The organism is Lactobacillus sp. JM1, assembly GCF_009834385.1.
In the GTDB taxonomy this organism is placed as follows: domain Bacteria; phylum Bacillota; class Bacilli; order Lactobacillales; family Lactobacillaceae; genus Lactobacillus; species Lactobacillus paragasseri.
The window spans coordinates 1900489-1958159 of sequence record NZ_CP044412.1; the positions used below are offsets into that span (position 1 = coordinate 1900489).

A 57671-nucleotide genomic window follows, 5' to 3' on the forward strand; every position below is an offset into this window, starting at 1 on the left:
CAAGCAAATTATGATGCTGACTGGTGACCGTAGATCTGTAGCCGACAAAGTTGCTACAGAAGCCGGAATTAGAGAAAGCGAAGTTCACGCTGATTTGCTTCCTGCTCAAAAGATTCAGGCTATTAGAGATGTTAAACCTAATCTCAGACCAGTTGCCATGGTTGGAGATGGTGTTAATGACGCACCTAGTTTAATGGCTGCTGATGTTGGTATCGCTATGGGTGCTAAAGGTGCAACCGCTGCTAGCGAAAGTGCCGATGCAGTTATTATGGTTAATGATATTTCTAAAGTTAACGATGCTGTCGCAATTTCTAAACATACGATGAAAGTTGCCCACGTTGATATTATTACCGCAATTTGTATCGTTATCTTAATTGAATTGATTGCCTTTACCGGTATCATTCCAGCATTCTGGGGTGCAATTTTACAAGAAGTAGTCGACTTAGTTACTATCTTGCTTGCTCTTCTTGCTAAAACTAAGCCAACCAATCCTAAACAAACAGGATTAGAAAAATAAAAAAACTAGTTTGCAACCAAGAAAGTTTTTAGCTAAACTAAAATTTAGTTAAATATTTTTCATTAGTGGTTGGGTTTTATTTAAAACTTTCAAGATTTGCTTATTTGGGTCAATAAGCGCTTGAAAGTTTTTTATTTTGCCACAAAGTTATAGAAAGTTGAAAGAAATGCACTTTTTAGGAGAATTAATTTTAATTCTGCTGGCTACTACATTATTAGGACAACTTTTTTCTCGTCTTAATATGCCAGCAGTTATTGGTCAATTATTATCAGGAATCTTATTAGGACCAGCCATTTTAGGTCTAGTTAAGCCAAACGAAATCATTTCGCTCTTTTCAGAGTTTGGTGTAATTCTGTTGATGTTCTTAGCTGGGCTAGAAAGTAACTTAGAATTATTGAAGAAATATTTCAATCTAAGTTTCACTGTTGCTGGAATTGGCGTTATCCTACCAGTTTTCTTCATGGGAATTGCAAGCTACTTATTTGGAATGAACTTCCTTGAAGCCCTATTTATCGGAATTGTATTTGCGGCTACTAGTGTTTCAATTTCAGTTGTCGTGTTGCAAGAAGCTAATCAAATTCATACCCGAGCTGGTACAGCTATTCTAGGAGCAGCTGTGGTTGATGATATCTTAGCAGTAATTGTGCTTAGTTTATTTACTACCTTTAGTCATGAAGGCGGTAAAAGTGGTTTAACTAATAATTTCTTTCTTAATTTATTAATTGAAGTAATCTATTTTGTTGTAGTCTGGATTATCTTCAAATTCATCGCACCATATTTTATGAAATTAGCAGAAAAAATTGAAGTCGATTATGCTGTAGTTATTGGATCACTTGTACTTGCCTTATCAATGGCTTGGGCAGCTGACTTTGTAGGTTTAAGTGCGGTTGTAGGGGCCTTTTTTGGCGGTCTTGCAATCAGACAAACTCCGCAATATAAAGAAGTTCAATCTTCAGTTAGTGCAATTGGATATTCAATTTTTATTCCAGTATTTTTTGTAAATATTGGTCTTTCAATGACATTTGCTAGTTTTATTAAAGATATTTGGTTCATTATTGTAATGACAATTTTAGCTGTCGTATCTAAGTTCTGGGCTGGTAAATATTCAAGTGAATTATTTGGCTTTACCAAAAATGAGGGAAACATCGTTGGTGCTGGGATGGTATCACGTGGTGAAGTAGCCTTGATTGTTGCTCAAATCGGAATTACGCACCACCTCTTCCCAGAGGATATTTATTCAAGTTTAATCCTGGTAATTATTATCACCACTGTCCTCTCACCATTTATCTTGAACTACTACATTAAACGTAGCATAAAAAATCACTAAAATAAAAACGAATTAGCCGTTGATTTAATCAACAAATAGCTAATTCGTTTTTTTATATTCTAATTTACTGAAATACTACCCAAAGAAGTGTCTGCTTCTAAAACATTCCTAGAGTCACTATTCTTTTCAAAGGAATCACCATATTTTTTACCACTAATTGTAATTTTCCCAAGAGAAGTATCTAGATCATAACCAGTCGCATTACTTCTTTCAATTCTAATATTTCCTCTTGAAGTATCAAAACTAATTCCATCTTTAGTCTTCAAATCTTTAATATCGATATTGCCGTTTGATAAATCAATATCGCCTATTTTCACTGCTAAATAATCAGCACTAAAATTACCATTTGAATTATCAACATTTAAACTTTCTAATTGTTCTTTCGGCATTTCAATGACGATTTTAGAATTTAATTGCTTAAAGTTAAATAAACGAATGTGGGTAATTTGATTCTTAAAACTAATTTTTAATTTACTATCTTTAATCTCAACTTTAGGGACATTTTTTTCTAATCCAGAGTAACTAACATGATATTTATTTCCTGCTTTTAAAACTACATCTCCTGTTGGAATATCTATATCTACTTTAGTAAATTTAGAAAGTGAATAATCCTGATTAACAACTTTTTGATTAGCTACATTAAACATTGTCAATCCTCCAACTAATATAATTACAATAATGCCAATACTAAATAATGTTTTCTTCCAATTCATCTAAATATGTTCCTTCAAGTCAAGTATTTCGTCATATTGCTTCAATTCATCTTCCTCATAGTGGTGAATCACTTCAATAAAAGTTAACTTTGAAGCTAATAAATATTTATGAATTATATCAGAAGTTTTCTTATCAAGGGAAGCATTAATTTCATCAAGTAATAACACTGGGCGCTTCATTAAAATTGCTCTTGCTAACTCAATCCGTGCTAGTTGTCCACCTGATAATTTATCGGCTGCTTCTCCTAATTGATAGTCAAAGCCTTTTTCTTTAACTAATTCGCTCAAGTCCAAGTTATCGCAAACTTCCTCTACCTTTTCCCGGGAAATGTTTTTTCCTAAAGTCAAATTAAACAATAGACTATCCGCAAAAATAACCGGTGCTTGGCTTGCATATGAGAATAAGTCTGGAAATGTACCAGCTTTTACTCTTTTATCATTTAATCTAATCGCCTCTGCTTTTCCATATTTTCCATATAGTAAGAACTGCAATAAAGTCGATTTTCCTGCTCCAGATGGTCCAATGACAGCAATTTTCTTACCTAGGTTGACATTTAAGTCAATCCCAGTAGCTAATTGCTTACCATCTCTCTTTAAGATCAAATCTTCTACTTGTAAATCCTGTAAACTTACAACTTTTCTATTTTCTGCATCTTTTTCTTTATCTAAAAAGTCATTAACCTTCTCAACAATCTTCTTAGTAGTAGACAATTTACTTCTATCATCTAAGATAAATAAAATTGGATTTATAAATGAATTGGCTAATTGCACAATTGCAAATAAAGCTCCTAAACTTGTTTGTCCTTTTACAATTAAATAAATTCCAAATAGAAATGGCATCAAAAATGTAACAATATTCCCAACAAAATTAATCCATGAGTTCGTATCAAGGTTTAAGAGATTCATATTACTCAATGCCTGTTCTAGCTTAGAAATTGTTTGTTTATTTTTAGCAACCGCCTGATTTTGACCATCATATAAATGTAGCGTTTCAACACCTGCTAAGAAGTTTTTAGTCTGATTAACATACTTACTATTAGCACTAGTCCACTTTTCAGAAGATTCTTGAATAGGCTTTTGAAAAACATTAGAAACAACCATTGGAATAAAAGATCCAACTAGGAATAGTAATGTAAGTAGCCAATTAACTGCTAAAGCATAGCCTAGTGCTAATACTAACGAAAAAATCTGCATAATAATTTCAATTTGAGCATTAAAACGATTAGTTTCAAGTAGTTTAAAATCATTAGTTAAAAATCCTAAACTATCATTATTTTCGTCTTTTGACTCTTCTAGCATTCCACCCAAAATATGTGTTCTTAAATAAGTGTTAGTTTCCTTAATTGTATTAGTTTTCAATCTGTTAAATACTAGGCTTGCAATTAAGGTAACAACTAATGCTGCAATGATAATAATCAAAAATTGTGTAATTTTGCCCCAGTTCTTATTAGTAGCAATATTAGTTAGTGTTTGCACAACATTGGCCATAATAATATTTTGAAAACTAGCAATTAAACCAAAGATAATCATCAATATGAATCTAAATTTATTTGAATACTTAAACAGCATCTTCTTCATCCCCTCATCGATTTAAACTTGTTGATAAGAGTATATGATGAGATTATACTTAAAAATAAATCTCTTGCAGATCTGCAAGTTAGTTTTTGGAGAATGAAAAAATGTATGGTCATGAATTCAAAGAATTACGCTTAGAACAAGGTATTACGCAAAAAGAAGCTTGCAGCGGAATCTGTTCTGAATCAAAACTATCACGCTGGGAAAATGATCAAGTCGAGGTTGAATTTAGTACGGCAATGAAATTACTAAATAGAATTCACATTACTAGTCATGAATTTATGGGTTGGTCCAAATTTTCACCACGACCCGAAATAGATCCTGAGCTTTCTGAAGCTACTGAAAAAGAAAATATTCCGTTTCTCAAACGAGTTACACAAAAACAACTAACTAAGTATCATAAAAATCATAATAAGTTTGACTTATTTATGGCTGCTAATCTATGTAATCAACTTTTTATCATCGAACATAAAAATTACTTGCCTCCTATTGACCAAAAAAAGCTTTTTGCAATTTTTTCAAAAGTCAATTTATGGAGTCAATACTATATTTCAGCGTTTGGTGCATCAATTTTTCTATTCAATCCTAAGCAAATTTATGGTAGTTCAATGCAAATCATTCGTAATATTGACCGTCTTAAAGAAGCTGAAACTAGTTTTAACTTAGAAATCATTATGGGAAGTTTATCAGATGGCATTTTACGGCTGATTTCACTTAATGAATTGTCTTATGCTCAGAAATTAGTCAAAGAACTTAAAAAAATCGAATTACCACAATATTTAATGTTTTTTACTCTAACCTTGACTTATTTGCAAAAGGCAATTGATTACATGAAAAATGGTGATGACAAACCAATACTTACATTAATTTCAGAAGTTTTAGATTTAGGGTGCAGTGTGCAAGCCACCACCTACCTAGATATGTTTAAGTATTTAAAAGCTCAGCGAAAAAAATACAATTTTTAACACAGCGTCTACATTCATTTTTTAAATAATCCCAATATATAGTCACGATCACTTAACAGGCATAATAAAAAACGCAGTTTAAAACTGCGTTCTTTGTACGATCAAATCATAGCGGCAACAATCCAGACTATATTCGTAGCTCTTCCCCATACTCAGGCATACCTACAAGACAAAAACTTTTTATTATAGCATCGCAATATTGCAACGCAGACTTATCTTGATTCTTTTTATATTGAATGAAATAAGTAAAAAAGGTCATAGCACTTTTATAAAAGAAAAGATCAGGATTAGTTGGAACCTTATTAGCAAAATCAATATAAAAATCAATATTCTCAAATTTATTTTCTTCGATAGAAAGGACTAAAACATTAATAGCTAAAGAAAGTAGAGATTTTTTAACAAGCATAGATTCACGCACTTGATACTTTTCAATTATCTTTCTAACAATTGCTTCGTTATCAGCCAAACTATAGAAACGCATAGAATTGCAATACAGCATAAACTTAGTACTATTGAAATTTGGAATTTCAAAAATTTTCTTCTTAATTTCATCTCTAATTTTTTGATTAGGTTTATCCGGATTTAGTAATTCTAAAAGTCCATCAGCAATCAAATTTTGAATTTCTTTATCTTTTTCAGATAATTTACTTTCTGTAATCATTAATTTAACCTTTTTTAGTTTATCTTTATCTACTTGATAATATGCTTTTTCCATTATCTTTCTTTGAATTTGAATCTGACTTTGATAGTTTTCATAATTTGGGTCTAAAGTTTCAATAAATTCTATAGCATCAATTTGATTATATCTAAGCAGATTGATTAAGTTTTCCGCTGAAATTTGATGTATATTTCTTTCTACTTTTCCGTAGTAAGATCGATCAATTATATTACCCGCAAATTCTTGCAAAGTTTTATTTTGGTTAATACGGTATTGCCTAAGCAGATCTCCTATTGTCATTTTTACCTTCACCCCTAATCAAAAATTTTTATCACTATTTTAATGAGATGGACAGAACCAAACAAGTACAAAATTTTGGATTCCGATTAAAACGTATGTCGTTAATAACGTAGTCATCACTGATGCAGTACCATAAGGATCGTATTAATCAAGCCAATTCCTGAGGCTAAAATTTTCTGAGCAATTGCATTAACTAACCATTGCTGCATTTTAAGTGAAACAGTACTTACAACTGCAGCCAATAAAAAGTAAAACGATAAGATTATAAAAACAAAGAAAAAGGCCAAACACCTTACGTGCTTGACCTTACTTAAAAGAGGCTACATTAGCCTCTTTTTATGATCTTAATAAAAAGTAATGGTACAAATACCAAGTTTCAACTATAAACACAATTACTAGATAACCATACCAATCGAAATTCGCATCATGATTACCAAATTGAGTTAAACAAACAAAACTAGAAACAATAATTCCAATTAAGCAATAAGCAAATGGAAAACCATATTTAATAATGTGCTGCCTGACTAGTAAGCATAAAATGAATCCAATAATCGCTAAACTTAGAAACACCCAAAACATACAATAAATCACCTACGCTTTAGTGATTTGCGCCTTCAATTGCTTCAATATCGCCCTTACCATCACGTTCAACAATAGCGCTAAGAGCTGCAGTTAATCCTTTAACAATGTCATCAAGCGCCATAGATGGAGTATTAGGACGGTCTACAACTTGCTCAGGTAAGAATGGAATATGAATAAATCCTGCCTTAATGTTAGGAAATTCTTTATCTCTCATATATTGAACTTGATACATAATATGATTACATACATAAGTACCAGCAGTATTTGAAACGCTAGCTGGTAAGCCTGCATCCCTAATTGCCTTTGCCTCTGCCTTAATTGGCAATTGTGTAAAGTAGGCAGTTTCTCCATCTTTATGAATTGGTTCACCAAGTGGTTGGTAGCCTTCATTATCTGGAATTCGTCCATCATTGATATTAATTGCTACTCGCTCTGGAGTTAAGCCAAAACGATCACCAGCCTGACCAACATTTAAGACATAATCAGGATTTTCTTTTTCAATTGCTTCTTTGACAACTTCAGCTGACTTATTAAAGACAGTTGGAATTTCTAACTTAACAACTTCTGCACCTTTAATTTCATCAGGCAGTCTTTTAACTGCTTCAATTGCGGGATTAATTTTATCTCCGCCAAATGGATCAAATCCTGTTACTAAAATTTTCATAATATTATCCTTTCAAGATTAAAATGCTAAAAAGTACATTAAACCGATTTGAACAATCAACAAAATAACTGCAACTGGTGCCTGCTGCTTAATAACGCCCATCTGATCTTTCATTTCTAAAAGAGCTACTGGCAAGGTGTTAAAGTTAGCAGCCATTGGCGTTACTAACGTTCCGCAGTATCCTGATGTCATTCCAATTGCCGCAACAACTACTGGATTCGCGCCCTGAGCAATTACAAACGGAATCCCAATTGCCGCTGTAATTACAGCAAAGGCAGCAAAGGCATTACCCATGATATAAGTAAAGAGCGCCATCGCAATACAGTATAACGCCACTCCTAAGAAATGATTTCCAGCTGGAAAAACATGACTAATCATATTAGCAGTTAGCTTACCAACACCGCAAGTGGTAAAGACTACTCCAAGCATAGCTAATAGTTGCAGTAAAACGCCAGGTGCACCAACGCTTCGCACCATTCTTTGCGAATCTTTAAAGACCTGTTTAGCTGGAGCCTTAGTTAAGAAAATAGCCAAAATGAGTGAAACAACGGCACCGATACCAATTCCAACTTGCCCACCAAGTGGAGTGAACTGAGCAATTAAAATAGAAGTTAATGCTAAAACTATACTTGGTAAAAATACTTTAGCTCCTAAACGCTTCGCACCTTCTTGCGCGGTTTTAGGATCTAACTTAGGCAAGTTACCAACTTGAATTTGCTTAAACAAAGCTAAAATTCCAATTACTAAAACCATCGCACCCGATACAACAGCTGGAATCCAATCTCCAAAGGCAAAAATAATTGCCAAGAAGAACCAAAAAACGGCAGTTCCAATTCTCGCCTTATTTGCCTTATCTCTTAAAGTTTCAATTCCAGCAACCGCCATACATAAACCAATCAGGGCATAAAGGATGGCGAGTAAAAAGTTAATCGTATTTTGCATTTTATTGACCCTCCCATTTCTTCATCTGACGGTCAAAGTAAAGATTATAAGCAAAGACTAAAACAAAAGTAATAATCGCAATTGGAATCGTATTAAGCACAATCCCAACCGGATCAACCTTATAGCCAAGCGACTTCATTGTTGAAGAAATTAAAAGTACACCACCTGAAGCCACAAACAAGTTTTGAGCAAAAAAGTTACCAAAGTTATCAACTGCTGCACTACGACCCTTAATTAAGTCAATCTCTGACTCAGTTAATTTCTTCTTATCTTGGTCTTCAGCAGCAGCAATTACCATTGGCGCAATTAATGGACGAACGAATTGAACTTGTCCTTGAAGAGAAATTCCAAAGACACCAGCTAATTCACGAATTAAAAGATAGATATTTAAAATCTTTCCAGCAGTTAATTTCTTCAACTTTTTAATCGCATTAACTGCATAATCTCTTAACCCATGAGATTCAACTAGTCCAATCATTGGTAAAGTTAAGAAGAACAAACTTACCATTCGGTTGTCTACAAAACTCTTTCCAATTACTTCCAGCAACTTAACAAAATCCATTCCTGAGAATAGTCCCGTTACAATTGCTGCAATAACTACAACTGCAGTCGTATCCCACTTTAGGACAAAGCCGACCACAATTATTAATATTCCTAACAGCTTTAAATATTCCATACTACCCATTCCTTAAATAAAAAATAGAAAAATACTATAAAAGTATTATACAAAATATAATAAAAAAATACGAAGATTAACCTGCTCTTAGCATTAAGTAACTTGCTTGACCCCCCATCTGGATATACTTATGTTATTAGTTACAGGGGATGATCACCAGTGATGAATACTATTAATTTTTCTTTAATTCTTTTGGTACAACGATAGTTATACCAACAACAATTTTTATCATCGCTTTATTCGTAGGGTATGATCCTAAGAAAAGCTTGCTCTATGGTCTTTATGCAGGAATTGGTTTGACTGGTTTTTCATGGATTATCAATCAATTTACTCTAATAGTTATCAAAATTGTTTATAAAATGGTCAACAACACTGGAATTAAAAGCCCCATCGTTGACATAGGCTGGGAGGCTGGAGCAGTTGCCAGTTTTGGATCAGCTATTGGTTTAACATTTTTTATATTTGGACTATTGGTAGAAATAATCTTATTTGCTACAAGAATTACAAAAGTCTTCATGCCATCCAACTTATGGAATAACTTTGTTTTTATGCTCTGGGGAAGTCTGGCATTCTACGTTACTCATGATTGGTGGCTTTCCTTAGGGCTTTCATTCTTCATGCTTCTCTACACGCTACTTTTTGCCGAAATTCAAGCAGACCGTTGGTCAACTTACTATAAAAGCAAAAACATTACTGTTTGCTCCGCACAAAATATAGTTCAAACAATTCCCGCTATTTTACTTGATCCGCTTTGGAATCGACTAGGTTTTAATCGAACTACTCTCACACCAACCACCTTAAAGCATAAGCTAGGAATATTTGGTGAATCTCCAATTCTAGGAGCTGCTTTAGGACTATTTATCAGCCTAATTGCAAATATCAAAGAGCTCAACCAAGTCAGTGCTTGGGAGCAAATCTTTCAATTTACTATTCAATTATCAGCTGTAATTACCATTTTTCCTCTGATTGCAACAGTCTTTAATATGGCCTTTACTCCTTTGGCTGAACAAATAGATAAAAGTCGTAAGCAAAAGCAAAAATCCAATCTTGGCATTGAAATAAATCCAATTCATGATAAAAAAAGATGGTTTCTGGCAGTTGACGATAGCGTAGGATATGGTGAATCGGCTACTATAATTTCAGGAATAGTTTTAATTCCAATTATGCTTATCTTAGCTTTCCTTTTGCCTGGCAACAAAACTTTGCCAATCGTTGATTTGGTTTTTCTTCCGTTTATGGTGGAATCTATAGTAGCGATAACAAATGGTAATATTCTAAAAGTTATCGCAACTAGTATAGTCTGGTTTAGTTTAGGACTTTATACAGCTAGCTGGTTAGGGCCAATCTATACTTATGCTATTGCTCATTATGGCGTAACAATTCCCGCTGGCGTTATTCTAGTCACTAGCTTTAGTTTGATGGCTCAACCTTTTAATGCATTGATCTTTACTGCCTTTATTTCTCGCAATCCTTTTTGGATTAGCTTATGTATTATCATTTACTTAACTTCATTATTAATTCTTAGACGATACCGTCCACAAATTTGGACTTACTTAAACAAGATGGCTGCTAAAAATATCCAGATAAAGCATAAGTCATCTTTTCAAAAATAAAATAATTTAAACTTACTAGCACACTGATATACATAATTCTAATTATTAGCCTTCTTTTTTCTTCTTTTCTATACTAAGACTGGATGCTTGAGATGGAAAGAAAAGAGGCAAACTAATGCTAAACAATATTCATACTTTTTTTAATGCCTTCGGTGCCACAGTGATTGTTCCTGTTATGATCTTTATCATTGCCTTATTTTTAAAAGTAAAACCTAAAAAAGCAATGATGTGCGCACTCTATGCAGGAGTTGGCTTAACTGGATTTTCTTGGATCATTAATGAGTTTACTCCTGTAGTGACAAAAATTGTCCAGCAAATGGTTGATAATACTGGAATTAAATTACCTATTGTCGATATCGGCTGGCAGGCTGGTTCTCTTGCAAGTTTCGGATCTCCAGTTGGTTTAACTTTTTTTGTCTTTGGACTAATTGCAGAATTTATTTTGTTTGCTGTTGGCGTTACTAAAGTTTTTATGCCCTCAAATCTTTGGAACAATTTTGGTTTCATGATTTGGGGTACATTAGCTTTTTATGTAACTCATAATTGGTGGATCTCCCTTGGATTATCCTTTTTCATGCTGCTTTATACCTTATTGTTAGCTGAAATCCAAGCGGACCGTTGGTCAAGATACTACAAGATTGAAAATACAACTGTTTGTGCTGCCCAAAATATCGTCCAAACAGTTCCAGCTATTCTGCTTGATCCGCTTTGGAATATGCTTGGCTTCAATAAGGCAAATCTAACCCCAGCAGCCTTTAAAAACAAATTTGGCGTCTTCGGTGAGCCAACCACATTAGGAGCTATCCTAGGAATAGTAATTGGTATCTTAGGCAATCTTAAAGATTTAGCTACCATCAAAGCTTGGGGGCAAATTTTCCAATTTGCCATTCAATTATCAGCTGTGATGACCATCTTTCCTTTAGTTACTAATGTCTTCAGTAAAGCTTTTACTCCGCTGGCCAAGCAGATTGATCAAACAAGAAAGCAAAATGCTAATCAGCAGCCAGAAGTAGATCCAGTTCATGATAAAAAGCGCTGGTTCTTAGCAGTTGATGACGGTGTAGGATATGGTGAATCAGCTACGATTATTTCTGGCATAATCTTAATCCCAATCATGGTTGTTATTGCTTTTCTTTTACCTGGAAACAAAACGCTTCCTGTAGTTGATTTAATCTCACTACCGTTTATGGTTGAATCAATTGTTGCTATTACTGACGGCAATATCTTAAAAGTTATTGCAAACGGCGTTATCTGGTTTAGCTTAGGTTTATATGCTGCTAGTTGGCTTGGTTCAATTTATACGGGTGCTATTTCTCAGTATGGCGCTGCTATCCCAGCCGGAATTGTCTTAGTAACTAGTTTTAATTTGATGGCTCGGCCTCTTAACGCTTTAGTCTTTGCCGCCTTTATTTCACAAAATCCGCTCTGGATCAGTTTATGCATCATTGTTTATTTAGTCCTGTTATATATTTTAAGAAAATATCGTTCACAAATTTGGATCTACTTAAACAAGATGGCTGCTAAAAATGTTCATGCAAAGGAAGACCTTAAATCATCCCCTAAGGACTGAATTTGTTACAATAAGAACAAAGGACCTACAAAAGGACGTGAAGATAATGTCAAAATTTAGTTGGAAAAATGTATTAATTGCAGGTACTGCTGCTGGTGTTATTTCTGGATTAGTTAAGTTAGGCTGGGAAAATATTCTCCCTCCAAGAACACCAGAGAGAAATAAAACCAATCCACCACAAAAATTACTTGAACAAATGGGTGTACCCGCTAAATTAACTCACGCAACTTACACTTATTCTGGTGAAAAATTACCATGGGTAAGCTATCTAGTTCACTTTGGATTTTCTATTTCCTTTGCAACAGCCTATGCTGCCTTGCTAGAAAAGAAGGTTAAGTGGCTAACTGTTGATCAAGGAGTTCCATTTGGTTTAGCAGTTTGGATTGCTTTTCACTTAGTAATCATGCCATTAATGAAGACTGTTCCTTCTCCTAAAGACCAGCCACTAGAAGAACATGTCTCAGAAGCACTAGGCCATATTGCTTGGATGTGGACTAATAATGAAATTGCAGAAGTTGTCTTAGAACAATTAAGACATAATAAAAAGGAGCACTAGTGCTCCTTTTCTTTTACTATAAAATTGAGAGGATATTATTTAGCATATGCGTTAAGATCGAATATCTAATATCCTTTGTTTCCACATATGTCCATGCAAGGATCATTCCCATTACCCAGTAGAGATAAATAAATTTACTAAACATTGGATCATGACCATAAGCAAAAACAAAACCACTTGCTACAATGCCAACCCACTTATTAAGGTTGTTATCTGCTGGGAAGAAAGTATTAAAGAATAGCGCTCTAAAAATGAATTCTTCACAAATTGGAGCTACTACAACAAGCAAAATATTAAACATCGGCGATGCTACTTTCCTAACCTCGTCAAGTTCTGCTTGGTTCTGAGAAACAGTATTTCCGCCAATCAATCTAATATAAGCTACTTGAAAAATTACCAGAGCAAAAAAGGCAGCTACTGCGATAATAATTCTCTTCACATCCCAGTGCGGTTTAGCATTAAAGAACCAATCATTTTCCTGCTTAAGCTCTCTTTTATAAATCCAATACATCCAGTAAATCACCGCTACCGTTAAAACGGCTAGAATAATTGCAAATAATAAGTTCACCTTTTTTTGTGCGTATCCTAATTGCAAAACTGTATAAAACACAAAGGCAATAATAATTACTGCTAAATTACCTAAAAAGCGTAAAAAAGTCTTCATTCGAACACTTCCCCTAATTGAAATTACCTACTTTTTTTCTTTATAATTATTTATCAAAAAGACATAAGGACATTTAATCATGCAATCACAACTCATGCAATCTTTACATCAATTTCTTAATTTTACCATGCATCATAGAGTAACAATTACTACTTTATTGATGTTTATGTTTTTATTACTATTTTTATTTTCCTGGCTAATTGAGCCGCGTCGCTTAATTAATGGATTAATCTTTACAGCATTTGGGCTTACATTTTTGACTTGGGCAGCAATATTGATCTTTTCACAGCATAATGTTATCTTAACCTCTTCATTTTCATTTATAGCCTTGGCTTTCTTGTTTGGGATTTTTTTCCTAGTTACATTCTCATGGATTTTCTTTCTATGGAATGCTTATTTTGTCTGGAAATATGAAAGTCACTCGCTTCCAAACCTTTTAACTCTCATCATTGGATTGTTCTTAGTAGGATTATGGACGCTATATCGTTTAGGCGTCTTTCATAAGCTACCAGGCTGGCTTCACTCTTTAGTTGCCGGCGCAGCTTTAATTGCTTTTTATTTATTGTTTGTAATGTACAATTTCTTACTTAACCTAGTCTTATATCAGATTGTTCCGCGACGCTACAAACAAGACTACTTAATCGTTTTAGGCGCAGGTCTTATTGATGGTAAAAAAGTTTCACGACTTCTTGGCTCAAGAATTGACCGTGCAATTGCCTTTTCTAATAAACAATATGATAAAGGCCACAAGCGCCCTAAATTGATCATGTCTGGTGGACAAGGTAAAGACGAAGATTTGTCAGAAGCAGAAGCAATGAAAGATTATGCAGTTAAACGCGGTTATGACCCTGATTTAATCTTACTTGAAGACAAATCAACCAATACTTATCAAAATATGGTCTACTCTAAAGCTGTTGCTATCAAAGATTATGGCAATGAAAAGTTCAAGGTAAAATTTTTTACTAATAACTATCATCTTTTTAGAGCCGGATTGTATGCGAAAATGGCGCATTTAAAGGCTAACGGTATCGGCGCAACAACTAGATTTTATTTCTTGCCTAATGCTACTATCCGTGAATTCGCTGGTGTCTTTATCATGCATAAGAAGCGCCACTTTGTTATTATTGGGTTAATTGCAATTCTATTTATAATTCAAGCAATATTCGCTCTATTAGGTTGGAGCAAATACATAATTGCTTAGAGGGGAAGAAACATGCTACAGCTTTTACATTTAAAAAAGACATATCATGTCGGAGACACTGTTACACATGCTCTTAATGACGTTACAATCAACTTTCGTAACAGCGAATTTGTGGCCATTCTAGGTCCAAGTGGCTCTGGAAAAACAACACTTTTAAACGTAATCGGTGGCTTAGACCATTACGATTCTGGTGACATCATCATTAACGGTAAGTCTACCAAGAACTTTTCTCAAACTGACTGGGATGCGTATCGGAATAATTCTGTCGGCTTTATTTTTCAAAGTTATAACCTAATTTCCCACTTATCAATTATTGAAAACGTAGAATTAGGTATGACCCTTTCTGGCGTGAGCAGCAATGAACGCCATGAAAAAGCGGTTGCTGCTTTAAAGCGTGTTGGTCTTGGCAAGCATTTAAAGAAACGTCCTAACCAATTATCCGGTGGACAGATGCAACGTGTCGCTATTGCCCGGGCAATAGCTAATGATCCGGATATTCTTTTGTGTGACGAGCCAACCGGCGCTTTGGATACCAAGACTAGCGAAAGTATCATGCAGCTAATCAAAGAATTAAGTCATGATAAGCTAGTCATCATGGTAACTCACAACCCAGAATTAGCTGAAGAATATGCTAGTCGAATTGTTCATTTTCAAGATGGTAAAATTCTCAGCGATTCAAATCCTTTTGAACCAAAGAAAAAAGTAGCAGACACCTTTAAACTCAAAAAAACGAAGATGTCTTACTGGAATGCACTAAAGTTAAGTTTTACTAACATTATGACTAAAAAAGGCAGGACTTTTTTAACTGCCTTTGCTTCCAGTATCGGAATCATCGGAATTGCAATTGTCTTAGCCTTGTCTCATGGTTTTCAAAAGCAAATTAACGACACACAGAGCAAAACGTTAGCCAAGTTTCCGATTTCTATTTCACAAACAGCAACCGATATGAATGCTACTACAAGTCGAAACGAATCAGATAAAAACGTCAAAAATAAAGGCTATTTAGTTGCTTCTAAGCCAGACAATGAGAAGAATACGCACGAAAATAAAATTACCCAGTCTTACATTAACTATGTTAAAAAGATTAATCCTGATTATGCTAACAACATTTCCTTCATTCGTGGCACTCAACTTAATCTTTTAACCAATGATAATGGAAAAATTAAGCATGTAGAATTCTCTAACGTTAACAATTCCGGTTCAGCTATTGCTAGCGCGCAGCTTCAGGGAATGAATAGCGTTGGGATTAACACCAGCGTCTTTCCTAAGACACTTGATTCCAAGCAAGGAACATTTTTTAAAGATAATTACCAAATCCTTGCTGGATCATGGCCTAAGTCAAACAATGATGTAGTTCTCGTTTTAAATAATAAAAATCAAGCCAACATTAACGCACTTAAGAATTTAGGTATTTCAATTAAAGATGGTCAAAAGTTAGAACTTAATAAAATTGTTGGTCGAACTTTTAAAGTGATCAATAATAACGATTACTACCAAGAACTACCTACTGGCAACTTTGTTCCGCAAAAAGCTTCTAAGTCTATGTATGATTCAAGCAACTTAACTTTGAAGGTAACGGCAGTCATTCGTGGTAAAAATAATAGCCAAATGGCTCTCCTAGATAATGGAATTGCCTACAGCGATGGCTTGACTCAAGAAATCATCAAACAAAATGAAAATTCAAACATTGTTAAAGCCCAAAAGAATAGTTCAACTAACGTCATGACTAATCAGCCAATGAATAAAAATCAAAAAGAGCAATTCATTGCTTCTCTAGGTGGCTCTAGCATCCCTAGCGGCATTCTGATTTATCCAAATTCTTTTAAGTCAAAAGATAAAGTACTTGATTACTTAGACAAATACAATAAAGGAAAGGCGAAAAAGAACCAGATTATTTATACTGATATGTCAGGTACAGTAACTAAATTAACTGGTGGTTTGCTTGATGGTATCACCGATGTTTTAGTAGCTTTTGCTGGAATTTCATTAGTCACTTCTATGATTATGATCGGTATTTTGACTTATACTTCTGTCTTAGAACGTACTAAAGAAATTGGTGTGTTAAAAGCTCTTGGTGCTAGAAAACGCGACATCACACGTGTCTTTGATGCAGAAACATTTATTTTAGGACTCTTTTCTGGTATTTTAGGTATTTTCATTGCTTACCTATGTACCTTCCCAATTAATGCTGTTTTATACGCAATTACTAATATGAGCAACGTGGCTCAGCTTGATCCAACGCAAGCTTTAATCTTAGTAATTATCAGTACTATTTTAACTATGCTTGGTGGACACATTCCTGCTAGAATGGCAGCTAAGAAAGATGCCGCAATTGCATTAAGAAGTGAATAAAAAATACTTATTTAACAGGACTTCAACTTTGAAGCCCTGTTTTTTTATTCTATTTTTAAGCTAGCTAAAATTTATAAACTTATTCTTATATATTATTGAAAACGTCATCAAGAAAGTATATGCTTAAGGTAACAGATGTTATATATGTGGATATAGAAATAGGTGAATGAAAATGTTATCGGGTGTAACAATGTTAGATCTTGCCCGCTTCCAATTCGCAATGACTACAGTATTCCACTTCTTCTTTGTTCCCTTCTCTATCGGGATGGGATTCATTGTATCAATCATGGAAACACTCTATGTCGTTAAAAAGGACGAAGTATATAAAAAGATGGCTCAGTTCTGGGGAAAAATTTATCTCTTGAGCTTTGCTGTCGGGGTAGTTACAGGTATTATTCAGGAATTCCAGTTTGGAATGAACTGGTCTGACTACTCTCGTTTTATGGGAGATATTTTTGGTGCTCCATTAGCTATTGAAGCCTTACTTGCTTTCTTTATGGAATCTACTTTCATTGGCTTATGGATGTTTACTTGGGATAAGTTTAAACCAGGTCTGCACTGTGCTTTAGTTTGGATTTCCTTTATTGGTTCTATGTTAAGTGCAATCTGGATTTTAACGGCTAATGCCTTCATGCAACATCCTGTTGGCTATGTCATTAAAAACGGTAAAGCACAAATGGCTAGTTTCTGGGCTTTAATTGCAAATGAACAACTTTGGGCTAGTTTCCCACACGTTGTAATCGGTGCAGTTGTCACAGCTTCATTTGTAGTAATTGGTATGGCTGCCTTTGGTTTACTTAGAAAACGCGATGTCAACTTCCACAAGAAGTCAATGCGCGTTGCCTTGTGGATTGCTTTATTTGCCTCAATTGCTGAAATTGGTGCTGGTGACTACCAAACTCAAGTTGAAATTCATGAACAACCAATGAAGTTTGCTGCAACTGAAGGTGTTTACGAAACTACTGGTGATCATGCACCTTGGGATATCGTAGCTAACTTAAATACTAAAGAACATAAAAATGAAGGTGCAATTTCTATTCCTGATGTTTTAACTATTCTTACTTACCATAAGACTAGCGGTTCTATTAAAGGAATGAACCAAATTAATAAGGAATTACATGCTAAATATGACAAGAAATTTGGCAAGGACATGAGCTATTATGTTCCTGTTAAGACCTTGTTCTACAGCTTCAGAATTATGGCAGGCTTTGGTGCCTTATTCGCATTACTTTCAATCCTAGGTTTAATTTGGACTCGTCCAAAGAAGAACACAATTGAAAATAAGCGTTGGTTCTTATGGATTTTAGGTATTTCTACCTTCCTTCCATTTGTTGCGAATACTTGTGGTTGGTTCATTACAGAACTTGGTCGTTTCCCATGGACTGTTTATGGACTCTTCACAATTGCAGACTCAATTTCTGCAAGTACAACAACCGGCGAGCTTTGGTTCACGAATATTATGTACTTCCTAATCTTCTCAACTCTTGGCGGAGTAATGATCTATTACTGCAAACGTCAACTTGACATGGGTGTAGCTGGTGCACTTGAAAGGGGTGCATACTAATGATCGACGGAATTGATTTTTTACAGTTGCTTTGGTTCTTATTAATCGGCCTCTTATTCATGATCTTCTACTTCACTGAAGGTTTTGATTATGGTGTAGGAATGGCAACTAAGTTTTTAGCAAGAAATGATCAAGAAAAGCATTTCATGATGGAAACCATCGGACCTCACTGGGATGGAAATGAAGTATGGTTAATCACTGCTGGTGGTGCTATGTTTGCTTCATTTTCTGACTGGTACGCAAGTCTATTTAGTGGCTATTACATTTTGCTATTCTTTACTTTATTTGCTCTAATCATCAGAGGTGTGTCATTTGAATTCTCTGCTCATGCAGAAACTGAACATGGTTTTAGAATTTGGACTGGCGCTCTATTTTGGGGCAGCTTATTAGCACCATTTTTCTTAACAATGATGTTTGGTAGCTTGGTTCAAGGTGTGCCAATTGATGCTCAAGGAAATATGAGCTTAAGTTTCTGGAATATTGTTAACCCACTATCAATTGTTGCTGGTGTCGCTGGCGTACTTCTTTGCTTAATTCATGGAATTAACTTCTTAAGATTAAGAATTGATGATCCAGAATTGAGCGAGCGAGCTGCTAGTTTAAATGAAAAGCTTTACCTTATAGCCTATTTAGGTGAAGTTGTCTTTGCCCTGCTAGTCTTCTTCCAAACTGATTTCTTTAAGCTAAGACCAGTTTCTTCAACAATCATTACTTTAATTATTGTTGCCCTAACTGCTTGGTCAGATATTTCTTTGATTAAGAACAAACAGGTAGCAGCTTTTGTAACAAGTGGTTTAACTTTAGTGGCTGTTGTTGGACTCTTGTTCAATGGACTTTTCCCACGCGTTTTAATTGCAACTGATTCAGCACACTCACTCTTGATCAAGACTGCTGCTAACTCTAAATTGACACTTGAGGTAATGACAATTGTTGCTCTTATTCTCTTGCCAATTGCCTTGGTTTACATCATCTGGTCATATGTAGTCTTTAGACGGCGGATTAAGGTAAATCAAAACGCTTAATCTAGAACAGGAATAAAAATGATTGATAAACGACTTTTCAAATTACCAAAAGCCAAAATCATGCTCGCAATGCTTGCAGGACTAATGTTCTTGCAAGCATTTGCTATTTTAGGACAAGGTATTTTTCTTGCCCGAGCAATTGTTGGCTCTTGGAAACGGCAACCTTTTACTGAAATAGCACAAGATGTGTTACTTTTTTTGATCTTCTATTTATTACGGCAAGGTATCAACTGGTTTCAAAAATGGTACATGAACCGTTATGCAAATCAAACAACTACACTTTTGCGCCAGCAACTACTTAATAAAACCTATGATGGCGGAATTGCTCTAGTATCAAGAATTGGAACTGGTAACTTAGTTTCTACTTTACTAGATGGAATGGATGAGATTTCTAACTATCTATCTTTGATTTTTCCAAAATTAATTGCACTTGCAATTGTTCCTTGGGTTATTTTGATCTATATCTTTACCTTAAATGCCCTATCTGGCTGGATTTTATTGCTAGTCTTTCCTCTACTAATCTTATTTATGATTATTTTAGGGACAGCAGCACAAAGTAAAGCTAGTAAGCAATATGCAGGCTATGTTAAGTTGCAAAATCATTTTGTCGACGCCTTGCGTGGCTTAAGTACTTTAAAAGTTTTAGGACTTGCTAGAAGATATGGCAATATTGTTTACAAGAACAGCGAAAACTATCGTAAAAAAACAATGGGAGTTTTAAGAGTGGCTATCTTGTCTACTTTTACACTTGATTTTTTTACAACTTTGTCAATTGCGATGATTGCCATGTTTCTTGGAATTGGCTTAATCAACGGCAATTTGGTTCTCTATCCTTCGCTGGTTATTTTGATCTTATCACCCGAATATTTTTTACCTATTCGTGATTTTGGTAATGACTTTCATGCAACATTAAACGGTAAAAACGCGCTTGGACAAATTTTTGATATTTTAGCTTTTCCTACTACACCGCAAGAGGATCAGTTGTCCAGTTTCACGTGGAACAACGATAGCACTTTAGTAGCTAAGAATCTTTATTTTAACTACAGTCATGTTGATCAAAGTAAGTTCACTGTTAATAAAAATGCTAAAATGAGCGGCGTCGTAAAAAAGAAAACGATGCATAAAACAAGCCAACATACCGCTGATGAATTACGTAATATCAATTTGAACCTTACTGGTTTTCAAAAAGTCGGCATTATCGGGCCAACTGGAGCTGGCAAGACAACTTTAATGCGAATCTTAGCTGGTTTTCTTACTCCGCACCTTAAAGACGATAACTTCACTATCAATGGACAAACTCTTGCTCAACTTAATCAAAAGAATTGGCAAAATCAAATTACTTACATTCCCCAAGATCCTTACATGTTCGCTGCTAGTATCAAAGACAATCTAACTTTCTATAACCCAAATGCCAGCCAGGAAGAGATTGATGCAGCTTTAAAGGCAACTGACTTAGACAACTTCGTGGCCAGCTTAAAAGATGGTTTGAATACTAAAATTGGCGAAAATGGACGTGGCATTTCTGGTGGTCAAAAACAGCGAATTGCCTTGGCACGCGCATTTTTAGCAAAAGACCGCAAGATTTTATTCTTCGATGAACCAACTGCTCACCTTGATATTGAAACTGAATACGAATTAAAGCAACCAATGAAAAAACTAATGGAAAATCACCTAGTTTTCTTTACAACACACCGTTTGCATTGGTTAAATGACATGGATTGGTGCTTAGTTATTGAAAATGGAGAAATTGTCGAACAAGGTACTCCTGCAGATTTAGCAAAAAATGGAACTGCCTTTAAGAAACTCACTAAGCCACTGAAAGAAGACCTACTATGATGAATAAAAAATTTTCTTGGAAAAATGATCACTGGATTAAACCATACCTAGCCCAATATAAATGGAACTTTCTCTTAGCAATTTTTCTAGGCGTAATCATGTTCTTTTGCGGTGGTGCCCTTATGTTTTATGCTGGCTATACCATCGATAAAGCCGCTACACGTCCAGAAAACATTCTAATGATTTATGTACCAATAGTTTTAATGCGGGCTGTTGGTATTGGTCGTCCTTTATTTAGATATTTAGAACGCTTAGTATCCCACAACTGGATTTTACGTGTTACTAGTTCTTTAAGACGAAGACTGTTTTACATTGCCGAAAGAAATACTTCAGCTGTTGGTTCAAGCTTTCAAACAGGAAGTATTTTATCGCTTTTAACTGATGACATTGGTCACTTGCAAAATCTTTATCTAAGAACTATTTTCCCTGCAATCTTGAGTTACTTAGTTGGTTTCTTTGTAGTAATTTTGCTGGGGCTCTTCTCCTGGCCTTTAGCTGGAGCAATCGCAATTTTATTAGTTGCGGAATTAGTATTGGTTCCCTTCTTCTCCCTCTTAAAACAAGCTGCTGTTCGCACTAAAGAGAAAGAAGAAAAAGCACAACTTTACACTGAATTTACTGATCAAGTTTTAGGAGCTGGAGATTGGAAAATTTCTGGTAGACGGGATGCCTTTTTTAATCAAACTAAAGAGACTTTAAAATCTTTAGGCCAACATGAAAAGAAGTCTGGAAAGTTTGATTGGGCTAGAGACTTCGGTCTTGAGTTCATCTTTGGCTTGATGGCAGTTGCGCTTCTTTATTTCACGAACCAAACTCTTAACAATAATCAAGAAGCAGCAAACTATGTTGGAGCAGTTGTCTTAGCTCTCTTTCCTTTATCAGATGCCTTTATTCCAGTTGGTCAAGGAATTGAAGAATGGCATACATATAGCGATTCTGTAAAACACTTAAATGAATTAAAGGTACCAGAGAATCGTTTGCCTGCTCAGCAATATCTCGATCCTGCTTTTGCAGGTACTTTAAGAGTATCGGATATTTCATTCACTTATCCTAAAGAAGACTATCCAATTATTCAAAATTTCTCTCTTACTCTAAAAAGAGGACAAAAAGCTGCTTTAATCGGCCCATCAGGTGCTGGTAAAAGTACTATTTTGCAATTAATCTTAGGTGATTTAAAACCTAACCAAGGGACTGTGACACTCGATCATTTAAACGTTCTTAAACTTCAAAGGGAACGCTCAAAGTTATTCTCTGTTCTAAATCAAGAACCATTTTTGTTTAATACAACTATTTATGAAAATCTCAAAATGGCTAACCCAGATGCCACTACAGATCAAATGATGGAAATTTTAGAAAAAGTCCAGCTAGCTGATTTTGTTAATTCACTTCCTAAGAAGTTAGACACAGAAGTAGCTGAAGCTGGAGCACGTTTTTCAGGCGGTCAGAAAGAGCGTTTAGCACTAGCACGTGTACTTTTACAAGACACACCAATCGTCCTCTTAGACGAGCCCACTGTTGGTTTAGATCCTCTTACAGAACAAAAACTTTTAAATTTAGTGTTTGAAGTTTTAAAAAATAAGACAGTAGTTTGGGTAACGCACCATCTACAAGGTGTAAAATATATGAACGAAGTTCTCTTCTTTAAAGATGGCAAAGTCACAATGCAAGGAAATCCACATGATCTCTTTAAACATAATGAACATTTCCACCAACTTTATTTAATGGATCAAGGACTAATCTAAAAAATAGAAAGAAGTTTACTATGTCTGCTGAAGCTAAGCAAGGCTATTATGAATTAATTGAACCACGTACCCTATTTAATTCAATTATTCCCGTATTATTAGGGATGATGTATACAGAATATAATTTTCAGTTTTTCAGAATTTTTCCTACAATTGAAATGTGTATTGCCACGATTGTTCTACAAATTTTTATGAACGTGAATGATGGCTATTGGGATTATAAACGTGAAAAAGCTGCCAAAACTGGCGATCATAAGAAGAATCCCATTGGTAAGTATCACCTTAATCCTAAACACGTTTTAGCTTTTGTTTGGGTATTATTCATCATTTCAGCTGTTTGCGCTATTCTGATTGGACTTCAAACTAATATCTATATTTGGATTGTTGGAATTATTTGTTATGCTATTGCTATTTCTTATTCAACGGGTTCACACACAATTTCTGCTGGACCGTTTGGAGAGATTGCAGCTTGTTTTGCAATGGGCTTTGATATTTTCTTGGTAATGGTTTACATCAATGTTTGTTCTAAGGTCTCCTTTAATTGGAACTTTATTTATCCAATTATTCTGGCTGCTGGAATACCTGAAATTTGTAACTTTACTTTAATGCTAGGTAACAATTTATGTGATCATGACGCCGATATTGCAAATGGTCGCCACACACTAGTTTCATACATTGGAATCAAAGGCGGATTATATTTATTTGTATTCAATTATTTACTTGGTTTCTTTTTAACAGGTTGGGCAATTTGGATTGGTGTCCTTCCTTGGAGTGTAGCTTTAATTTTAATTTGCATTCCAACCATCTATAAGAACATGCGCTTTCTTTGGAAAATTCAGACGAAGCCAAGATCATTTCCTAAAGTTGTTCAAAATACGCAAGTATTGTTTATTACTGAAGCGGTTGGTTTCTTTATCGGTTTGATTTTAAATCTTAGAATTAGATAATTAAAAAAGGTCGAAACTTCATCTTAGTACGAAGTTTCGACCCTTTTTAGTTATATTTTAAGCTAAATTAGTCACTTTTCCTCTTAAGATTTATTTTTTTAGTAAACTATAAAAAAATATAAAGAAAAGGATATAAACAAACATGAAAGTATTAAACGAGTGTCAACTACAAACCGTCGTTGGTGGAAAAAATTGGTCAGTTGCAAAGTGCGGAGGAACAATTGGTACTAATATAGCTATTGGTGCATGGAGAGGTGCACGGGCTGGATCCTTTTTTGGTCAGCCAGTTTCTGTAGGAACAGGTGCACTAATCGGTGCAAGTGCTGGTGCAATTGGCGGATCAGTACAATGTGTGGGCTGGTTAGCTGGAGGTGGAAGATAATGATCGAAAAAGTTTCTAAAAATGAACTAAGCCGGATATATGGTGGAAACAACGTAAATTGGGGTAGTGTTGCAGGATCATGTGGTAAAGGTGCAGTAATGGAAATATATTTCGGGAATCCCATATTAGGGTGCGCTAACGGAGCTGCAACATCATTGGTTCTACAAACTGCTAGTGGAATATATAAAAATTATCAAAAAAAGAGATAGTATATGACGGGAATATGGATAGTAATTATTAGTATTATTGTGCTTTCAATAATTATCACCAATATAGTAGCTCTAATACAGACACTATTACATAAGAAAAATGAAAAATATTATTTTGATAAATCTTTTGGAGCCTATGGCGATAAAAATAATCCAAAATATCTGTTTAATAATGTTGAACATCATGATTTTTTCCATGTATTTTATCAGTATTTTATTTGCTCATATATTCCATTTATAGATGTCATTTTTTGGTTCTTAGGTTCAATTTGGTAATAATCAAAAAAGGTCGAAACTTCATCTTAGTACGAAGTTTCGACCTTTTTTTATTTCAAATTATTTTTATTGCTTCCACGCTGCATCAAATTTTGCTTTACCTGCTTTAATTTGATTATCAACATTTTGACCATTCTTAGCTGCATACAAAATCTTAGCCATAATTGGATCTAATTGACTGTAGGCAGCGTTTGAGTTCTTAGCTACTGGAATACTGTACAAGTGTTTCATAGCCCCTTCTAACTTAGCTGGAAGCTTAGTCTTGGTGTTTTCTTTGTATTCTTTAGATTTCACAACAGAATTATTAACTGGAATATAGCCAGTTGCATTTGCCCATTTAAGTTGAGTAGATTTAGAAGTTAAAAATTGCATATATTTAAATGCGGCAGTTCTTTGCATTGCTGTTGCTTTTTTAAACATGTAAATATCAGTACCTTGCTGCATAGTATATTTACCAGGGCGTGCAGCTACATCATAAGTAAACTTATCACCAACTGCCTTTTTAACATAGCCTTCACCTGCTGATGTTCCAATATACATTGCTACCTTTTCATTAGCAAATGGACCTGATAAATAGTGTGCTGAACCAGCAGTTGTAAAGTAGCCCTTCTTCATACCTTGAGCATAGTAATCAATAACTTTCTTGGAATCTTTGCCAGTAAAGTTAACTTTATCAGTTAAATTAATTCCTTCATTTTTCATACCCAAGGTATAGTAATTAGCTAAAGAATCAAAGCCTGCACCAACAACTTGATGGTTACTCTTCTTATAAATGGTTTCTGAAACTTGTGCTAATTCCTTCATAGTTGTAGGAACTTTTTTAATACCATATTTTTCAAACATGGACTTGTTATAGGTTAAAACTTCAATAGATTTATTAAATGGAATACCGTATTGTTTTCCTTGAATTTTAGCTCCATCCAATAATTCAGTTCTGATATTTGACTTAGCAGCACTTCCCCAACCGAGCTTACTGTTATTAATGTATGGGGAAAGATCAACCAACATATTACTCTTAACAGCATTATAGAGCCAACCAGGATATGCTTGCGTAATTGTTGGTAAATTATTTGGTGATTGTAATGTTGAATTTACCTTAGCTTGTAAATCAATATAAGAACCTTGATTTTCAAGTTTGATTTTAATATTAGGATTTTTCTTTTCAAATTCTGCAGTTAATTTTTCTAATTCTGCACGCTGACCACCATTCATTCCATGCCAAAAGGTTACCGTAGTTTTCTTGGTAATTTTAGTTGGAATATTTGCTGCTGAACTATCTTCTTTATTTCCTTTTGAACATCCAGTAGCAATTAATGCCAACCCTGCAACTAAACCTAAAGCAATCTTTTTATATAAATTCATCAAAATCCTCCAGTAATTTAAAAATTGAAGCACTATTTATTGTATCAAAGTAAAAAGCATATACAAGATGTTGTAGTATAAAAATCAAATTTTTTATTTTGAAATTTTTCATATTTTAAATTCTGCGTCAAACGCGCATTATATATAGCTTTTGCATATATAAAATACGTATATATCCGTACATTATAAAGAATAATGTTTATAATTATTCACATTTTGACTTGAATTACGATTAATAGTCTGCTATCTTTAAATCGTCAACTTCATTAAATAGTTCTGGAGGAAAAAATGAAGATAAAGAAATTTTTGATTGGCGCCGCTATGGTTTTACTTGCTGCAACAAGTGCAGCTTGCTCGAACAGTAAATCTGCTTCTAAATCAAGCGATGGTTATACTCCTAAAGAGTTAAACGTTCAATTCGTTCCTAGTGTCCAAGCTTCTAAGCTTGAAGCTAAGGCTAAACCATTACAAGGTTTACTTGAAAAGCAATTACACATGCCCGTTCACGTAACTGTTTCAACTGATAACTCTGCTTTAGTTGAAGCAATGGCATCTAAGAAAGTTGATGTTGGTTTCTTACCACCTGATGCTTATGTTTTAGCTCACAAGCGTGGTGTAGCTGACGTTTTACTTCAAGCACAACGCTATGGCTACGATGAACCAAGCGGTAAGCAAAATCATAAATTAATGGACAGCTACCGTTCAATGATCGTTGTTAAAAAAGGTTCTAAGATTAAATCTTGGAAAGATCTTAAAGGTAAGACAATTGCCGTTCAAGACCCAACCTCTACTTCTGGTTACGTTCTTCCAATCGCCGAACTTCACAAGAAGGGCTTAAACGTACCAAAGGATTGTAAGTTAGTTCAAGTTAAGGGACACGATCAAGCTGTTTTATCAGTTTATAACGGAGACGCTGATGCTGCCTTTGTCTTCTCAGACGCTCGCCCACTTGCTGCAAAAGATGCACCAGCCGTAATGAAAGATGTTGTTCCAATCTACTTTACCAAGTACATTCCAAACGATACTGTTTCAGTTAGAAGTGGAATGTCCAAGTCATTTAAGAAGAAACTTGCTAAAGCATTCAAAGATATTGCCAAGACTAAGAAAGGCAAGAAGATCCTTGAAAACATCTACCAACACTATGGTTATGTAGATTCTAAAGATTCTAACTTCAACATTGTTCGTGAATACGAAGCTGAAGCTAAAAAAGCTCAAAAATAAGTTTAATATTTTTAAAGGCCACCCTACTTTGACTTGTAGGATGGCCTTTTTCTCGTTTAAAATTAGAATAGATTTTTAATCGAGGTTTTTAAATGAAACTAAATAAAAAATTTTCTCTACTACTAATAGCAAGTACTATTTTTTTGAGCCTAAGTGCTTGCAGTAAATCGACTCATGAAGAGCAAACAAATAAAAAGCTAGCCAATCACATTGCTTTAATCTCAGACACCAATGGAATTAAAGATAATTCTTTAAATCAATCTGCCTGGCAAGGCGTTAAGAATTACGGTACTAAGAATAACCTTGTTGAAGGAAATAAAGGCTACAATTATTTCGTTCCTAAAGATCCCCAAGATTATCAAGTAACTATCAACAAAGTTCTAGATAATGATTTTTCAACAATCATTGGCGTTGGTTATACACTTAAGCCTAATATTGTTAAAGCCGCGAAGAGTAATCCTAAAAAGAACTTCGTTCTTATTGATACTCATACTGCTAAGATTAAAAACCTAGCTAGCATCTCCTTTAAAAATCAAGAAGGAGCTTATTTAGCAGGCGTTGCAGCTGCCTACACCACTAAAAGCCACACAGTGGGACTTATTTTAGGGCAAAACAGTAAAGAGATGGATTCCTTTAAAGCCGGTTTTACTCAAGGAGTTACAGCCAGCAGTCGTAAGCTTCATAAGCATATTAAAGTGATGAGCAAAACTGTCGGTAATTTTTCAGATATTAATAAAGCGCATGATATTGCCCAGGAAATGTACAATCAGAAAGCTGATATAATCTTCCAAGCTGCGGGCAAAAGCGGTCAAGGCGTCTTTAAAGCTGCCAAAGAAGTCAATCAAACCAATCCCGTAGGACAAAAAGTCTGGGTTATTGGTTCAGATGAAGATCAAACCAAACTTGGAAATTACCAAGCAAAAGGCGGTCAACCTTCTAACTTTACCCTTACCTCTGTAATCAAAAGCGCAGATGTAGCTGTTGAAGATCTTGCTAATCAAACTGCTAAGGGTAATTTCCCTGGTGGAAAGAACTTAAACTATGGTCTTAAAAACAAGGGTATTTCTCTAGTACAAGGTAATTTATCTTATCATACCTGGATCAAAGTTCAGAAAGCCAAGCAGAAAATTATTGATGGTAAAATCAAGATCATGGCTAATCGTTAAATGATCGGTAGCATCAAAATTAATACAAACTAAAAAGTCACATTAACTTATGCCAAAAAGTTACTTGTGGCTTTTTTCTTTGCTTTATTTTCTACATTACTATCTACATTACAAAACACACTATAATATAGTTGTATAGATACAAAGAAAGTGTGTTTAAGATGGCTAATGAAAGTAAAATAGTGACTCTTAAAAATGGTTATCATGTATGGACTCGTAAAGAAGGACACGGTCCTATTAAGATTTTGCTTCTGCACGGCGGTCCTGGCATGGATCATGAATATCTTGAGCCTTTTTCTAATTACATTAAAATGCATCCCAATATAGAGATTATCTACTATGATCAATTGGGATCATATTTCTCAGATCAACCTAATGATCCAAAGTTATGGACAATTCCGCGTTTTATAGAAGAAATAGAAGAAGTCCGTAAAGCATGGGATTTAGATCAGTTTTATTTATACGGTCAATCATTTGGTGGTTTATTTGCTTTAGAATATGCCGCTTCTAAATACGGCAAACATGTGAAAGCCCTAATTGATTCAAACATGGTTGATTCATATCAAGATTACGCAAAATATATTAACAAGTACCGTGAATCGATGGATCCTGCTGATGTTTCATATATGAAGAAACAAGAAGAACGACACAACTATGATGATCCACATTATCAAGAACTATTGATGAAATTATATCACCGCTGCATTTGCAGAATATCTCCATGGCCCGATGCCGTGCAAAGAACTTTTGATCATATGAATGAGCAAGTTTATGTCACCCTACAAGGACCAACGGAATTTAACATTACTGGTTCATGTAAAAATTGGACAATTCGGGATCGTTTATCCAAAATTACGATGCCTACTCTTGTATTAGGAGGAAAGTATGACAGCATGAATCCAGCTGATATTAAAGCTTTAGCCGATAGATTACCTAATGGTACAGCTCATATATGTCCTAATGGAAGCCACTTTTCAATTTTTGATGATCAAAAAGATTACTTTAATGCTATTACCAACTTTATTACATCAGTAGAAAATGAATAATAAAAAAACTAGAGCTTACAAATGACAGCTCTAGTTTTTTATTTATGCTATGGCATTATTAGGGTAATTGCTCTGGACTATTGAAAAACAGACTTACCGCTAATCTTCTCACGTTTATCCATTTTTGGTTTTTTCTAGTAGGGTTTACTCGATTAGTTAAACAAATAAAGAAAGTAGAATGATCTAAATCAAGCGCAATTGATGTTCCAGTAAATCCTGTATGCCACAAAGTCTTGCTATTCTTATTCCACCTTTGCCATCCTAAGGTTCTACCCATAAAGTTATAGTTAAATAGCGTATCAATCATATCAGATGGGATTATTGTTTTGCCTTTGTACTTTCCTTTTTGAAGATACATTATGCAGAAATTCTTCAGATCTCCAATTGTAGAAAATAATCCCGCATTACCTGAAACACCATTTAACATATAAGCCGTTTCATCATGCACTTCTCCCTGAATCAGTCCTCTTTTATCAGTCTTTTCTGTTGGTACAAAATTTCGTTTATTTTCATTTAAACAATATCCTGTATTATTCATCTCTAAAGGTTCAAAGACATGTGTCTTTAAGCTTTTATCAAGAGACTCTTCATCTACTTTTTCAATGATCATCCCTAGTAAAATAAAATTAAGATCAGAATATACCATATCTGTTCCAGTCGGATAAACAAGCTTCTGTTTAAAAATAGCAGCTATCATCTCATCTTTATTCGCATATGAATATACATTGCATAAATCAGCAGCTAATCCAGAATTATGAAGCAAAAGATTCTTAACAGTAATATCTGGATAACTAATTTGTGGAAAATATTTACTTACTTTGTCATCTAAATCAATAATTTTCTTCCCTAATAATTGAAGTATACGACTTGTTACACCTACAACTTTAGTCAACGATGCTAAGTCATAAATATCGTCATCTTTTAACGGTATTTTTTTGTCATAAGTTTTGTACCCTAAAAAACTTGTTTCCACTGTTTTATTTTTTATATCTTCTAAGGCATAGCTTATTCCCGGCGTAGCACAATCATTTATTGCTTGTTTCATTAACATAGATATTTCATTAGTATTTCTCATTTATATTTCTCCAAAATTAAAGCCCGCTATAACTTTTGTAGCTATAGTGGGCTTCCTAATTAAACACTAAACATTTTCTTTTGCTAATCTCTTAAACTTACTTAGCGTATCAAAAAGAGCAATTATTTTTGTGCTTATAGTTGTTTTTAAAGAAGTAGGCTCAACTGATAGATCATTATCAGTTAAATTAATTGCTTCAACATTATTACCCTTTGAAGCTTCTGTGTTAGTAGATTTACTTGCACTGTCTTTAGCTTCCTTTTCTAGTTGTTTCTTATCCCAAACTTTAAAGAATGGATAGTAAATAACAACAGAAATAATGACGTTAATAATAGATAAAACAGCAGCACGCCAATCAAAACCAGTTGCCATGTAAGCTCCAATTGGTCCTGGTAACGTCCATGGAACCAAAGCGATAGTACGTGATACTAAGTGAAGAGCCATTGCAAAGTATGTCAAAGCACCAGTTACCATAGGTGTTACAACAAATGGAATTGCAAAGTATGGGTTTAAAACAATTGGTAAACCAAAAATAATAGGTTCATTAATGTTGAAAATACTTGGGATAATAACCGCCTTACCTAAAGTCTTACCAAATGAAGACTTAGACATAAAGGCTAACAAAATACATAGACCTAAGATAGTACCTGAACCACCAATATAAACAAACCATTGGAAGAATTGTTCAGTCATAAATCTTGGAGCATTAGCAGCACCCACGCCATGTGCAATTGCTGCCATATTTGCATCTAGGTTCTTGTACCAGTATGGATAAATTGGAGTCGATGTAATAGCACCATGAATACCAAATAACCAAAATAGTGAGTTAAAGAATGGTGGAATAACTGATGAAATAAAGTTATCTTTACCAAAGTTAGATAATGGTGACAATAAAGCTAAAAGTCCTGCATTCAAGTCAAAATGCAATACTTCTTTAATTACCCAAGCTAAAATAATAATTACTGAAGCTGGTACTAAAGAAACAAATGAATTAGAAACTGCAGGTGGAACACCATCTGGCATTTTAATAACTAAATTTTTCTCTTTAAACCAACGAATAATTTCAACTGATATCATTGAAACTAACATTGCAGTAAACAAACCCTGCGCACCAAAGTTAGTTGAAGGAAGAACTGTTCCAGCTAACATGCCAGACAATTTAGCTGCTTTAGCAGTTAAAGTACCTGGACTTACAGCCAATATAAAGAATGCCATCGTTGCAACAGTGGCTGAAGAATTTCTATCTAATTGATAGTGCTCAGCCAAAGCAGCTGCCATTGCATAGCATGAATACAAGGCCATCATACCAATAGAAAAAGTAACTGGTACTTGTAATGCAGGTAAATATGGAGTAATAAACTTTTTCCAACTATCTATTGGAAATTGAGAAATAATTGTAAAGAATGAACCGACAATAGCTACGGGAATAATAACTGCCATTCCATCTCTAATTGCCACAAAATAGCGATTACCCGCTAGTTTCGACATTTTAGAGGTGATTTTTGCGGCATTAAACTTAGCCATATTAATACCTCCCGATATATGAAACCAAAGTTAATATAACGCATAAATGAATACGCTATCACTTCTGGCTTTAATATAGCACTATTTTTCAGAAAATGAAATATTTTTTCTTAATTATGTTTAAATTATGCATTTTTAGATACTTTATGAAATATTTTTTCAAGTTTTATTGAATAGTTACATAAAAAAAGTTACTATGAAATCGCATACAGTATTAGTTGAAAATGCTTAGGAGGTTTCTCATGAGCTATGTAATCGGAATTGATAGTGGCGGTACCCATATAACGGCTACCGCTTATAAAGATAATATTGAAATTGCCACTGCTACTGCTGGTCCAGGAAATATATTTCTTGATCCACAGCAAACCATTAAGAATCTAATTAAAGTTATTACTGAAATTTCAGAAAAATTATCATCAAATACCTGTACCTTAATTTTGATTGGAATTGCAGGACTAGAAAGTGCCGATAATCCACAGCCTTATTTAGACAAAGTAAAGGATTATTTTAAGTCATTAACTGAAAATATTATTTTTACAAGTGACGCTAAACTAGCTTTAATAAATGGTCTTGAGGGAAAAGACGGATTTTTAGCAATTGCCGGTACCGGATCAATTGTATATGGAAGACAAAAGAATAAATATTTACGTGCTGGCGGTTGGGGATATTTATTAGATGATATTGGTTCTGGCTATCGCATCTCCCAAGAAGCCGTTGCCACCGCATTAGAAAAAATGGATCGAGGAGAAAATTCTTCTTTAACACCTGCTATTCTTGAATACTTTAAGGCCGATAATTTAAAAAATGTAGTTAGCCAATATTACAAACTTAATCGTACAGAAATAGCAGCTTTTTCACTAAAGCTTGCTCAAGAAGCTGATCGGCAAAATGATGAAGCAATTATGATCTTACAGCATCAGGCCGACTTATTAGCTGATGAAATTATTCATTTAATAGAACGTTATTCTCAAGAAAGTATTTCTCTAAATCTTGCCTTATCAGGATCTGTTTTAGTCAATAACCTTATTATTCAGAAAGAAATTACATCAAAAGTAAAACATGCTTACCCTACTATAAAAATTATGGTTTCTGACAGAAGTAATACAGCAGCAGTCAATTATATTTAGTAAAGGAAGTAGTTAAATATGACAATGAGAAATTTAGGTCTGTCAATCTATCCAGACCATAGCAATTACGATGACAATGTTCAGTACCTTGAGCTTGGACATAAATATGGCTTTAAGCGTATTTTTATGAGCATGCTCGAAGTACAAGGAAGCGTTGAAGAAACTAAAGAAAAATACAAAAAGATAATCTCAATGGGAAACAGATTGGGATACCAAACGTTTCTAGATGTTTCACCACGTATTTTTAAAGATTTAAAAATTGATTATCATGATCTATCCTTTTTCCATGATATTGGTGCAACTGGCTTACGACTAGATCAAGCATTTGATGGAGCAACTGAAGCTTTAATGTCTTACAATCCCTATAATTTAATTATTGAATTAAATATGAGTAATAATGTGGACTACTTAAATAACATTATTTCTTACCAAGCAAACACTCCATATATTTACGGGTGTCATAATTTTTATCCACAAAAAGGCACAGCTCTTCCTTATGATTTCTTTGTAGAATGTTCAAAACGCTTCAAGAAATTCAATATTCACACAGCTGCATTTGTTACCAGCCAAGTTGGAAAAATGGGACCTTGGAATGTCACAGATGGCTTACCAACACTTGAAGAAGATCGTTATCTTCCAATACAAGTTCAAGCAAAGCAGCTGTGGGCAACTGGCTTAATTGACGACGTTATCATCGGTAACGCCTATGCATCTGAGGAAGAACTAAAATCATTATCTGAAGTTAATCCATACCAATTAGTTTTACATGTAAACTATGTTCCAAAGATAAACGACATTGAAAAGACAATTGTTGAAAAGCCACAACATTTCCGCAGGGGCGACATAAATAGTATCGTTATTCGGTCAACAATGCCACGTGTAACTTATAAAGACATCCCTAACCCAGCCCATGATAATGAACAAGAATTTAAACGCGGAGATGTTTTAATCGGAAATGATGGCTTTGGAATATATAAAAATGAGCTACAAATTGTATTAAAGCCACACATGGAGTCAAGAAAAAATAAAGTTGGTGAAATTTCTAAAAATGAATTATTCTTATTAGACTTTATCAAGCCTTGGACTAAGTTTAAGCTGTCATCAAATTAAAATGAGTACCATAATAACCTCCACACTTTACTCTCCGCATTTAAAATTAGATTGGAATTATGATATCTATCTTCCAGATCAAGTTAATTCCCAGCAAAAGTATCCCTTGCTTTTAATGCTCCACGGATTATATGGAAATCATACTAATTTTTTAGATACGAATCGTATTGACTCAAAAAGTATTCTAGATAACTTGATGCGTAATGCCAAAAAGAAAATTATTGTAGCTTTTATAGATGGTTTTAATAGTTTCTACATCAACTCTCTATATGGTTTCAAAATGGAAACGGCAATTATGCAGGACTTATTACCCTATTTAATTCAGCAGTACCCTATTTCAACTAAAATTGGTATCGGCGGCATTTCAATGGGCGGATATGGTGCATCGAGACTTGTTTTAAAATATCCTCAAATATTTTCGGCAGCATTCTTAATTTCACCCGCTGTTTGGAATATTAAACATATTCCTCAATTTATTCACAATTCTATTCATACATTTCAAGATGAACAAAATAGTTGGTCAGAAAATTTCTACAATAAAATCTATCCAACTACTTATTTATCACCTATTTCAAATAAAGTTAATTTTTATATTGAGAGTAGTAAAACAGATGACGTTGTTCCTATCAAGGATGTAATATATTTTGCTCAAAAAGTTTCAAGCAACCATAATCACGTTCAATTAACAACTGATTCATTTGGCGCCCACGAATGGAACTATTGGCAAAAGGCAATAGTTCCAGCTTATACATGGATGATCGATCAATTAGAGCAAAAGAAAGGAGTGATAAATTAATGAATTTAAAAATTAAAAATATTACATGTTCCATTAAAAAAGTTCCATTAAAGAGACCGTTTATTACTGCCTTACATAAAGTCACCGAAATTGAAGGACTGAAGATCGTTGTTGAATTAAGTGATGGTCAAACAGGTACTGGAACAGCTACTCCTAATGAGAAAGTTACCGGTGACACACTACAAAGCTCGCTAGACATTGTTAATCAAGTTATTAAACCTGCATTAATAAGCCAAGACTTCAAAAATTGGAACAAAATTTTAACCACACTTCAAACCTGTATCGTTCATAATACTGCCGCAAAGGCGGCAATGGATATTGCCTTACATCAATTAAAGGCTAAAGAAAACAATGAATCTCTAGTTAACCTGCTTGGTAGTGAAAAAGGCAAATTAACAACCGACTATACAATTAGTATTGGTTCAGATGACCATATGGTTTCTGAAGCCAAAGCCTTAGTTAAAGATGGCTTTACTGCAATCAAAATCAAGTTAGGCAACAATTCTGTAAGTCATGATATTAAAACCATTCAAAAAATTAGTAAAGCTGTTGGTCCTGACATTTCCTTACGTATTGATTGCAATCAAGCCTGGAATTACAAAGACACTTTAAAAGCTAGTCGAACTTGGGCACAGGATAATTTAAACATTGATTTTATCGAACAGCCTGTTCTAAAAGATGCAATCTCAGATTTAACTTTATTAAGTGAAAATTCGCCTTATCCAATTATGGCTGACGAAAGTGTCGCTTCATATCAGGATGCCATTAACTTAATCCAGCATCACGCTTGTGACTACATCAACATTAAGTTAATGAAAACTGGTGGCTTATCAGAGGCAATCAAAATTAATGATTTAGCCCAAGCTTGTGGTATTAAAACTATGATTGGTTGCATGATTGAGCCAGTTGAAAGTATTGCGGCAGCTGCTGCATTCGCTGTTGCAAATAAAAATGTTAAATTTATTGATCTCGATTCAATTTTTATGGCTACACAAGATCCCGATCTTAGTAAGTATTTAGAAATTAAAAATAATGAAATTATTCTAAAGGACTAAGACAATGCAACTGACCCAAATTCAAGAACAAATAGAAAATAATCCTTGGAAAACAGCAATTACTATTCGTAAAAATAATCATACGATCTTTGAAAATTCAAACGCTAATGTGATTTTTAAGTCAGCCTCATTAATAAAATTAGGGATTGCTCTTTATATTCAGGAAAAAAAGCCTGGCACAATCACCAATACTCTTACCCTATCTAGTAATGATATTGTTGAAGGAGCCGGCATTATCAATAGACTAAGCATTAAGTCATGGAAGATTAGCGATTTATTAGACCTAATGTTATCTGTTTCTGATAATACAGCTACTAACGCCTTATTGAATTATTACAACATCAATACAATTAATGATTATTTACAGCAAAATTTTCAAAATATTTCTTTAAGTCGATTTTTAATGAAAAAAAGTGATAAAGAAAATACTTGTACATCAAATTCTATGATGGACGTTTTTGAAAAACTACTTGCAGGCAATAACGAAGTTAACCATGTGGTTCTCGATGCCTTAAAGCACCAAGAAGTAAGAAATAAATTAGTAGCTTATAGCAATCCTAAGTATGAAGTCTTTAATAAAACTGGCGAACTATTGCATGAACAGCATGATATAGCACGATTTAGAGCAAACACTGATGTGATTGACTGCTGCGTATTAACCAATTATCAAAGTCAAAAAGATTATGAGAATATTTTAAGTATGATGCAAAAGATCGGAAAAATACTTACACACTAGAAAGAAGTATTTACAATGGAAATTAAAAACTTAACTACGGAGCAACGAAACCCCGCGACTATGCACATTGATTCCATGTCAACTATCGACATGGTCAAAACTATTAATCAAGAAGACCAAAAAGTCGCTGTAGCAGTGGGAACTCAAGATGATAAAATTGCCCGGGCAATAGATGAAGCAGCTAAGCGCTATAGCAAAGGTGGACGTTTAATCTATATCGGTGCTGGAACAAGCGGCCGTCTTGGCGTTTTAGATGCTGCCGAATTAGTTCCTACCTATGGTATCAAACCAGAACGCGCAATCGGATTAATTGCTGGCGGTAAAGGTGCGATGTATGTTGCTGTCGAAGGTGCTGAAGATTCACAAGATCTAGCAAAAAGAGATTTAAAAGATCTTAAACTAAATAAAAACGATATCGTTTTAGGGCTTGCCGCCAGTGGCCGCACTCCATATGTAATTGGCGGTCTTGACTATGCTAAAGCGACAGGTGCTCTAACTATTTCCATTGCCTGTGTTAAAGATTCTAAGATAGGCCATCACGCCGATATAGCTATCGAAGCTGTTGTTGGACCTGAAGCGATTACCGGTTCAACTAGGATGAAAGCCGGAACTGCTCAAAAGATGATTTTGAACATGATTTCTACTGGTGTCATGATAAAACAAGGAAAAGTCTACGAAAACGTCATGATTGATGTTAAACCTACTAATTCTAAGCTAATTGATCGTGCCTGTCGCATTATTCACACTACTACTGGTGCATCTACCCAGAAAGCTAAAGATACTCTTAAAGAGGCTAATAATGATGTTGGCTTAGCAATCGTAATGCTTAAAACTAACTGCAGTCTCAATCAAGCAAAAAGTTTGTTAGAGACAAAAAATGGAAATGTCGCAGAAGTTTTAAATAAGTAGCTTGCTAGCTAAACAGAAGGGGCTTATAATACCTACCATTGCAATATATCAATTTACAATGTGAGGTGAAATTATGAGTCCTTTTTTCTTATTCATTTATCTGATTTTTGGTGGGATTTTAGGTGGCCTTCTCTCAACAATTGCAAGTATGGCATCCCTTGCCACTTATCCAGTCCTCCTTTCAGTTGGTATTCCCCCAGTTTATGCAAATACTACTAATGATGCAGCCTTAATCTGGACTGGCGTTGGATCAACTGCATCTTCGCTTAAAGAACTAAAGGGTCACTGGAAACAAGTTAGTTTCTATTCAATTTTTACAATTATCGGATCAGCTTTAGGCTGTATGCTTTTAATTCAATTTCCCGGGAAAATATTTGAGAAGATCGTTCCCTTCTGTATCGCTTTTTCCGGCTTAATGATTTTATTCAGTGGAGAAATTCATCTTGGAAATGAAAGTGATCATCCTAATCGCTTAGTTCAAGCTCTATCACTTTTATGCTTATTGATTGCTGGAGCTTATGCTGGGTACTTCGGCGCTGCGAGCGGCGTTTTAATGTTAGTTATCTTGAACGCAATTAGTGATGATGCCTTTTTAACTGTTAATGCTATGAAAAATATTATTGGCGCACTCTCCAATTTAGTTGCGCTAATTATCTATATGTTTACCGAAAAAATTTACTGGAGCGCTGCTATTCCTTTGGCAATCGGAGCGTTGATCGGTAGTTACTTTGGACCACGTATCATGCGCCATATTCCAGTTAAGATCATTCGTTTGGGCATTGCCGTTTTAGCCCTCATTCAAGCTGCTTACTTCGCTTATACTGCGTATAAATAAAAACAAATTTTATCTAGGAAAAATAAATTTAGTTTGCGTAATAAACATATGGGATTACTTCCTCAAATATTTTTAGAGAGGATTTACTCATATGGTAAAAAAGATTGAACCCTGGTTTGGGTTCACGGAAGATAAAGTGTTTGGGATGGTGATGGAAAATAAGAAATTCTGCAAGTATTTGCTTGAAATTATTATTCCGGATCTAAAGATCAAGAAGATTGATTGGTTAGATAAGCAAGTTGAGATTAATAATTCTGAGCGTAAGAACGAAGCTAAAGAAGTTAGACTTGATGTTTTGGTTACAGATCATGAAGGACGCGTGTTTAACATCGAAATGCAAACAACGGATCAAGATGATATCGGTAGACGCATGCGTTACTATCTTTCAAGACTTGATTTACGCTATACTTTAAATAAGGGTAAGACTTATCGAAATTTGAAAGACGCCTTTATTATTTTTCTCTGTAGCTTTAAACCAAAGAAAGATGATAAATTTTACGAATCTTATCATACTTATTCTGATCAAGATAGGTCAAAACAATTGCAGGATGGCGTAACTAAGATTATTATTAATTCACAAGTTTCAGCTGAAGGGCAGAGTGAAGACTTAAAAGCCTTGGCTAAATTAATGAACAATGAACCTGTAAATTTAAATAAGCACTTTGATTACGCGCAAAGAAGAATTAAAGAAATTAACGAAGATCCAGAAACGAGGGAAAAGATCATGCTTTACGAAACAAGAATGCTAGAACGTGAACAGGCTGCTGGAAAAGCAGGATATGAGCAAGGAATGAGACATGGCGTTGAACAAGGAAAAGTCGATTCTGCCAAAATTATTCTCGAAAATCAAATGGATAATGGTAGTACTTTAGAGCAAGCAGCGGATTTTGTTAAGAATTTAAAATTAATTTCCAACAAAGATCTTGAAAAATTGATCAAGATATATAAATAAAACCGTAAAAAAATAATTCTTAAAGCAAAAAGATTGATTAGCCACGTTACTAAAACGCTGGCTAATCAATCTTTTTTATTTTACAAATATTTCCAAACTATATCATCGCAAGTGGCGTCTTTTCAGTCGGCTGCGGGAAGTCATTATCTATTAATTTTATTTCGTCTGATGTTAATTTGATATCTTGAGCAGCAATATTCTCCTTCATATGCTTAACCGTTCCCGCTTTAGGAATCGATAAAACATTACCATGTCTTAAAGTCCAAGCTAACATAATTTGGTGCGGAGTTACATTGTGCGCACGAGCTACTATTTTAAGATTATTAGTAATCCTAATCGAATCGCCCTTACCTGAGTTAAATGGAGAATACCCAATAAAACCAACGCCATGCTTTTTTTGCCAAGGTAAAACATCATATTCTACCCCGCGTTCAGAAAGATTATACAAATCTTCATTGGCAAAACAATCCTTGCCGCCTGGGACACTAAACAATTCTTCTAGGTCAGCTACATCAAAGTTAGATACACCCCAGTGGCGAATTAAGCCTTCATTTTGTAATTCTTTTAGTCCGCGTACTGTTTCAGATAAACGCTTATCGCCACGCCAATGAAGCAAATACAAGTCTAAATAATCAGTTTTTAGTCGTTTTAAGCTATTTTCTAAGCTCTGACGTTCTAATTCTGGAGAAGCATGATACGGATAAAATTTTGAGATCAAAAAGATTTGACTGCGATCATAACCTTGAATTGCTTCGCCAATTAATTTTTCACTTTTTCCTTCACCATACATTTCTGCAGTATCAATTACTTTAATTCCATTATCTAAACCATAGCGAAGTGCAGCTATTTCGTCTTTTTTCTTAGAAGCGTCTTCGCTAATTCCCCAAGTTCCCATGCCTAAGCCTGACAAGTTATTTTCTTGAAAACTCTTCTCCATCTCTTCTCACCTCACCTAAATTTTACCGCAGAAAAAAACAAATTTAAAAATGTTAGCGGTTTAAGTTGACTAGACCAATTTTATATTTTATAATGGACTAGACCAATGAATGAGGAGGTACACATAATTATGAAAATCATCGTAACTAAAGATAATATTGAAGGCGGCACTAAGGCATTTGAAATTATTAAAAAGGGAATGGAAAACGGCGACAAAGTTTTAGGCCTTGCAACTGGCTCTTCCCCAATTCCAATGTATGACGATATGTGCGACAGCGACTTAGACTTCTCTGACATGACAAGTATTAACTTAGATGAATACTATGGCTTAAAACCAGATAATGATCAAAGCTACCACTACTTCATGCAAAAACACTTATTCGATAAGAAGCCTTTCAAGCATTCATATATTCCAAATGGAATGGCAAAAGATATCGATGAAGAAGTTGACCGTTATAACGACATTATTGCTGCTAACCCAATTGACATCCAAATTTTAGGTATTGGTAGAAACGGACACATTGCCTTTAACGAACCAGGTACTCCATTTGACAGCTTAACTCACAAAGTTCAATTAACTGAAAGTACTATTAAGGCAAATTCACGCTTCTTTGACAATGAAGACGAAGTTCCTCGCCAAGCTATTTGTATGGGAATTAAGTCAATTATGCAAAGTAAGAAGATTGTTTTACTAGCCTTTGGCGAATCAAAGCAAGATGCAGTTAAAGCATTAGTTGAAGGTCCAGTTACTGAAGAAGTTCCTGCATCCATTTTGCAAGATCACCCAGATGTAACAGTTATTTGTGATGAAGTAGCTGCAGCAAAGCTTGATCCAAAATACAGAAAATAATCCTCATTTAAGACTGTTTACTTTGGCGAATTAATCTTTTTAGATTAGTTCGTCTTTTCTTTTTGTATTTTTTTGATGTGTTCTCTTGACTTTTTTCTTTTATAGCAAATTAAAAAACCACTTGTTTTCATACCAGATATTGAATTACACTATTAAAGCAAACTATATCTTGTAGAAAGAACGTGATGACAGTTATTGTATTGAGCGGGCCTATTGGAGCCGGAAAATCCAGTTTAACCAGTCTTCTTGCAGAGCATTTAGGCACCCAAGCATTTTATGAAGGTGTAGATAATAATCCAATTTTGCCACTTTATTATAAAGACATGGCACATTACACTTTTCTCTTAAATACCTATCTTCTAAACCACCGCTTGGCACAAATTAACCAAGCTATTCGCGATCATAACAGTGTGTCTGATCGTTCAATTTATGAAGATGCCTTATTTTTCAAAATGAATGTCGATAGTGGAATCGCAGACCCTACTGAATTCAAGATCTACGATAGTTTACTTGAGAATATGATGGAACAAGCTCCAGGCAACCCAAGTAAGAAACCTGATTTGTTAATTTATATTCATGTATCTCTTGATACCATGCTTCACCGCATTCAAAAGCGCGGTCGTACATTTGAACAATTATCAACTGATCCAGGCTTAAAAGACTACTATGCTCGACTTTTGTCTTATTACGAGCCTTGGTATGAAAAATATAATGCATCCCCTAAGATGATGATTGATGGCGATAAATATGACTTTGTTGCAGACGAAGATGCACGAAAAGAAGTTATCAACACAATTGATCAAAAGCTTACTGATCTAGGTAATCTAAACTAGCTAACGAATAGAAGGAACGTGATGACAGTTATTGTATTAAGTGGGCCCATTGGAGCCGGAAAATCCAGTCTAACAGGTATTCTATCTAAGTATTTGGGCACTAATCCCTTTTATGAAAGTGTAGATGACAATCCTGTTTTGCCATTATTCTACGAAAACCCTAAGAAGTACGCATTTTTATTGCAAGTTTATTTCTTGAATACTCGCTTCCAAAGTATCAAGTCAGCATTAACTGATGATAATAACGTACTCGACCGTTCTATTTACGAAGATGCACTTTTCTTTCAAATGAATGCCGATATTGGCCGTGCTACTAAAGAAGAAGTAGATACTTATTACGAACTTCTACACAATATGATGAGTGAGTTAGATCGGATGCCTAAGAAGAATCCAGATCTTCTTGTTCATATTGATGTATCATATGACACAATGCTTAAACGTATTCAAAAACGTGGTCGTAACTACGAGCAATTAAGTTATGACCCAACTCTAGAAGACTACTACAAGCGTTTGCTTCGCTATTACAAGCCTTGGTATGAGAAGTATGATTATTCACCAAAGATGACTATTGATGGTGATAAATTTGACTTCATGGCAAGTGAAGAGGATCGTCAAGAAGTCTTAAAGCAAATCGTTGCTAAGCTTAAAGAAATGGGCAAACTTGACAAAAATTGGAAACCAAATTTAGTTAAATAAAGTAAAAACTGCGATCCGTATTGGATCGCAGTTTTATTTTATATTATATAGATGCTAAAAAGCCTTTTCTTTTTCTTGATAACTTACTGGTAAAATTTTTTTATAATTAAGCGGTATTTGTTCGTTATGTATCATCTTGATTAGCACTTTCACGCTAAACTTCACAATATCATCTACCGGTTGTCTAATAGAAGCTATTGGTGTCGGCATGTATTTTGAAGCCTTTGCGCCGTCAAAACCGATAATCTTTACTTTCTTTAATAATTCAGGATTAATAGTATTTAACACTTCCTGTGCAATAATTCCATATTCATCAGTTGTAGCAAAAATCCCATCAAATGGCACTTGTCCGTTAGAATAGTGCGCAACTAAATATTTATAGTATTCATTATGAAACGAAGGAGAAAGGGTTGCTTCAAAAATATCTACTGGAAGTTTTTTAGACTCCATATAATCCTTAAATGCTTTTGTACGCACTAAAGTAACATCTTTGTGCCCATGTTCCCTTCCTAATACAAGAAAACGAGATTTTTTAAGCTCTATTAGTTTCTTTGCAGCAAGTTCACCACCAGCGTAATTATCGCTAGAAATTAAAGGAACTTTTTCCGAAACATACCTTTCAATCGAAACCAAATTAATTGTTTTGCTAAAATTCATTACATTATAAATATCTGAATATGACGTTGTAATTACACCAGAGACTTGATTTAAAGCAGCCATATTTAGAATATCTTGTTCTTCCTTTGGATTACCATGAGAATTAGCTAAAATCATTTTGAAACCATTTCTATTTAATTCATTCTGCATTTTAAAAACTAATTCAGAAAAGAATGGAGTCCAACTATTAGGCACAATAAAAACTACATATGAATTTTGAGCAGTTTTAAGTGCACGTGCTTGTAAATTAGGAACATAATTTAATTCCTTAATTGCTTTTTTTATCTTTTGTTTATTTTCATCTTGAACATGTAATCCATTTATATAATTTGAAACCGTGCCTCGTCCAACTCCAGCGAGTTGGGCAACATCATTCATAGTTGGTTTCCTAACTTTCATGATTTAATCAGACTCTCTAATATAAGCTAATTCATTTAGACTACTTCGTAAGTTTTCATCTTTAAGTGTATCCAGCATATTAGTAAAGTGAGCATAATTGTAACTAGAAGAATTAAATTCATCAAATATTTGCTGTTTTAAATCGAAACTAATATGAGCTTTTTGCAATCGACCCCTCATCTCGTCAATCACTTTAGTTTCATTTGGTTTATAGATCACTTTACTGATTTTTCTATCTCTCGGAATAATATTAGCTGGATCTTCAACTCTCCATTCAAGCTTTTCAGCCTTATCATCCCAAGTAAATGTTGTCTTAGCTATTTTATCACTACTATGCTCAATAAGTTCATATTTACCATTTTTTCCTGCAAATATTTCTACTTCTAAATTATGTGGTAAAATTTCGATATTTTTCATATATTCAGGATTAGTAATGATAATTGCTCCTCTTTTTACAAAAACAGGCATATTTTCTACCGATCTATAAGTATTAATTACGGTATCACCCTTATATGGTAAATGAGTAAAGTAATCTATCCAGTCTCCCTCTGGCAACCAAGTCTTAGTGTGACCCATTTGTGTAGAATGATCATGAGGCTTCGTAATTGGTGAAATCAATATTTCATTACCAAAAATATATTCATTTTTACGAGCATACGCCTGATCTTCATTAGGATAATCATAGTACAAAGGCTTTACTATTGGTACTCCATCAGCATGAGTATGATAGTTAGCCGTATCAATATATGGTATGAACTTATCCCTTAATCTTAAGAATTTTTCTTGTGTTTTTTCATAATCTATTCTATAGTTCCAAGGTTCTTTACCTGAGAATAAATTGTTTGATGAGTGCAATCTATTAATGGGACTAAACACTCCAAATTGCAACCATCTTGTAGCTAATTCGCCATCGAAAGTACCATGCATATGTCCACCAATATCATGGCTCCACCAAGTATAACCGATATTTGCAGCAGTTATAGTAAAATATGGTTGAAAATCTAATGAGTCCCAACTTATTACTGTATCCCCTGAAAAGCCTAATGGATACCTATGTGAACCAGGACCAGCATAACGGCTTAAAATTAAGCCATCCCCACTTGTTGTCTTATTACTATCTTCATAAACATAATGATTTAAAAGCCATAAAGGATCTAATTGATCGCTTGTTTTTGCTTTACCTTGTTGCCAATCTAGCCACCAAAGATCTACGCCTTGATTCTCAAGGGAGCGGTGTACATCGTCAAAGTATGCCTTTCTAAATCTGGAATTACTTAAATCAAATGTAGCTGGTTCTTCTTCTTTAGTATTTAAATGCAAATCCTCAGCTACTTTTTTATAACAATCTTCAAACGCCCTAATACCGGAAGCTGGATGATCATTTAAAGAAACTTTTTTTCCATCATCATGTAACCATTTTAATAATTTATCTGGTTCTGGAAATAGATCTTTATTCCAAGAATATCCTGTCCATGCAGAACCATATTTTTGCGGAACCTGGGATGCATTCTTATGCCAATCCATATCCAATACAGACACGTTAATTGGAATCTGCTTTTCATCAAACTTTTCCATTAACTTTTTATATTCAGCTTGAGTATAAGGATAAAATCTACTCCACCAATTTCCAAGAGCATACCTTGGAATTAACGGTGTTGGACCAGTCAATTTATAGAAATCCTTTAATTCCTTCTGATATTCTCTACCATATGCAAACAGATAACCGTCAATAACTTTATGATCTCGTGGGATAAACTCATCTTCTGCTTTATTAAAAATAAAGTTTTTCGAATCATCTAGATAACTAAAACCATCCTTAGACATAATGCCATCTTCTAAAGGAACGGCACCATCTCCATGATCAAGGGTTCTTGCTGTTCCTTTCAAATTCTTATGGCGACCATCATTTTCAGTACCGAAATACCAACGATTTTGATACAGCGAATATGCCTTTTTTACATCTACATATAGAGTATCTGGCGAGAATTTACCTCCATCATAATAAAGATGAAAACCTGGTGTAATTATTTCAACTAGGTGACCATTATTATTTTCAATAACTTTAGCATGAACGCTAGCAAAATTTCTGTTAAGAATTGAAACTGTGGGTCTATCTTCAAACTCTCCTTCAGGATCCTCTTCAATTCTTAATAGGTAATCGGTAATAACTGTGAATCTATAGTTTTTTCCTTTTACAATCTTGTTCATTATTCGTCCTCCTCATCGTCATCCGAAGAGAACTCATTAACGTACTGCAATGCTTGTCTAGATTCATTTATAATTTTATGAATTGTATCGATGCTAATATATTCGTCAGTACTCTCCATCGCTACGGCCAAAACAGCTGGTAAATTCATTCCAGTAATTATATGAGTATGTGGTCTTGTACGATATGGGAAGAATTTTTGATTTACTGATCCAGCCATCATATCTGTAAATACTACCACTTCTGTATTTTCATCTATACTATCAAACAATTCCTTAACAGTATCTTCAATAGCTTTACCATCAGTATATGCATCTATTGCTTTTACATTTTTTTGCTTACCAGCAATAAATTCAAGAGTACTTTGCACCCCCGAAGCCATATGATTATGTGAAGCAATAACAATTAATCTTTTCATATCTCTCTCCTACTTAGTTGGTGCGACACCTAAAATTCCAAAAAAGGCACCTACTAAGGAAATTACAATTAGCAATAAAATTATTTTAGTTGGCGTCCAAAACTTTTTATCTAACATCTTATAAACCATATAGGTTAAAAGAACTGGTAAAAGCGCAGGCATAATTTTGTCAAAAATTCCTGTTTGCAGAGACATAGTTACTTTCCCAGTCGTAAATTTTAAAGGAGTATATACTTTGACTACTGTTGCAGCCAACGTACCTACTACTGTTAGGCCCATTACCGATACTGCATCAGTAAACAGAGTTAGTTTGTCACCAAGTTCAGTAACTAATTTCACTCCAGAATTATAACCTAAATCAAAAAGTTTAATTCTAATCCAAAATAGTAACATGCCAATTAGAATCCAGATAATGGCACCAATAGGGTTTCCTTGTAATGCCATATACCCGGCAATAGACCCCATCACTGTTGGTAGAAGGATCCAAATAATGGTATCTCCTACTCCAGCAAATGGTCCCATTAAGGATGTCTTTAAAGCTTGAACGGCATCTTTTGATTTGATGCCATCTTTTTCTTCCATTGCATCAGTCGCGCCAAGGATAATATTTGCCATTGCTGTTGTTGTATTAAAGTATTGAAAGTGGTTATCCATAGCCTCAATGTACTCGTCATCATTTGGATAGATTTTTCTTTCTAACTTAGACAATGACCATGCAACCGACGGACCTTGTTGCGTTTCATAGTTAAATAGCGCTGAGCCCATACACATCCATCTTAATATTGCATGATGTCTATCCTTCCACGTGATTTTTTCTTTTTTGGGTTCTTCATTATTCGTCATAAGTATCATCCTCTTCTTCAACTGAACCATTATTTACATTAGAGCTAGCAATTGCCTGTGCTTGTTGTTTCTTTTGTTCGGAATCTTTAATACCATTTCTAAATACAACAATTGCAGCTGCAGCCCCTAAAATAGAAACACCAATAATTGGAAGCTTCAAATATGCACTTAAGACGTATCCTGCCATTACAGCCCAAATATATTTCTTAACTGGCATGTAATGCATCAAAAGAGCAATACCTAGAACGGGTAACATTCCCCCAGCAACATTTAATCCTGTTGTAACCCAAGTCGGAACGACTTTAAGAACTGCTTTTACAGCGTTTGGTCCTAAAACCACAATAATAAACATAACTAGCATGTTTTTAAATGCAAACATTGCTGGTCCAGCCAAGCCCACTAAACGCATTTCTCTAAACTTATGTTGATGCAATAAGGTTTGCATTTTATGAGCTACAAAGTTGTTTAAAATCTTAACAAGAACATCTAAATTAATGGCCAAAAGACCTACCGGCAATCCCACTGCAATAGCAGTAGATAACCCAGATCCAGTTCGAACTGCTAAAAATGTTCCAACTAAAGTAGCTAAACTGTAATCTGGAACAGAAGCTCCACCTAATCCGGCAACACCTAAGGGCATTAATTGGAACGTTCCACCTATAAGTAAGCCAGTTTTAAGATCTCCCATTATGAGACCTGCACACAGCCCCGTAGTAACAGCCCAAGTATTAATGATCGTAATACCAAGGTTATCAATAACTAAATAACCTGCTAACAGAATAATTAAGATATTCTGGATAATCTCAAGTGACATCATTTTTCTCCTTTACTTAAAGTCGTGTCCCTCAATCGCCTTATTAAAATCAACTGGTGTATCATCAGGAATGTATTGAATTCGAATTGGGACTCCTCTAGATTCAATTTCTTTCAGATCATCCACTTCTGCCTTATTTAAATTAATAAATTTACTAATATTTGTTCTTCCATCTTCCGCAAAAATAATACCTAAATTTAGTTTTGGAATTTCAACACCTGCATCCATTAACTTAAGAATCATCGAGGGTTCTTTAACAATTAAAAAAACTTTTTGATTATCATATTTTCCATTTTTAAAATTAGTAGAGGCTTTATCAAAATCAATAATACTCATTCCTGTACCAGCAGGTTTAGCTAATTTCATTGAATCTTTGATTTCTGGTTGATGACTGACAACATCATCTACTACCATAAATCTTTTAGGATTTAATCGTGAATTCCATTGGTTAACTACAATTCCATGAATTAATCTTTGATCTATTCTAGCTTCAATAACTGGCATAAAAATATCTCCCTTTCTTTTACATCATTTTTTGAAACCGCTTTTATATTTAAAGTATAGTTGGAACGTTCCATTTTGTAAAGCGATTTCATTAAATATTTTTTATTACAAATAAAAACTGCGGTCCATGTTGGATCGCAGTTTATTCATATATTTTCATTTTACAAAGTTTCATGATTTTCTGTAAGCAATAAATTATATAATGCACCAAACAAATTAGCATTATTTTTAAACTTTGCACTCACTATTTCTGGTTTAGTAAGCATCTTAGAAATAATTGGATTATTATCAATCAATTGCTGATATGCTTTATTTATTCCTTCTATCAAAATCGGTTGAGCAGAGATCCCACCACCAATAGCATATCTTTCTAAATCCACGACAGTTTGAATATTAAGAATCACAGTAGCTATGCCATAGCAAAATTGATTAAAAATTTTTACAGTATCGGAATCATTTTTATTAATTAATTCAAATGCTCTAAGACCATCTTCACTATCGTTGTTAGTATTCTTGTTAATTGCTTTTATCATTTGAACAGCAGAATACTGTAATCCTGCTATTTTATCATCGTATTTTTGATCAGTGAGCTTCATAAAACTTACTTCACCAGCTTGGGCATGCACACCTGAAAGTAGACGACCATTAACAATAATTCCCCCACCAAGACCGGTTCCTAACGTTATTGCTGCACAATTATCTAAATCTTTTAAGCTACCAAGCCAATTTTCTGCCAGTACACTTGCCTTCCCATCGTTGATGACAGCGATTGGAACTTTCAACTCATTGTATCGATTGTTAAAATTAATCCCATCTAAAAACGGAAGAGAACCACCAAAGTAAATAGTATTATCTTGTACTTTGCCAGGAGCACAAAATGCAATTCCTTTTAATCCTTTAAACTGATCAATTATTTTATCTATTTGATTTAAAAATCCTTTTTTATTATGAATACTTTTTATCTTGTCATTTTGAATAATGTTTCCTGCATTATTCAAAATTGCATATTTTATATTGGTTCCACCTATGTCAATACATAAATAATTTTCTGTTTTCATTTTTACATTAAATCCTTTTAGCTACATTTGCTTTTTTTAACATAAAAATTACAGCTATAGATGCAATTGCTAAAATAATATTTATTATTCCTGCGTTCATAATTGCTAGGCCTGCATTTGTTCCCATACCAAGCACCTCTCCAGCATATGGGGCCATAAAAGAACCTAAATTAGAGCCCACTAATGCAATAGATGTAAATAATGGTGCTTTCTTGGCACTTGATACTTCACTAATACGGTTAAAAATGTATGGAATAATCAATGAACCAGCAATCCCCTCTATCATCGAAACTGCATATACTAGCCATAAAGACGAAACAAATGGAATAATACCTACACAAATACCAGCACTTAGCAAACCTAAAGGCAAAACATATTTACCTAATTTCTTATAAATGGGGCCAAATAAGAAGCCACCAACAACTGTTGCTAAATTGACTGCACTCCAAACATTACTTGCATCTGTTGGAGTTCCAATATGAGATTGAACGAAATATGTTGGCAATTTAACAGCAAAAACCATCATAGAAACTAGTGTAAAGAATGTTAAAAGAGTCAACAAGATTATTAATCCAATAGGATTCTTCTTTACTTCATTGCCTTGTTTTGCGGCTTCAGCCATTTCTTTTTCTTGTTCGACTTCTTGACGCTGCAATGCTCCAGATTTTTCTGGATCAGGCACAACGAAAATAAACAAAACTAAAGTTGGAATAAACAGTAGGTACACCCAATATGCAGCATGCCAACTAAATACAAGTAACTGTCCAGCAACAAACGTCATTGCTGCTGTACCTATCCCAGCAATGGCACTTCTCCATCCCATTAATTTTGCACGTTGATCGCCATAAAAGAAAACACCTATTAAGCTTATTGCAAGAGGATTAGCCAAGCCAATACCTATTCCTAGGATTGCCCGTGAAATTAGGATAGCAGTGAAGTTATTAATAATTGCTGGAATAATAGAACTTACTGATGCAATTAATAAACCTAAAATTGCCGTTCTCTTTTGCCCTATCCATTTAACAATTACTCCACTTACCAGAACAAAAATCGTTACAAAAATTGAAACTACCGTGGTTACTAATTCGATATTTACTAAAGCTTCATTTGGGAAAGACTTTGCCATTCCTGGAATTGTAGCATTAATTACACTAGCAGCTTGCTCAACAATATTTAATGATAATAACGCTACAATAATTAACCATGAATGAAACTTACTTATGACTTTTGCCATATTAATCAGCTTCTTTCTTTTATGCAACAAATTTTTTCAATAACCAAATCGGCGTACAGCTCCATGCATGACAGAAACTATTTACAATGGGACTACCGTAAGGGGAATAATCTGGATTTTCTGGTTCAAATGCTTCCCAATAAGTATCTGCACCTAAGTTAACCATTTTGCCCCAATATGATTTCATTAAATCAATAGCTTCGTCTTGCATCCCCGCTTCAAATAAGGCCTGATCTACATGATGATACATATATGGTGTTGCTATCCCTTTAATTGGAAATAGTTTCTTAACTGTTTTTGTCATAATCTTATTATTAGTTTCATCATCCATTACATGCGCTAAAACCATCCAGACTTGACTAGCAATATTTATTTCTTTATCTTTCCCAGAAACAAATAACTGTTTATTTGAATCAAATAAATTATTTTTGGCATATTCAGTAAGTTTTGATAATTGTTCTTCCAACTCTGATTTATCCGAATCACCAATCATTTGAGCTAGTTCTATTAACTGCTTTAATGCATAAATTGTAATTGCCTGTGCAGAAGTTGTCTTATCAAATTCTGTTGACCAATCAACAAATGTTACGTAATCTTCATCTGGAATTACTTCACCATTTGGCTTAATAAATCGTTGCATATATTTCCATTGCATTTTTGCAATAGGATATAGATCTTGCAATATTTCTGCGTCATATTCATGTTTCTCTAGATCATATAAAGTTGAGATAAAGAATAAGCTATAATCATACATAAATGTGTCATCTGGAACATAATCTGGATTAGTAAATACATTTGCAGAAATGCGACCGTCTTTTGTTGTCATAGCACCAAACAAGTACAAGCATCGCTTAACTAAATCAGTATTATCAAAAGAAGCATAGTTAGCTAGGGCTTGCAGTCTAAGATCTCCAAGCCATAATCTTCTATCGCGCTTTGGACCATCTTCAAAAACATCTTGCATACAATCATGTAACGTATTAAGACCAACTTGATATATCTTTTTAAGCTCTAGATCCTGAATTTGGGGCTGTTTAAAGTTTTCTGTATCAACTGCACTCTGTGTTAGAACTTGTGGTTTTGAAAAATACGCTTTCCATTTTGGAGAAGTATCTATAACGCTAATTTCTACATATCGGAAACTATAGCGACGTGGTAATTTTAGATCTACTGGTAATTTATCAACATGAATCATTTCTTCTTGAATCCATGACTTACTTAGCCAGCCATGGTAGTCTTCTGACTTATAATTAAATTCATTTGGCATTTCAGCAAACTTTATTTTAAAAGCTAACGGAGCATCCATTGGAGACCCTTGATGTTCAATATGAATTGAAAACTGACCTACACAATGTTGACCAAAATCAATAACTATTTTATCGTCACGTGTCATGCCCATATTTTTAAGATTAGAGATGTCTGCTACTTTCTTAACACCAGTATTTTCTAATTTAGCGGAATCCTTTATTACTTTAACTAATCTTTTTCCATTTACTATTTGTTGATGTAATTTTGGTTTATATTTATCTGCTTTTTCTAAAAAATCACGATTATGATTAAATTCAATATCAGAATGAACTTGAAACTTAAAAGCCATTTTAATTACTCCTATTACTTTTGATCTTGCCGAATATTATATTTCTTTTCTAATTTGATCATTATTAGACCAAAAACAAATGCTACAAGGATCATCCCTGAAAATCCAAACATTGTTTTTTTAATGACACTTTGAACAACCAATGCTGGTGTTACAAACGCAAATACACCACATAAGAATCTTGAAAATCCACCAATAAATCCTTGAATTGCTGATCTAGTCTCAATTGGAAATGCTTCTTGCGTCCAAACTTTATAAATTGCTTCACCAGCAATGTTGCTACCGATACTCATCACACCAATAGCAATTACGATTGGCCATAAAGCATGACTTAGAATTGCTAATGAAAACATAGCTATAAATTGAATTGCCATTCCGATTACAAAATATACATTTCTATATTTACTACCTGCAGCCTTGGCAAATGCCATTGTTGCGAATAATGAAATAAAGTTCAATACTAATCCAGCTCCTGTAGCAAAGCTTTGAGAAGCATGCGCTTGAACTAACATAAATGTTTGAAATTGACCGAAAGTATTTGCTAATAAGTTCCAACAAATGTAGAACATCATAATACAAATAAATATTGGAAGATATTTTGATTTATTCTCACCAAATAATACTTTAGTAACTGATACTTTTTCTCCAGATTTACTACTATTTTCTAATTGACGTTTATTTCCTTTTTCATGGAATTCCTTAAACTTTTTAGAAAATGTACGCCAGACCCAAATAAATAAGGCTAATGCAGTTAAGCATCCAAATACGACTCTAGCTCCAGAATCTCCAGCCATTTTCGAAACAATAAATGCTGCACCATAAGATGCGAATACACCAATTTGCCAAAAGATTTGTGTAGACGCAACTAATTTCGACGATGTTTTATCATCAGGAGCATCATGAGAAATCATAGTCAAACTAATAGGTAAATCTGCTCCTGATGCAAAACCAGCTACTATTGCTCCAACCAATAGAGTGAAATAGTTAGGTGCAAACACGCAAATCAAAGCACCGACAGCGTAAATAAAATCCATCCAATTAAATGATTTTGCTAGTCCAAATATTTTAGTTATTTGTCCTGCTAATAACGATCCAATTGCAATTGCAAAAGTCAATGCACCTGATATAACCCCTACTTGATTATTTGTCATATGTAATCCAACTTGCCAAACAGTAATAGTTGCGGACATTCCAACTATTATTCCAGACCCTAATACTGATCCCAAGCCTGCTGCAATAGCTAATGGTTGATATTTTTTTACTAAGTTATTTTCTACCGAAGCGTCCATAATTTTTCCTCCTCGCTCATTTCACTAATAATTATGGATCATATTGTAATCGCTTTCAGTATTGTGATAGTATTAGATTGGTTGCAAAAGTACAGATTATATAGACAAAAGGTGAGGTAAAAATGATTACTTCTTCAATACAAAAGCAGCTTTTTCAAGTTACTCCTATTGAACAAGAACAAATTAATAACAATGGTAAAAATGTTCAAGATGTTCCAACAAGTCCAGAGAACATTGAAGATTCAATTGCACGAATGCCTTTTTGGCACTTTTTTGATCAAGGCAGAATTGCAGTTACCCAATCTAATCGTTTTTCTTATATTCCGGCTCATAAACATAAATTTATCGAAATGAATTATTGCTATCAAGGCCGTAGTATTCAATACATTGACGATAAATTAATTACTTTAACGCCGGGCAATCTAATTATCATGGATCGTGAAATTCAGCAAAGAATTAACTATGCGCGAAGGCAAGACATCTTAGTTAATATTTTAATTAGAGATGATTACGAAATTAATGATTTAACTAGTAACCTCCATGATAAAAATAATCTCCTCGTATCTTTTTTAATCAACTGTACTAAGCGAAATTTTTCTCATAACAATTACTTAGTTTTAGACTTAAATAAAGACTTAGTTTTCAAAAATATTATTGAAGACATTATTAACAAAGGGCTTAATAACGACGGATCAAATAATCAACTATTAAAATACTTATTACAAAGCTTCATTTGCGCACCAAACGCCTTAATTAAAAGCAAAAAAATAAACTTTTCATCAATTGATGAAAAGTCCCTATATCCTGTAATTAATTATATGAATGACAACTTTAAAGACATTACTCTAAGAGAGTTAGCGGATAAATTTGGATACAATAAAAACTACCTGGGAAATAAAATATCTAAAGAAACTAATCACACATTTAAAGAGCTTCTTCAAATGCGCAAACTAAATATTGCTTGCAATTTACTTCAAAGTACTAATTTAAATATGGATCAAATTTCTGAATATGTTGGGTATGACAATCACTCATCCCTATTCAGATTATTTAAATCTTATCTAAAGATCACCCCCACTGAATATAGAAAGCGAATTAGACTTCCTAAAAGTCTAGATGGCGACTCTTTAATTCCTAATCCCTACTTTAGCGAAAATTAAGAAATTAATTTTTAATATAAAAAAACTTACCAACACTACAAAAGTCAGTAAGCTTACAATAATTATGTTTGTTACTAATGAAGTAATTCATTAAGTTCATGTAAAACTAAATGAAGTTCATGTAAAGCAACACATAATAGGAACAGTGTTACTATCTGCTTTATAATTTAATGCGCAGAATAGTGCTTAGGCGGTCGTTAGGCCGCTTTTTTCATATACTCACATCATTAAACTAATGTCTTGAAGCGCCACTTACTGCATCTGCAGCTTCACCAGTTAATTGATTTTCCTTAGTAACAGGATATGGCTTCATAACACTCTTACTCGTTGAAGAAATCCCCCAATCAGCAGTGTAGTCAAGATGATCAATTTTAGCATGTTTAATATCGTCAATCGTCTTACAACCAGTCAATTGCATATCAATCAACAATTCCTTATTCAATTGCTCAATAACTGACTGAACACCTTGAGCACCACCAAGTGCTAAGCCGTATAAGAATGGACGACCAATACCAACTAAGTCAGCACCTAATGCCAATGCCTTAAAGACGTGTGAACCACGACGAACGCCGCCATCAAGGATAATTGGAACGGGGCGATCACAACTCTTCACAGCCTTCGCGATCTCAGGCAAAACATCAATTGTAGCAGGAGCCCCATCAACTTCACGGCCTCCATGATTAGAAACTACAATTCCATCTGCACCAGCACCAATTGCAAGCATCGCATCTTCAGCACATTCAACGCCCTTAACAATTACAGGCACATCAGCAATGTCCTTAATCTTACGAATATCATCTGGCCCAATATTTTGAGCAGATGAAGCGTACATTTCAGCAACACTTTGTCCCTCTCCTTTTCCACCAGTCCATTCATTAAAGAAAGCAAGTGGAACAGGATATGTAAAGTTAGTCCGTAAATTTGCTTCACGATAGCCACTAACTAGCGCATCTACAGTTAAGAAGAAACCGGTAAAGCCGGCTTTAACTGATTCTTCAATTACCATTTTATTAAAGTCCCAGTTCTTGCTTAGATATAATTGCATAAACCGTGGGGAGTCGCCTACTGCGCTTTGCACATCTTGAACACTCTTATTTGCATAGGTACTCATTCCAAACAAAGCACCGGCAGCTTTTGCACCCTTAGCAGTATCAATTTCGGCTTCGGCATTTGCAATACCATGGCAGGCAATTGGACAGATCATAACTGGTGTCTTTAACTTCATCCCTAAAAATTCAGTATTCAGTTCTGGATCCTGCATCCCAGTTAAAGCACGAGGCACAATTTGAAAATGGTTAAAAGCTTGTGTATTATTCCGCCAAGTCCATTCATTTTCTGCACCACTAGCAATGTAGTAATAAGCAGCTTCTGGTATTACATATTTCGCTTCGTTTTCCAGTTCATCCAAGTTAACCATGTGTAGTTTTTCTTCTCTAGTACTTTGTGGGAACCCTTTATAGTAAGTTGTCATCGATATTTCCTCCAATCATTAAGTAGGTTTCTATACACCTTAATTTTAGGACGATTTCATTAATTTATTAAATAAAAGCTATTATGAAATAATTCACTAAGTCCGATATGCTCACTATCCATGTTCTTTGTAGCGCTTTCTTTAATTAAAATTCGTGTTTACATTTATTTATCAGAATGCTACACTGTAAAAGTTGCTTATTTAAAGCTAAAAAGCGAACATTATGTCTGGAGGACAAAATGAATTTTATCAAAAACTACTTTCATTTAGAAAAGTTGGGAACTAATGTTAGAACTGAATTTATTGCAGGTCTAACAACCTTTATTAGTATGTCTTATATTCTCTTCGTTAACCCAAGTGTTCTTGGTGCTAGCGGCATGAATACTGGCGCTGTATTTACTGCAACTGCTTTAGCTGCGGCTCTTGGTACAGCAATTATGGGTATTGTAGCTAACTATCCGATTGGTGAAGCACCTGCCTTAGGTATTAACGCCTTCTTTGCCTATACCGTATGTATTGGCATGAAGGTATCTTGGGAAACTGCCTTAGCCAGTGTTTTTGTTGCATCAATTATCTTTATTTTAATTACTTTATTTAAATTAAGAGAAAAGATCATTGACTCTATCCCTTCAGACCTTAAATTTGCCATTTCATCAGGTATTGGTCTTTTTATTGCCTTCCTAGGTTTACAAAATGGTGGTTTAATTGTTGCTAACAAATCTACTTTAGTTGGTTTAGGATCACTTCATAACCCGCTTGTTTGGATTACGATTTTTGGTTTAATTGTTACTGTAATCTTAATGATTTTAGGCGTTCCAGGTGCGATTTTCATCGGAATGATTGCTGCCTCAATCTTTGGCATTTGTACTGGTCAAATTGCCGTACCACACAAGTTCATTTCTTTAGCGCCAAGTCTTGCACCTACCTTTGGTCAAGCAG

Annotated in this window: 55 protein-coding genes, 1 pseudogene and 1 other annotated feature (2 of these 57 only partly in view); of the genes and pseudogenes, 32 read left to right on the forward strand and 24 right to left on the reverse strand. The window is 34.4% G+C overall.

Going from position 1 to position 57671, the window contains the following annotated elements; genetic code table 11:
• Positions 1-517 carry the final stretch of a heavy metal translocating P-type ATPase gene (locus F3I00_RS09695; RefSeq protein ID WP_159311086.1) on the forward strand. It extends 1361 nt beyond the left edge of the window, so only the last 517 of its 1878 coding nucleotides appear in the window; the start codon falls outside the window, past its left edge; its stop codon occupies positions 515-517.
• Positions 518-584: 67 nt separating this feature from the next.
• Positions 585-635: a sequence feature (sodium ion sensor (DUF1646 type); this cis-regulatory element may regulate processes involved in with the transportation of sodium ions), on the forward strand.
• 48 nt (positions 636-683) lie between these two features.
• Positions 684-1844, forward strand: coding sequence for a cation:proton antiporter (locus F3I00_RS09700; protein ID WP_020807632.1), 1161 nt, complete (start codon positions 684-686; stop codon positions 1842-1844).
• 59 nt (positions 1845-1903) lie between these two features.
• On the opposite strand, the gene F3I00_RS09705 is transcribed toward F3I00_RS09700, so the two are convergent.
• The gene (locus F3I00_RS09705) at positions 1904-2557 is read right to left on the reverse strand and encodes a DUF4097 family beta strand repeat-containing protein (protein ID WP_020807633.1); all 654 of its coding nucleotides are present in this window, start codon (positions 2555-2557) and stop codon (positions 1904-1906) included.
• Complete coding sequence (locus F3I00_RS09710; RefSeq protein ID WP_024272989.1) at positions 2558-4135, reverse strand: ABC transporter ATP-binding protein; 1578 nt, start codon at positions 4133-4135, stop codon at positions 2558-2560.
• A 101-nt stretch (positions 4136-4236) separates the two neighbouring features.
• Here F3I00_RS09710 and F3I00_RS09715 point away from each other — a divergent pair, with 101 nt between their 5' ends.
• The gene (locus F3I00_RS09715) at positions 4237-5097 is read left to right on the forward strand and encodes a helix-turn-helix transcriptional regulator (RefSeq protein WP_003649814.1); all 861 of its coding nucleotides are present in this window, start codon (positions 4237-4239) and stop codon (positions 5095-5097) included.
• A gap of 127 nt (positions 5098-5224) precedes the next feature.
• Here the strand turns inward: F3I00_RS09715 and F3I00_RS09720 are convergent, their stop codons facing one another.
• From F3I00_RS09720 to F3I00_RS09740, 6 genes and pseudogenes are all read right to left on the reverse strand, one after another.
• Positions 5225-6055, reverse strand: coding sequence for a helix-turn-helix domain-containing protein (locus F3I00_RS09720; RefSeq protein WP_020807635.1), 831 nt, complete (start codon positions 6053-6055; stop codon positions 5225-5227).
• 96 nt (positions 6056-6151) lie between these two features.
• A pseudogene (locus tag F3I00_RS10855) lies at positions 6152-6327 on the reverse strand (MFS transporter); the annotation flags it as partial.
• A gap of 64 nt (positions 6328-6391) precedes the next feature.
• A complete protein-coding gene (locus F3I00_RS09725) occupies positions 6392-6634 on the reverse strand; it encodes a hypothetical protein (protein WP_003650642.1) in 243 nt (80 codons plus the stop codon).
• A 19-nt stretch (positions 6635-6653) separates the two neighbouring features.
• The gene (gene pcp / locus F3I00_RS09730; RefSeq protein ID WP_020807636.1) at positions 6654-7301 is read right to left on the reverse strand and encodes a pyroglutamyl-peptidase I; all 648 of its coding nucleotides are present in this window, start codon (positions 7299-7301) and stop codon (positions 6654-6656) included.
• 18 nt (positions 7302-7319) lie between these two features.
• The gene (locus tag F3I00_RS09735; protein WP_020807637.1) at positions 7320-8243 is read right to left on the reverse strand and encodes a DUF979 domain-containing protein; all 924 of its coding nucleotides are present in this window, start codon (positions 8241-8243) and stop codon (positions 7320-7322) included.
• A gap of 1 nt (position 8244) precedes the next feature.
• Positions 8245-8919, reverse strand: a complete 675-nt coding sequence (locus F3I00_RS09740; RefSeq protein ID WP_003649806.1) for a DUF969 domain-containing protein — start codon at positions 8917-8919, stop codon at positions 8245-8247.
• Positions 8920-9128: 209 nt separating this feature from the next.
• Between F3I00_RS09740 and F3I00_RS09745 the strand changes: the two genes are divergently transcribed.
• The 3 genes from F3I00_RS09745 to F3I00_RS09755 all read left to right on the forward strand — a co-directional run bounded on the left by F3I00_RS09745 (position 9129) and on the right by F3I00_RS09755 (position 12658).
• Complete coding sequence (locus tag F3I00_RS09745) at positions 9129-10532, forward strand: PTS transporter subunit IIC (protein ID WP_231110779.1); 1404 nt, start codon at positions 9129-9131, stop codon at positions 10530-10532.
• A 115-nt stretch (positions 10533-10647) separates the two neighbouring features.
• Positions 10648-12102, forward strand: coding sequence for a PTS galactitol transporter subunit IIC (locus tag F3I00_RS09750; RefSeq protein ID WP_020807639.1), 1455 nt, complete (start codon positions 10648-10650; stop codon positions 12100-12102).
• 46 nt (positions 12103-12148) lie between these two features.
• Positions 12149-12658, forward strand: coding sequence for a DUF1440 domain-containing protein (locus F3I00_RS09755; protein ID WP_003650632.1), 510 nt, complete (start codon positions 12149-12151; stop codon positions 12656-12658).
• A gap of 16 nt (positions 12659-12674) precedes the next feature.
• On the opposite strand, the gene F3I00_RS09760 is transcribed toward F3I00_RS09755, so the two are convergent.
• A complete protein-coding gene (locus F3I00_RS09760; RefSeq protein ID WP_003649802.1) occupies positions 12675-13322 on the reverse strand; it encodes a CPBP family intramembrane glutamic endopeptidase in 648 nt (215 codons plus the stop codon).
• Between the two features lie 79 nt (positions 13323-13401).
• Here F3I00_RS09760 and F3I00_RS09765 point away from each other — a divergent pair, with 79 nt between their 5' ends.
• From F3I00_RS09765 to F3I00_RS09810, 10 genes are all read left to right on the forward strand, one after another.
• Positions 13402-14523 (forward strand): YdcF family protein, encoded by a 1122-nt coding sequence (locus F3I00_RS09765; protein WP_020807640.1) that lies wholly within the window; start codon positions 13402-13404, stop codon positions 14521-14523.
• Between the two features lie 12 nt (positions 14524-14535).
• The gene (locus F3I00_RS09770) at positions 14536-16875 is read left to right on the forward strand and encodes an ABC transporter ATP-binding protein/permease (RefSeq protein WP_159311087.1); all 2340 of its coding nucleotides are present in this window, start codon (positions 14536-14538) and stop codon (positions 16873-16875) included.
• A 172-nt stretch (positions 16876-17047) separates the two neighbouring features.
• Positions 17048-18439: a cytochrome ubiquinol oxidase subunit I gene (locus F3I00_RS09775; protein ID WP_020807642.1), complete on the forward strand. Its 1392-nt coding sequence runs from the start codon at positions 17048-17050 to the stop codon at positions 18437-18439.
• Entirely contained in the window at positions 18439-19461 is a 1023-nt protein-coding gene (gene cydB / locus F3I00_RS09780; protein ID WP_065169699.1) for a cytochrome d ubiquinol oxidase subunit II, read from the forward strand. Before F3I00_RS09775 ends, cydB begins: the two co-directional genes overlap by 1 nt.
• 18 nt (positions 19462-19479) lie before the next feature.
• On the forward strand, positions 19480-21297 hold the full coding sequence (cydD, locus tag F3I00_RS09785) for a thiol reductant ABC exporter subunit CydD (RefSeq protein WP_159311088.1): 1818 nt from the start codon (positions 19480-19482) through the stop codon (positions 21295-21297).
• A complete protein-coding gene (gene cydC / locus F3I00_RS09790) occupies positions 21294-23039 on the forward strand; it encodes a thiol reductant ABC exporter subunit CydC (protein ID WP_065169700.1) in 1746 nt (581 codons plus the stop codon). The genes cydD and cydC overlap by 4 nt, the downstream gene beginning before the upstream one ends.
• A 20-nt stretch (positions 23040-23059) precedes the next feature.
• A complete protein-coding gene (locus tag F3I00_RS09795; protein WP_020807647.1) occupies positions 23060-23986 on the forward strand; it encodes a prenyltransferase in 927 nt (308 codons plus the stop codon).
• A gap of 142 nt (positions 23987-24128) precedes the next feature.
• The gene (locus tag F3I00_RS09800) at positions 24129-24368 is read left to right on the forward strand and encodes a bacteriocin (protein ID WP_020807648.1); all 240 of its coding nucleotides are present in this window, start codon (positions 24129-24131) and stop codon (positions 24366-24368) included.
• Positions 24368-24577, forward strand: a complete 210-nt coding sequence (locus F3I00_RS09805) for a hypothetical protein (RefSeq protein ID WP_020807649.1) — start codon at positions 24368-24370, stop codon at positions 24575-24577. Before F3I00_RS09800 ends, F3I00_RS09805 begins: the two co-directional genes overlap by 1 nt.
• A 3-nt stretch (positions 24578-24580) precedes the next feature.
• A complete protein-coding gene (locus tag F3I00_RS09810) occupies positions 24581-24853 on the forward strand; it encodes a hypothetical protein (protein ID WP_020807650.1) in 273 nt (90 codons plus the stop codon).
• A 66-nt stretch (positions 24854-24919) separates the two neighbouring features.
• Here the strand turns inward: F3I00_RS09810 and F3I00_RS09815 are convergent, their stop codons facing one another.
• Positions 24920-26215 (reverse strand): extracellular solute-binding protein, encoded by a 1296-nt coding sequence (locus F3I00_RS09815; protein WP_020807492.1) that lies wholly within the window; start codon positions 26213-26215, stop codon positions 24920-24922.
• Between the two features lie 288 nt (positions 26216-26503).
• Between F3I00_RS09815 and phnD the strand changes: the two genes are divergently transcribed.
• From phnD to F3I00_RS09830, 3 genes are all read left to right on the forward strand, one after another.
• Positions 26504-27436, forward strand: a complete 933-nt coding sequence (gene phnD / locus F3I00_RS09820; protein ID WP_003648175.1) for a phosphate/phosphite/phosphonate ABC transporter substrate-binding protein — start codon at positions 26504-26506, stop codon at positions 27434-27436.
• A 92-nt stretch (positions 27437-27528) separates the two neighbouring features.
• On the forward strand, positions 27529-28602 hold the full coding sequence (locus F3I00_RS09825; protein ID WP_020807491.1) for a BMP family ABC transporter substrate-binding protein: 1074 nt from the start codon (positions 27529-27531) through the stop codon (positions 28600-28602).
• 161 nt (positions 28603-28763) lie between these two features.
• Complete coding sequence (locus tag F3I00_RS09830) at positions 28764-29648, forward strand: proline iminopeptidase-family hydrolase (protein ID WP_020807490.1); 885 nt, start codon at positions 28764-28766, stop codon at positions 29646-29648.
• A gap of 58 nt (positions 29649-29706) precedes the next feature.
• Here the strand turns inward: F3I00_RS09830 and F3I00_RS09835 are convergent, their stop codons facing one another.
• The gene (locus F3I00_RS09835; protein WP_020807489.1) at positions 29707-30723 is read right to left on the reverse strand and encodes a serine hydrolase; all 1017 of its coding nucleotides are present in this window, start codon (positions 30721-30723) and stop codon (positions 29707-29709) included.
• Positions 30724-30789: 66 nt separating this feature from the next.
• Entirely contained in the window at positions 30790-32247 is a 1458-nt protein-coding gene (locus tag F3I00_RS09840; RefSeq protein ID WP_020807488.1) for a PTS sugar transporter subunit IIC, read from the reverse strand.
• A 242-nt stretch (positions 32248-32489) separates the two neighbouring features.
• On the opposite strand from F3I00_RS09840, the gene F3I00_RS09845 reads away from it, so the two are divergent.
• The 8 genes from F3I00_RS09845 to F3I00_RS09880 all read left to right on the forward strand — a co-directional run bounded on the left by F3I00_RS09845 (position 32490) and on the right by F3I00_RS09880 (position 39767).
• Positions 32490-33374, forward strand: a complete 885-nt coding sequence (locus tag F3I00_RS09845; RefSeq protein ID WP_020807487.1) for a BadF/BadG/BcrA/BcrD ATPase family protein — start codon at positions 32490-32492, stop codon at positions 33372-33374.
• 18 nt (positions 33375-33392) lie between these two features.
• Positions 33393-34484, forward strand: coding sequence for a DUF871 domain-containing protein (locus tag F3I00_RS09850; RefSeq protein WP_020807486.1), 1092 nt, complete (start codon positions 33393-33395; stop codon positions 34482-34484).
• Position 34485: 1 nt separating this feature from the next.
• A complete protein-coding gene (locus F3I00_RS09855; RefSeq protein WP_024272991.1) occupies positions 34486-35280 on the forward strand; it encodes an esterase family protein in 795 nt (264 codons plus the stop codon).
• Positions 35280-36335: a dipeptide epimerase gene (locus tag F3I00_RS09860; protein WP_020807484.1), complete on the forward strand. Its 1056-nt coding sequence runs from the start codon at positions 35280-35282 to the stop codon at positions 36333-36335. Before F3I00_RS09855 ends, F3I00_RS09860 begins: the two co-directional genes overlap by 1 nt.
• A 4-nt stretch (positions 36336-36339) precedes the next feature.
• The gene (locus F3I00_RS09865) at positions 36340-37071 is read left to right on the forward strand and encodes a serine hydrolase (RefSeq protein WP_159311089.1); all 732 of its coding nucleotides are present in this window, start codon (positions 36340-36342) and stop codon (positions 37069-37071) included.
• Between the two features lie 15 nt (positions 37072-37086).
• Complete coding sequence (gene murQ / locus F3I00_RS09870) at positions 37087-37980, forward strand: N-acetylmuramic acid 6-phosphate etherase (protein WP_020807482.1); 894 nt, start codon at positions 37087-37089, stop codon at positions 37978-37980.
• 73 nt (positions 37981-38053) lie between these two features.
• Positions 38054-38815, forward strand: a complete 762-nt coding sequence (locus F3I00_RS09875) for a sulfite exporter TauE/SafE family protein (protein ID WP_003649781.1) — start codon at positions 38054-38056, stop codon at positions 38813-38815.
• A 91-nt stretch (positions 38816-38906) separates the two neighbouring features.
• Positions 38907-39767: an Rpn family recombination-promoting nuclease/putative transposase gene (locus tag F3I00_RS09880; protein WP_020807480.1), complete on the forward strand. Its 861-nt coding sequence runs from the start codon at positions 38907-38909 to the stop codon at positions 39765-39767.
• 97 nt (positions 39768-39864) lie between these two features.
• On the opposite strand, the gene F3I00_RS09885 is transcribed toward F3I00_RS09880, so the two are convergent.
• Positions 39865-40704, reverse strand: coding sequence for an aldo/keto reductase (locus F3I00_RS09885; RefSeq protein WP_020807479.1), 840 nt, complete (start codon positions 40702-40704; stop codon positions 39865-39867).
• A gap of 129 nt (positions 40705-40833) precedes the next feature.
• Here F3I00_RS09885 and nagB point away from each other — a divergent pair, with 129 nt between their 5' ends.
• From nagB to F3I00_RS09900, 3 genes are all read left to right on the forward strand, one after another.
• The gene (gene nagB / locus F3I00_RS09890) at positions 40834-41553 is read left to right on the forward strand and encodes a glucosamine-6-phosphate deaminase (RefSeq protein ID WP_020807478.1); all 720 of its coding nucleotides are present in this window, start codon (positions 40834-40836) and stop codon (positions 41551-41553) included.
• Between the two features lie 182 nt (positions 41554-41735).
• Positions 41736-42386, forward strand: a complete 651-nt coding sequence (locus tag F3I00_RS09895; RefSeq protein ID WP_020807477.1) for a deoxynucleoside kinase — start codon at positions 41736-41738, stop codon at positions 42384-42386.
• Between the two features lie 21 nt (positions 42387-42407).
• Positions 42408-43082, forward strand: a complete 675-nt coding sequence (locus tag F3I00_RS09900; protein ID WP_020807476.1) for a deoxynucleoside kinase — start codon at positions 42408-42410, stop codon at positions 43080-43082.
• A gap of 54 nt (positions 43083-43136) precedes the next feature.
• On the opposite strand, the gene F3I00_RS09905 is transcribed toward F3I00_RS09900, so the two are convergent.
• From F3I00_RS09905 to F3I00_RS09950, 10 genes are all read right to left on the reverse strand, one after another.
• A complete protein-coding gene (locus F3I00_RS09905; protein ID WP_020807475.1) occupies positions 43137-44117 on the reverse strand; it encodes a LacI family DNA-binding transcriptional regulator in 981 nt (326 codons plus the stop codon).
• 24 nt (positions 44118-44141) lie between these two features.
• Positions 44142-46346, reverse strand: a complete 2205-nt coding sequence (locus tag F3I00_RS09910; RefSeq protein WP_020807474.1) for a TIM-barrel domain-containing protein — start codon at positions 46344-46346, stop codon at positions 44142-44144.
• The gene (locus F3I00_RS09915; RefSeq protein ID WP_020807473.1) at positions 46346-46762 is read right to left on the reverse strand and encodes a PTS sugar transporter subunit IIA; all 417 of its coding nucleotides are present in this window, start codon (positions 46760-46762) and stop codon (positions 46346-46348) included. Before F3I00_RS09915 ends, F3I00_RS09910 begins: the two co-directional genes overlap by 1 nt.
• A gap of 9 nt (positions 46763-46771) precedes the next feature.
• Positions 46772-47605 (reverse strand): PTS system mannose/fructose/sorbose family transporter subunit IID, encoded by an 834-nt coding sequence (locus tag F3I00_RS09920; RefSeq protein ID WP_020807472.1) that lies wholly within the window; start codon positions 47603-47605, stop codon positions 46772-46774.
• Positions 47595-48419: a PTS sugar transporter subunit IIC gene (locus F3I00_RS09925; RefSeq protein ID WP_159311096.1), complete on the reverse strand. Its 825-nt coding sequence runs from the start codon at positions 48417-48419 to the stop codon at positions 47595-47597. Before F3I00_RS09925 ends, F3I00_RS09920 begins: the two co-directional genes overlap by 11 nt.
• Positions 48420-48431: 12 nt before the next feature.
• Complete coding sequence (locus F3I00_RS09930; protein WP_020807470.1) at positions 48432-48923, reverse strand: PTS sugar transporter subunit IIB; 492 nt, start codon at positions 48921-48923, stop codon at positions 48432-48434.
• A gap of 161 nt (positions 48924-49084) precedes the next feature.
• Positions 49085-49981 carry an ROK family protein gene (locus F3I00_RS09935; RefSeq protein ID WP_020807469.1) on the reverse strand — a complete coding sequence of 299 codons (897 nt, stop codon included), beginning with the start codon at positions 49979-49981 and terminating at the stop codon, positions 49085-49087.
• A gap of 7 nt (positions 49982-49988) precedes the next feature.
• Entirely contained in the window at positions 49989-51215 is a 1227-nt protein-coding gene (locus F3I00_RS09940; RefSeq protein WP_020807468.1) for an MFS transporter, read from the reverse strand.
• 19 nt (positions 51216-51234) lie between these two features.
• On the reverse strand, positions 51235-52812 hold the full coding sequence (locus F3I00_RS09945) for a family 78 glycoside hydrolase catalytic domain (RefSeq protein WP_113533184.1): 1578 nt from the start codon (positions 52810-52812) through the stop codon (positions 51235-51237).
• Positions 52813-52826: 14 nt separating this feature from the next.
• Positions 52827-54101, reverse strand: coding sequence for an MFS transporter (locus F3I00_RS09950; protein WP_020807466.1), 1275 nt, complete (start codon positions 54099-54101; stop codon positions 52827-52829).
• A gap of 122 nt (positions 54102-54223) precedes the next feature.
• Here F3I00_RS09950 and F3I00_RS09955 point away from each other — a divergent pair, with 122 nt between their 5' ends.
• Complete coding sequence (locus F3I00_RS09955; protein WP_020807465.1) at positions 54224-55261, forward strand: AraC family transcriptional regulator; 1038 nt, start codon at positions 54224-54226, stop codon at positions 55259-55261.
• 232 nt (positions 55262-55493) lie between these two features.
• On the opposite strand, the gene F3I00_RS09960 is transcribed toward F3I00_RS09955, so the two are convergent.
• Positions 55494-56732, reverse strand: coding sequence for an alpha-hydroxy-acid oxidizing protein (locus F3I00_RS09960; RefSeq protein ID WP_003649771.1), 1239 nt, complete (start codon positions 56730-56732; stop codon positions 55494-55496).
• 239 nt (positions 56733-56971) lie between these two features.
• On the opposite strand from F3I00_RS09960, the gene F3I00_RS09965 reads away from it, so the two are divergent.
• Positions 56972-57671 carry the 5' portion of an NCS2 family permease gene (locus F3I00_RS09965; RefSeq protein WP_003650577.1) on the forward strand. Its footprint extends 611 nt past the window's final position, so the window shows 700 of its 1311 coding nt (coding positions 1-700); its start codon is at positions 56972-56974; its stop codon lies beyond the right edge, outside the window.

Excerpts from the sequence above, each read along its gene's own strand:
- F3I00_RS09740 (WP_003649806.1), bottom strand. The coding sequence starts at position 8,919 with ATGGAATATTTAAAGCTGTTAGGAATATTAATAATTGTGGTCGGCTTT.
- F3I00_RS09830 (WP_020807490.1), top strand. The coding sequence starts at position 28,764 with ATGGCTAATGAAAGTAAAATAGTGACTCTTAAAAATGGTTATCATGTA.
- cydD (WP_159311088.1), top strand. The coding sequence starts at position 19,480 with ATGATTGATAAACGACTTTTCAAATTACCAAAAGCCAAAATCATGCTC.
- F3I00_RS09710 (WP_024272989.1), bottom strand. The coding sequence starts at position 4,135 with ATGAAGAAGATGCTGTTTAAGTATTCAAATAAATTTAGATTCATATTG.
- F3I00_RS09845 (WP_020807487.1), top strand. The coding sequence starts at position 32,490 with ATGAGCTATGTAATCGGAATTGATAGTGGCGGTACCCATATAACGGCT.
- F3I00_RS09930 (WP_020807470.1), bottom strand. The coding sequence starts at position 48,923 with ATGCCAGTTATTGAAGCTAGAATAGATCAAAGATTAATTCATGGAATT.
- cydC (WP_065169700.1), top strand. The coding sequence starts at position 21,294 with ATGATGAATAAAAAATTTTCTTGGAAAAATGATCACTGGATTAAACCA.
- F3I00_RS09835 (WP_020807489.1), bottom strand. The coding sequence starts at position 30,723 with ATGAGAAATACTAATGAAATATCTATGTTAATGAAACAAGCAATAAAT.
- F3I00_RS09950 (WP_020807466.1), bottom strand. The coding sequence starts at position 54,101 with ATGGACGCTTCGGTAGAAAATAACTTAGTAAAAAAATATCAACCATTA.
- F3I00_RS09925 (WP_159311096.1), bottom strand. The coding sequence starts at position 48,419 with ATGTCACTTGAGATTATCCAGAATATCTTAATTATTCTGTTAGCAGGT.
- F3I00_RS09955 (WP_020807465.1), top strand. The coding sequence starts at position 54,224 with ATGATTACTTCTTCAATACAAAAGCAGCTTTTTCAAGTTACTCCTATT.
- F3I00_RS09920 (WP_020807472.1), bottom strand. The coding sequence starts at position 47,605 with ATGACGAATAATGAAGAACCCAAAAAAGAAAAAATCACGTGGAAGGAT.
- F3I00_RS09860 (WP_020807484.1), top strand. The coding sequence starts at position 35,280 with ATGAATTTAAAAATTAAAAATATTACATGTTCCATTAAAAAAGTTCCA.
- F3I00_RS09885 (WP_020807479.1), bottom strand. The coding sequence starts at position 40,704 with ATGGAGAAGAGTTTTCAAGAAAATAACTTGTCAGGCTTAGGCATGGGA.
- F3I00_RS09865 (WP_159311089.1), top strand. The coding sequence starts at position 36,340 with ATGCAACTGACCCAAATTCAAGAACAAATAGAAAATAATCCTTGGAAA.
- F3I00_RS09805 (WP_020807649.1), top strand. The coding sequence starts at position 24,368 with ATGATCGAAAAAGTTTCTAAAAATGAACTAAGCCGGATATATGGTGGA.
- pcp (WP_020807636.1), bottom strand. The coding sequence starts at position 7,301 with ATGAAAATTTTAGTAACAGGATTTGATCCATTTGGCGGAGATAAAATT.
- murQ (WP_020807482.1), top strand. The coding sequence starts at position 37,087 with ATGGAAATTAAAAACTTAACTACGGAGCAACGAAACCCCGCGACTATG.
- F3I00_RS09720 (WP_020807635.1), bottom strand. The coding sequence starts at position 6,055 with ATGACAATAGGAGATCTGCTTAGGCAATACCGTATTAACCAAAATAAA.
- F3I00_RS09905 (WP_020807475.1), bottom strand. The coding sequence starts at position 44,117 with ATGAATGATGTTGCCCAACTCGCTGGAGTTGGACGAGGCACGGTTTCA.
- phnD (WP_003648175.1), top strand. The coding sequence starts at position 26,504 with ATGAAGATAAAGAAATTTTTGATTGGCGCCGCTATGGTTTTACTTGCT.
- F3I00_RS09755 (WP_003650632.1), top strand. The coding sequence starts at position 12,149 with ATGTCAAAATTTAGTTGGAAAAATGTATTAATTGCAGGTACTGCTGCT.
- F3I00_RS09800 (WP_020807648.1), top strand. The coding sequence starts at position 24,129 with ATGAAAGTATTAAACGAGTGTCAACTACAAACCGTCGTTGGTGGAAAA.
- F3I00_RS09815 (WP_020807492.1), bottom strand. The coding sequence starts at position 26,215 with ATGAATTTATATAAAAAGATTGCTTTAGGTTTAGTTGCAGGGTTGGCA.
- F3I00_RS09945 (WP_113533184.1), bottom strand. The coding sequence starts at position 52,812 with ATGGCTTTTAAGTTTCAAGTTCATTCTGATATTGAATTTAATCATAAT.
- F3I00_RS09715 (WP_003649814.1), top strand. The coding sequence starts at position 4,237 with ATGTATGGTCATGAATTCAAAGAATTACGCTTAGAACAAGGTATTACG.
- F3I00_RS09960 (WP_003649771.1), bottom strand. The coding sequence starts at position 56,732 with ATGACAACTTACTATAAAGGGTTCCCACAAAGTACTAGAGAAGAAAAA.
- F3I00_RS09855 (WP_024272991.1), top strand. The coding sequence starts at position 34,486 with ATGAGTACCATAATAACCTCCACACTTTACTCTCCGCATTTAAAATTA.
- F3I00_RS09900 (WP_020807476.1), top strand. The coding sequence starts at position 42,408 with ATGACAGTTATTGTATTAAGTGGGCCCATTGGAGCCGGAAAATCCAGT.
- F3I00_RS09840 (WP_020807488.1), bottom strand. The coding sequence starts at position 32,247 with ATGGCTAAGTTTAATGCCGCAAAAATCACCTCTAAAATGTCGAAACTA.
- F3I00_RS09875 (WP_003649781.1), top strand. The coding sequence starts at position 38,054 with ATGAGTCCTTTTTTCTTATTCATTTATCTGATTTTTGGTGGGATTTTA.
- F3I00_RS09910 (WP_020807474.1), bottom strand. The coding sequence starts at position 46,346 with ATGAACAAGATTGTAAAAGGAAAAAACTATAGATTCACAGTTATTACC.
- F3I00_RS09935 (WP_020807469.1), bottom strand. The coding sequence starts at position 49,981 with ATGAAAACAGAAAATTATTTATGTATTGACATAGGTGGAACCAATATA.
- F3I00_RS09825 (WP_020807491.1), top strand. The coding sequence starts at position 27,529 with ATGAAACTAAATAAAAAATTTTCTCTACTACTAATAGCAAGTACTATT.
- F3I00_RS09915 (WP_020807473.1), bottom strand. The coding sequence starts at position 46,762 with ATGAAAAGATTAATTGTTATTGCTTCACATAATCATATGGCTTCGGGG.
- F3I00_RS09725 (WP_003650642.1), bottom strand. The coding sequence starts at position 6,634 with ATGTTTTGGGTGTTTCTAAGTTTAGCGATTATTGGATTCATTTTATGC.
- cydB (WP_065169699.1), top strand. The coding sequence starts at position 18,439 with ATGATCGACGGAATTGATTTTTTACAGTTGCTTTGGTTCTTATTAATC.
- F3I00_RS09770 (WP_159311087.1), top strand. The coding sequence starts at position 14,536 with ATGCTACAGCTTTTACATTTAAAAAAGACATATCATGTCGGAGACACT.
- F3I00_RS09775 (WP_020807642.1), top strand. The coding sequence starts at position 17,048 with ATGTTATCGGGTGTAACAATGTTAGATCTTGCCCGCTTCCAATTCGCA.
- F3I00_RS09765 (WP_020807640.1), top strand. The coding sequence starts at position 13,402 with ATGCAATCACAACTCATGCAATCTTTACATCAATTTCTTAATTTTACC.
- F3I00_RS09940 (WP_020807468.1), bottom strand. The coding sequence starts at position 51,215 with ATGGCAAAAGTCATAAGTAAGTTTCATTCATGGTTAATTATTGTAGCG.
- F3I00_RS09880 (WP_020807480.1), top strand. The coding sequence starts at position 38,907 with ATGGTAAAAAAGATTGAACCCTGGTTTGGGTTCACGGAAGATAAAGTG.
- F3I00_RS09795 (WP_020807647.1), top strand. The coding sequence starts at position 23,060 with ATGTCTGCTGAAGCTAAGCAAGGCTATTATGAATTAATTGAACCACGT.
- F3I00_RS09705 (WP_020807633.1), bottom strand. The coding sequence starts at position 2,557 with ATGAATTGGAAGAAAACATTATTTAGTATTGGCATTATTGTAATTATA.
- F3I00_RS09735 (WP_020807637.1), bottom strand. The coding sequence starts at position 8,243 with ATGCAAAATACGATTAACTTTTTACTCGCCATCCTTTATGCCCTGATT.
- F3I00_RS09760 (WP_003649802.1), bottom strand. The coding sequence starts at position 13,322 with ATGAAGACTTTTTTACGCTTTTTAGGTAATTTAGCAGTAATTATTATT.
- F3I00_RS09850 (WP_020807486.1), top strand. The coding sequence starts at position 33,393 with ATGACAATGAGAAATTTAGGTCTGTCAATCTATCCAGACCATAGCAAT.
- F3I00_RS09810 (WP_020807650.1), top strand. The coding sequence starts at position 24,581 with ATGACGGGAATATGGATAGTAATTATTAGTATTATTGTGCTTTCAATA.
- F3I00_RS09750 (WP_020807639.1), top strand. The coding sequence starts at position 10,648 with ATGCTAAACAATATTCATACTTTTTTTAATGCCTTCGGTGCCACAGTG.
- nagB (WP_020807478.1), top strand. The coding sequence starts at position 40,834 with ATGAAAATCATCGTAACTAAAGATAATATTGAAGGCGGCACTAAGGCA.
- F3I00_RS09700 (WP_020807632.1), top strand. The coding sequence starts at position 684 with ATGCACTTTTTAGGAGAATTAATTTTAATTCTGCTGGCTACTACATTA.